At 66.1% G+C, this 57671-nt stretch carries 50 protein-coding genes (2 of these 50 running past the window's edge); 13 read left to right on the forward strand and 37 right to left on the reverse strand.

All coding sequences use genetic code 11. The features are described from left to right. The 10 genes from LDO14_RS16530 to LDO14_RS16575 all read right to left on the reverse strand — a co-directional run. A protein-coding gene (locus tag LDO14_RS16530; protein ID WP_134164107.1) for a dynamin family protein crosses the window boundary here: on the reverse strand, positions 1–359 show its 5' portion. Its footprint begins 1135 nt before the window's first position; 359 of the gene's 1494 nt are visible here — the first part of the coding sequence; the start codon lies at positions 357–359; its stop codon lies off the left edge, out of view. After that, a complete protein-coding gene (locus LDO14_RS16535) occupies positions 356–2224 on the reverse strand; it encodes a dynamin family protein (protein ID WP_134164193.1) in 1869 nt (622 codons plus the stop codon). The genes LDO14_RS16530 and LDO14_RS16535 overlap by 4 nt, the downstream gene beginning before the upstream one ends. Positions 2225–2378: 154 nt before the next feature. Further along, positions 2379–3497: an IniB N-terminal domain-containing protein gene (locus LDO14_RS16540; protein WP_056392675.1), complete on the reverse strand. Its 1119-nt coding sequence runs from the start codon at positions 3495–3497 to the stop codon at positions 2379–2381. A gap of 165 nt (positions 3498–3662) precedes the next feature. Then, positions 3663–5762, reverse strand: a complete 2100-nt coding sequence (locus tag LDO14_RS16545) for a LuxR C-terminal-related transcriptional regulator (RefSeq protein ID WP_144601096.1) — start codon at positions 5760–5762, stop codon at positions 3663–3665. Between the two features lies 1 nt (position 5763). After that, the gene (locus tag LDO14_RS16550; RefSeq protein WP_223992610.1) at positions 5764–7851 is read right to left on the reverse strand and encodes an Hsp70 family protein; all 2088 of its coding nucleotides are present in this window, start codon (positions 7849–7851) and stop codon (positions 5764–5766) included. Between the two features lie 197 nt (positions 7852–8048). Further along, entirely contained in the window at positions 8049–9161 is a 1113-nt protein-coding gene (gene ccsB, locus LDO14_RS16555; protein WP_223992611.1) for a c-type cytochrome biogenesis protein CcsB, read from the reverse strand. Then, on the reverse strand, positions 9161–10918 hold the full coding sequence (locus LDO14_RS16560) for a cytochrome c biogenesis protein ResB (RefSeq protein WP_223992612.1): 1758 nt from the start codon (positions 10916–10918) through the stop codon (positions 9161–9163). Before LDO14_RS16560 ends, ccsB begins: the two co-directional genes overlap by 1 nt. Then, positions 10918–11673, reverse strand: coding sequence for a cytochrome c biogenesis protein CcdA (locus LDO14_RS16565; RefSeq protein WP_018768893.1), 756 nt, complete (start codon positions 11671–11673; stop codon positions 10918–10920). Before LDO14_RS16565 ends, LDO14_RS16560 begins: the two co-directional genes overlap by 1 nt. A 14-nt stretch (positions 11674–11687) precedes the next feature. Next, the gene (locus LDO14_RS16570; RefSeq protein WP_043424873.1) at positions 11688–12266 is read right to left on the reverse strand and encodes a TlpA disulfide reductase family protein; all 579 of its coding nucleotides are present in this window, start codon (positions 12264–12266) and stop codon (positions 11688–11690) included. Positions 12267–12301: 35 nt separating this feature from the next. Beyond that, the gene (locus tag LDO14_RS16575; protein ID WP_223992613.1) at positions 12302–12982 is read right to left on the reverse strand and encodes a histidine phosphatase family protein; all 681 of its coding nucleotides are present in this window, start codon (positions 12980–12982) and stop codon (positions 12302–12304) included. 215 nt (positions 12983–13197) lie between these two features. Between LDO14_RS16575 and LDO14_RS16580 the strand changes: the two genes are divergently transcribed. Continuing rightward, on the forward strand, positions 13198–13746 hold the full coding sequence (locus tag LDO14_RS16580; RefSeq protein WP_018768897.1) for a YceI family protein: 549 nt from the start codon (positions 13198–13200) through the stop codon (positions 13744–13746). Positions 13747–13954: 208 nt separating this feature from the next. Continuing rightward, a complete protein-coding gene (locus LDO14_RS16585; RefSeq protein ID WP_018768898.1) occupies positions 13955–14806 on the forward strand; it encodes a hypothetical protein in 852 nt (283 codons plus the stop codon). 113 nt (positions 14807–14919) lie between these two features. On the opposite strand, the gene LDO14_RS16590 is transcribed toward LDO14_RS16585, so the two are convergent. Both LDO14_RS16590 and LDO14_RS16595 read right to left on the reverse strand, forming a co-directional pair. Next, positions 14920–15624: a redox-sensing transcriptional repressor Rex gene (locus LDO14_RS16590; RefSeq protein ID WP_018768899.1), complete on the reverse strand. Its 705-nt coding sequence runs from the start codon at positions 15622–15624 to the stop codon at positions 14920–14922. Positions 15625–15717: 93 nt separating this feature from the next. Further along, positions 15718–15972, reverse strand: a complete 255-nt coding sequence (locus tag LDO14_RS16595) for a glutaredoxin family protein (RefSeq protein ID WP_018768900.1) — start codon at positions 15970–15972, stop codon at positions 15718–15720. A 78-nt stretch (positions 15973–16050) separates the two neighbouring features. On the opposite strand from LDO14_RS16595, the gene LDO14_RS16600 reads away from it, so the two are divergent. Continuing rightward, entirely contained in the window at positions 16051–16869 is an 819-nt protein-coding gene (locus LDO14_RS16600) for an HAD-IB family hydrolase (RefSeq protein ID WP_018768901.1), read from the forward strand. Positions 16870–16948: 79 nt separating this feature from the next. Here LDO14_RS16600 and LDO14_RS16605 read toward each other — a convergent pair whose 3' ends face one another. The 8 genes from LDO14_RS16605 to LDO14_RS16640 form a co-directional block, all read right to left on the reverse strand. Then, the gene (locus LDO14_RS16605) at positions 16949–17047 is read right to left on the reverse strand and encodes an AURKAIP1/COX24 domain-containing protein (RefSeq protein ID WP_003792170.1); all 99 of its coding nucleotides are present in this window, start codon (positions 17045–17047) and stop codon (positions 16949–16951) included. Positions 17048–17198: 151 nt separating this feature from the next. Then, a complete protein-coding gene (locus LDO14_RS16610; protein WP_018768902.1) occupies positions 17199–17411 on the reverse strand; it encodes a helix-turn-helix domain-containing protein in 213 nt (70 codons plus the stop codon). 154 nt (positions 17412–17565) lie between these two features. Further along, positions 17566–18705, reverse strand: coding sequence for a 3-deoxy-7-phosphoheptulonate synthase (locus tag LDO14_RS16615; RefSeq protein WP_018768903.1), 1140 nt, complete (start codon positions 18703–18705; stop codon positions 17566–17568). A gap of 315 nt (positions 18706–19020) precedes the next feature. Continuing rightward, positions 19021–20040 (reverse strand): acetylxylan esterase, encoded by a 1020-nt coding sequence (locus tag LDO14_RS16620; protein ID WP_134164113.1) that lies wholly within the window; start codon positions 20038–20040, stop codon positions 19021–19023. Between the two features lie 106 nt (positions 20041–20146). Further along, positions 20147–21598: a rhamnulokinase family protein gene (locus LDO14_RS16625; protein WP_223992614.1), complete on the reverse strand. Its 1452-nt coding sequence runs from the start codon at positions 21596–21598 to the stop codon at positions 20147–20149. Then, positions 21595–23631 carry a bifunctional aldolase/short-chain dehydrogenase gene (locus LDO14_RS16630; RefSeq protein WP_223992616.1) on the reverse strand — a complete coding sequence of 679 codons (2037 nt, stop codon included), beginning with the start codon at positions 23629–23631 and terminating at the stop codon, positions 21595–21597. Before LDO14_RS16630 ends, LDO14_RS16625 begins: the two co-directional genes overlap by 4 nt. 6 nt (positions 23632–23637) lie before the next feature. After that, positions 23638–24804: an L-rhamnose isomerase gene (rhaI, locus tag LDO14_RS16635; RefSeq protein ID WP_223992626.1), complete on the reverse strand. Its 1167-nt coding sequence runs from the start codon at positions 24802–24804 to the stop codon at positions 23638–23640. A gap of 120 nt (positions 24805–24924) precedes the next feature. Further along, a complete protein-coding gene (locus tag LDO14_RS16640; RefSeq protein WP_018768908.1) occupies positions 24925–25269 on the reverse strand; it encodes an L-rhamnose mutarotase in 345 nt (114 codons plus the stop codon). A 150-nt stretch (positions 25270–25419) separates the two neighbouring features. Here LDO14_RS16640 and LDO14_RS16645 point away from each other — a divergent pair, with 150 nt between their 5' ends. Then, entirely contained in the window at positions 25420–26439 is a 1020-nt protein-coding gene (locus tag LDO14_RS16645) for a LacI family DNA-binding transcriptional regulator (protein ID WP_223992627.1), read from the forward strand. A 17-nt stretch (positions 26440–26456) separates the two neighbouring features. Here the strand turns inward: LDO14_RS16645 and LDO14_RS16650 are convergent, their stop codons facing one another. Beyond that, positions 26457–26834: an STAS/SEC14 domain-containing protein gene (locus LDO14_RS16650; RefSeq protein ID WP_043424831.1), complete on the reverse strand. Its 378-nt coding sequence runs from the start codon at positions 26832–26834 to the stop codon at positions 26457–26459. On the opposite strand from LDO14_RS16650, the gene LDO14_RS16655 reads away from it, so the two are divergent. Both LDO14_RS16655 and LDO14_RS16660 read left to right on the forward strand, forming a co-directional pair. Next, positions 26769–26951, forward strand: coding sequence for a hypothetical protein (locus tag LDO14_RS16655; protein ID WP_018768911.1), 183 nt, complete (start codon positions 26769–26771; stop codon positions 26949–26951). The genes LDO14_RS16650 and LDO14_RS16655 overlap by 66 nt on opposite strands. Positions 26952–27148: 197 nt before the next feature. After that, entirely contained in the window at positions 27149–27712 is a 564-nt protein-coding gene (locus tag LDO14_RS16660; RefSeq protein WP_223992628.1) for an ABC transporter substrate-binding protein, read from the forward strand. 94 nt (positions 27713–27806) lie between these two features. On the opposite strand, the gene LDO14_RS16665 is transcribed toward LDO14_RS16660, so the two are convergent. The 6 genes from LDO14_RS16665 to LDO14_RS16690 form a co-directional block, all read right to left on the reverse strand. Next, a complete protein-coding gene (locus LDO14_RS16665) occupies positions 27807–28463 on the reverse strand; it encodes a DUF1961 family protein (RefSeq protein WP_223992629.1) in 657 nt (218 codons plus the stop codon). 15 nt (positions 28464–28478) lie between these two features. Beyond that, complete coding sequence (locus LDO14_RS16670; RefSeq protein WP_018768914.1) at positions 28479–29174, reverse strand: rhamnogalacturonan acetylesterase; 696 nt, start codon at positions 29172–29174, stop codon at positions 28479–28481. A 23-nt stretch (positions 29175–29197) separates the two neighbouring features. Next, positions 29198–30070 (reverse strand): carbohydrate ABC transporter permease, encoded by an 873-nt coding sequence (locus LDO14_RS16675; protein WP_018768915.1) that lies wholly within the window; start codon positions 30068–30070, stop codon positions 29198–29200. 2 nt (positions 30071–30072) lie between these two features. Further along, entirely contained in the window at positions 30073–31047 is a 975-nt protein-coding gene (locus tag LDO14_RS16680; RefSeq protein WP_018768916.1) for an ABC transporter permease subunit, read from the reverse strand. After that, entirely contained in the window at positions 31048–32577 is a 1530-nt protein-coding gene (locus LDO14_RS16685; RefSeq protein WP_018768917.1) for an extracellular solute-binding protein, read from the reverse strand. Positions 32578–32701: 124 nt separating this feature from the next. Further along, positions 32702–33424, reverse strand: coding sequence for a DUF624 domain-containing protein (locus LDO14_RS16690; protein ID WP_223992630.1), 723 nt, complete (start codon positions 33422–33424; stop codon positions 32702–32704). A gap of 192 nt (positions 33425–33616) precedes the next feature. On the opposite strand from LDO14_RS16690, the gene LDO14_RS16695 reads away from it, so the two are divergent. Together LDO14_RS16695 and LDO14_RS16700 are read left to right on the forward strand one after the other, a co-directional pair. Then, positions 33617–34825 (forward strand): Gfo/Idh/MocA family oxidoreductase, encoded by a 1209-nt coding sequence (locus LDO14_RS16695; RefSeq protein ID WP_134164119.1) that lies wholly within the window; start codon positions 33617–33619, stop codon positions 34823–34825. Continuing rightward, complete coding sequence (locus tag LDO14_RS16700) at positions 34822–38094, forward strand: family 78 glycoside hydrolase catalytic domain (RefSeq protein ID WP_223992631.1); 3273 nt, start codon at positions 34822–34824, stop codon at positions 38092–38094. The genes LDO14_RS16695 and LDO14_RS16700 overlap by 4 nt, the downstream gene beginning before the upstream one ends. On the opposite strand, the gene LDO14_RS16705 is transcribed toward LDO14_RS16700, so the two are convergent. Genes LDO14_RS16705 through LDO14_RS16725 form a run of 5 tightly spaced genes read right to left on the reverse strand, consistent with a single transcriptional unit; the run spans position 38081 to position 43220 of the window. After that, positions 38081–39361 (reverse strand): MFS transporter, encoded by a 1281-nt coding sequence (locus LDO14_RS16705; protein WP_223992632.1) that lies wholly within the window; start codon positions 39359–39361, stop codon positions 38081–38083. The genes LDO14_RS16700 and LDO14_RS16705 overlap by 14 nt on opposite strands. Before the next feature lie 2 nt (positions 39362–39363). Continuing rightward, entirely contained in the window at positions 39364–39999 is a 636-nt protein-coding gene (locus LDO14_RS16710) for a Poxvirus protein I5 (protein WP_223992634.1), read from the reverse strand. 18 nt (positions 40000–40017) lie between these two features. Further along, the gene (locus tag LDO14_RS16715) at positions 40018–40935 is read right to left on the reverse strand and encodes a carbohydrate ABC transporter permease (RefSeq protein ID WP_056392638.1); all 918 of its coding nucleotides are present in this window, start codon (positions 40933–40935) and stop codon (positions 40018–40020) included. Beyond that, positions 40932–41885: a sugar ABC transporter permease gene (locus LDO14_RS16720; protein ID WP_018768924.1), complete on the reverse strand. Its 954-nt coding sequence runs from the start codon at positions 41883–41885 to the stop codon at positions 40932–40934. The genes LDO14_RS16715 and LDO14_RS16720 overlap by 4 nt, the downstream gene beginning before the upstream one ends. 45 nt (positions 41886–41930) lie before the next feature. Then, a complete protein-coding gene (locus tag LDO14_RS16725; protein WP_018768925.1) occupies positions 41931–43220 on the reverse strand; it encodes an ABC transporter substrate-binding protein in 1290 nt (429 codons plus the stop codon). 198 nt (positions 43221–43418) lie between these two features. Here LDO14_RS16725 and LDO14_RS16730 point away from each other — a divergent pair, with 198 nt between their 5' ends. Further along, on the forward strand, positions 43419–45470 hold the full coding sequence (locus LDO14_RS16730; RefSeq protein ID WP_018768926.1) for a beta-galactosidase: 2052 nt from the start codon (positions 43419–43421) through the stop codon (positions 45468–45470). 123 nt (positions 45471–45593) lie between these two features. Here LDO14_RS16730 and LDO14_RS16735 read toward each other — a convergent pair whose 3' ends face one another. The 3 genes from LDO14_RS16735 to LDO14_RS16745 all read right to left on the reverse strand — a co-directional run bounded on the left by LDO14_RS16735 (position 45594) and on the right by LDO14_RS16745 (position 49085). Next, the gene (locus LDO14_RS16735) at positions 45594–46952 is read right to left on the reverse strand and encodes an extracellular solute-binding protein (protein WP_026265709.1); all 1359 of its coding nucleotides are present in this window, start codon (positions 46950–46952) and stop codon (positions 45594–45596) included. Between the two features lie 254 nt (positions 46953–47206). Then, complete coding sequence (locus LDO14_RS16740) at positions 47207–48151, reverse strand: carbohydrate ABC transporter permease (protein WP_018768928.1); 945 nt, start codon at positions 48149–48151, stop codon at positions 47207–47209. Then, positions 48141–49085 carry a sugar ABC transporter permease gene (locus tag LDO14_RS16745; protein WP_018761806.1) on the reverse strand — a complete coding sequence of 315 codons (945 nt, stop codon included), beginning with the start codon at positions 49083–49085 and terminating at the stop codon, positions 48141–48143. The genes LDO14_RS16740 and LDO14_RS16745 overlap by 11 nt, the downstream gene beginning before the upstream one ends. Before the next feature lie 371 nt (positions 49086–49456). Here LDO14_RS16745 and LDO14_RS16750 point away from each other — a divergent pair, with 371 nt between their 5' ends. Genes LDO14_RS16750 through LDO14_RS16765 form a run of 4 tightly spaced genes read left to right on the forward strand, consistent with a single transcriptional unit; the run spans position 49457 to position 55086 of the window. After that, positions 49457–50725 carry a sugar ABC transporter substrate-binding protein gene (locus tag LDO14_RS16750; RefSeq protein WP_018768929.1) on the forward strand — a complete coding sequence of 423 codons (1269 nt, stop codon included), beginning with the start codon at positions 49457–49459 and terminating at the stop codon, positions 50723–50725. A 54-nt stretch (positions 50726–50779) separates the two neighbouring features. Then, positions 50780–51901: an acetylxylan esterase gene (locus LDO14_RS16755; protein ID WP_018768930.1), complete on the forward strand. Its 1122-nt coding sequence runs from the start codon at positions 50780–50782 to the stop codon at positions 51899–51901. A gap of 30 nt (positions 51902–51931) precedes the next feature. Beyond that, positions 51932–53977 carry a DUF6807 family protein gene (locus LDO14_RS16760; protein WP_018768931.1) on the forward strand — a complete coding sequence of 682 codons (2046 nt, stop codon included), beginning with the start codon at positions 51932–51934 and terminating at the stop codon, positions 53975–53977. Beyond that, the gene (locus tag LDO14_RS16765; RefSeq protein WP_026265710.1) at positions 53974–55086 is read left to right on the forward strand and encodes an aminopeptidase P family protein; all 1113 of its coding nucleotides are present in this window, start codon (positions 53974–53976) and stop codon (positions 55084–55086) included. Before LDO14_RS16760 ends, LDO14_RS16765 begins: the two co-directional genes overlap by 4 nt. Positions 55087–55164: 78 nt before the next feature. Here the strand turns inward: LDO14_RS16765 and LDO14_RS16770 are convergent, their stop codons facing one another. Beyond that, positions 55165–56616 (reverse strand): aldehyde dehydrogenase (NADP(+)), encoded by a 1452-nt coding sequence (locus LDO14_RS16770; RefSeq protein WP_018768933.1) that lies wholly within the window; start codon positions 56614–56616, stop codon positions 55165–55167. Positions 56617–56644: 28 nt separating this feature from the next. Then, positions 56645–57671 carry the 3' portion of a mandelate racemase/muconate lactonizing enzyme family protein gene (locus LDO14_RS16775; RefSeq protein ID WP_018768934.1) on the reverse strand. 83 nt of this gene lie beyond the right edge of the window, so 1027 of the gene's 1110 nt are visible here — the last part of the coding sequence; its start codon lies off the right edge, out of view; it ends in the stop codon at positions 56645–56647.

Genomic DNA, 57671 nt, shown 5'->3' on the forward strand with positions numbered 1-57671 from the left:
TCCTCCGCCTCGACGCCGTCGAGGGCGAAGACCAGGCGCCCGTCCACGCGTTTCAACGGCAGGTTCCGGGGCTCCCCAGTGACGGGGTGGAGCGTGATGCGGGGAGTGTGGCCGTGCCGGTACCAGGTGACGATCCGCGTGCATTCGCCGGTGTCTGTCGGCGCGATCTCCTCACCAATGATGGCGTTGAGGAGCGTGGATTTTCCTGCCTTCACCATGCCGGCAATGGCAATCCGCAATGGCTCGGCAAGCCGCCGCGCGTAGCCGCGCAGCGCTTCGGCAGCCTGGGCGTCGTCGCCGTAGACCTCCAGCGCTTCCCGGATCAGTCCGGCTGCCCCGGCCGTGGTGGACGGCGTCATCCAACGCCCGCCCCGGCACGGGTCCCGGCGGCCACGACCTCCGCGGCCACGGCTTCCGCGGCCCGGTGCAGCGCATCCACTTTTTTGAGTTCGGCCCTGATCTCCCGGATCCGCCCTTCCCTCTCCTCGGCATACGATTTGGCGGCCTTCTGGGCCGCGGCCACCGAATCCGACAATGACCTGTGGTACTCGTCCGCGATGTCGGTGAAGTGGTCCCGGATGGTCCGCTGGACCAGGCGCAGCCTGTCCTTGAGCTGCTTTCCCACCTGGAACGTCACGTCGTCGAGCTGGCGCCTCACCAGCGCCTTGGCCTCGCCCTGGCGCCGCTTGAGCCGCGTTTCCTTGTCCTCCCGGTAGGCCTTACGCCCCAGCAGCAGTCCGGCGCCCACCGACAGGGGATTGATCAGGGCCATCCCGAAAATACCTGTGAGGAGGCCAAACATCAGAACGCCGCCATACGAGCCGCGCATGCCGATAAGGACTTTCTGGATTGGGTTGACCCGGCCCGGGTCCAGTTCCGCCATCTGGTCCACCGGATCCAGCGCGTCCCCTGAATCGGCAACGTGCAGGACGGGCAGCGATACTTCGTCGGCAGCGAAATGTTCCGCCACCTGCGCCGCCAGCCACTGCGACCGCTCGCTGGTCCAGACAAAGGTGTCCGACACCGCCGCGGCGGCGCAATCTTCGAGCCACTGGGAAAATTCCGTCCAGACCGGCCCGGGATCGCCCTGGTCGATGGCCGACTCGGCTTCCCGTTGGATCCGGCGCAGGCGGTCCCGGAGGTCGTATTCCATGTCGGCAATGAGGTCGTTGATGCCGTCGCTGAGGGTCAGCTGCCAGCGCGCAGACCGTTTCCGCATGTCGTCCGCCTCTGTTTTCGCCTGCTCAAGGTCCGCGAGCATCTGCGGCGTACCCGCAGGGTTCTCCAGGGCCTCAAGCTCGGACTGCAGGGACAGCCGCAGGTTGTCCGTCACGGACAGCAGGTCCTGGCTGACGGAGCGGCGCTGGATGCGCTGCGCCTTGCCCACCACATCGTTGCGCAGATGGGCCACCAGGCCGGGAAAGCCCGATTCCGCGTTGAGCTCGCTGTCCTGGAGCCGGGAGGCCTCAAGGCGGAGGTCCGCGGAGACGGGAAACAGGGGAATGTCCGGTGCCACCTGGTCCAGGTGTGTCCTGTCCAGTTCCCCTACGCGGCGCCAGTCCGGGTAGAGGTCCGTCTTGGAAAGGACGGCTGCAACGCTGGGCATAATCCGCATGGCCTGGCGCAGGAACCGCAGTTCCGGTTCCGTGTATTCCTGGGAGGCGTCCGAGACCAGCAGCATGGCATCCGCGGTGGGAAGGGCGGTAAGGGTGGTGAGGGTGTGGGTAGAGCCCATGCCGCCCACCCCAGGGGAATCGATGATGGTGAGCCCACCGGTGAGGATCCGTCGGGGCAGGCAGACCTCCGCGGCCGCAAGCTTCAGGCTGTTTCCCGGATTGCCCTGCTCCGAGACGAGGGCCGGCAGTTCTGCCAGGTCGACGGGCCGGCGCTCAACGTTTCCTTCCCGGCCGTCGGCGGCAGCCTCCCCGGGCGCCTTTTCAGCTGCCGGGACCAGCACGGCGGCCGAGGCCGGTTCACCATAGCGGACGATGGTGGGAACCGAGGTGGCAATATCGTCATCCACCGGGCACACCGGCGCGTTCACCAGGGCATTGATGAGCTTGCTCTTCCCCTGTTTGAACTCCCCCACCACAATCACCCGGATGCTGGGATCCTGCAGCCGTGCCATGGCCTGCTCCAGCCTCCTGCGCAGGTCCGCACGCTCCCCGCCGCCCACCAGCTGCAGGCCCTCGTCAACAAGCCTCACCAGCTGGCCGGCCGTCATGGGCCCCGCTGCCCTTGCCGGTCCTGCTTCTGCCACAGCGTGCCCCTCGTTCCAGTGCGGAAAATGTGTCCAGTGCGCCTTCGGTAATACGGGAAGAGCCCGGCAGAAGGTGGGATGCCTCCTGCCGGGCGGTTCGCCTCCCGGAAACAGCGTGTTACAGGACGGTGGAGTCGTCAACCACTGAATCGTCGATGGTGGTGTGGTTGTCCTGGTCGATATCGGTGTGGCTGGAATTGTCCTCCGTGAAATCGAACTGGTTGTCTGCCACCACCACGTTGTCCTCCACGATGCTCGTGGCCGAATTGTCCTGGAAGGAGTCCTCCACGTTGACATCCACTGTGCTGGCGGTGGAGTTGTCCTGGTTGAACGAATCTTCCAGCGTCGTGGTGCTGGAGCTGTCCTGGTTGAAGGAGTCCTCCACCTCCACCGAGGCCTGGGTGGAGTTGTCGGAATTGTCGTTGAACGAGTCGCGGACATCGAGGTCAGTATCGGTGCTGACGGAGTGGTCCGAATGGTCCGAGTAGTCGGAGTTGTCCGAGTTGTCGTTGAAGGAGTCGTCAACATCCAGGCCGACGTCGGTGTTGAAGGAGTCCGAGATGTCAGTCTCCTCATTGCCGATGCCGACGTCCCCGCCGGCGTGGATGGAGTTGTCCGTGGAGTTATCCGTGGAGTTATCGGTGTTGTAGGAATCCCTGATGTTGTTCGAGTCCCTGAGATCGGCGTCATCGCCGGCGGCGACGGCCCGGTCCCCGGTGGCCACCACGGCGTCGTTGTCGAACCACTGCTCCACGTCTCCGTGCGCCCAGATGTTCTGGTTGACGGACTGGTCGGTCATGGTGTCCCGGTCGTCAACCGTGGTGGTGCTGGTGGTGTAGGAGAAGTGGTTTATCACGTTGTGCAGTTGCTGTACTGCGTGGGCGTGGTCGTCCTGGTCGTAGTTCGGGATGCCATGTACCATTCCTTGGCTTCCGGCGTGGATGGCTGTTGCGCCCCCCACAGAACCCGCTGACACAGAGCCAGCCGACGCACCTGCGCCCGCCCATGCGCTGCTGCCGCCTGTGTTGTATTCGCGTTCGAACGACGAGGCGTTGACGGTGATGGGAGCGTAGTCGAGGACAACAGGCATTGCAGCGTCAACGTCGGCCAAGCACACGTTGCCCAGGCCGTGTTCGGCCAGCGTCTTCTCCGGGTTGTCCAGGAACGCCTGGATTGCCTTGCGGCTGCCAAAGAGGTGCATCAGGAATTGAACAAGGTCGTTTGCGAGTGTTGGCATATGAGTGGTCCTCACATCTTCGTCGAGTTGCGGATCATCCGGCGGAACGTGTCTGGCTGCTTCAAAACTAGGTTCGCTGCCGGAGACTGGGCATCGGGCGCATTCCCCCTACCGGTGGAAGCCGTACCGGGGTGCTCCCGGGTCCGCGGCTAGGGGCATTAGGGACTACTCCTGTTGCGGGTTCATGTGCTGGGAATTCTCAACGCCCAAGGCCACCCGTAAACGGGCCAGCAGGTCAGACCGGTTTTCGGCGCCCAGGCGGCGGCGTATCCGGGCAATGTGGTGTTCTGCCGTCCTGGGCGAGATGTAGATGGCCTCACCGATTTCCCGGTAGGTTTTGCCCTCAAGCACCAGCCTGGCAACTTCCTTTTCCCGCTCACTCAGTCCGGAGCCGTCCGGCTGGTGCGCCCTGCCGCCGTTGTCGGCGGGGGTTCCTGCCTGGATGGCGGCCCCTGACGCGGCACCGGCCGGGTTGCCCTGCGGGTGGAGGTCCCGGGCGCAGGACAGCAGGCGCATCATGTCCCGCCGCTCGTCAGCACGTGCGGCAGCGTGGCCGGCCAGCCTTGCACCCTCCCAGGGCATTCCTACAGCGCCCAGCAGCCGGGCCGCGCCCTCCACGTCGGCAGTACGGAAGCGGCCGGCGAGCACCGAAACCCAGGCCTTTCCCGCGGTGGCCAAGACTGCGGCAAGCTGGCTGTGGACGGAGGCCCGGGCCAGTGCAGTGGCATGCGGAGCAAGATCGGCGGGGCTTTCATTCAGCAGTGCGGCCTGGACGCCGGCCCAGTGCAGGGGAACGGCCCACAGCGCGGGTTCGTCCAGGCGCCCCAGCAGCTTCCAGGCTTCTTCCAGGTAGTGCGCCACGCGCCGCGTTTCGCGCAGGCGGGCAGCAGCAATCAGCATTTCCCCCCACGGCAGGAGGTTGTAGAGGTCCACCGAGGTATGGAGCATGGCCTCGCGGGCCCGCTCCCACGCCCTGAGGAGCTCCGGCACGTCACCGTTCCGCCGGGCTAGCCCCACCTCAAGTGCAGCGCACATGAACTCGTCGCGCGGGACCAGCGGCCAATGGTTGGCCTTGGCGGCTTCCGTGGCGGCAAGCCGGGCATCCTCGAGTTTGTCCTGCATCATGTCCGCCCAGGCCTGCAGCAGCAGCAGCCTGGGTTGTGCGGCATTGCCTCCCTGCCCGGCAGCGGCCGCTGCCCGGCAGACGGTTTCCGCCAGGTGCGGCTCACCGGTGTGCAGGGCCAGCAAGGCTGCCAGCGCAGCCGGCGTTTCCGGCAGCGGAAGCGATATGCCTGCCGAGTTCAGCATGTCCGAGGCATGGATCAGCACGGAGATGCCCTGTTGTGGTTTCTCCCCCAGGGATGCGAAGACCCCCTGCCCCGTCTGGACCAGCGTGGCGGCAAGAAGGGTGGGGGAAGCTGCCGGCGCGGCGGGCTGGAAGAACGCCTCCGCCCCAGACCGGTCTCCGACTCCTATCAGGACAACGGCGGCGAGGGGCGCTGATACGCCCACACGCTCGGGGCCCAACCAGTTGTAAACATCGGCCCCGCGGGCCAGCATGCCCCTTTGCGCCCACACGGAGGCGGCCACATCCGCACCCCGGCGCACATCCCGCGGGTCGGCGCTGACCAGGAGGGTGTCAATGATGCGCGCAGCCGCATCAAGCTCACCATCACCGGCCGCCGCCTGCGCGCGGCGGGCTGCCGTCGCTACCGGATCGGCGCCCGCCAGGAGGGCCTCCTCGTAAAGCTGCGACGCGAGCCGGGGGTTATGCTCCAACGCACTGTCCGCGGCCAGCTCCAGTTCAGCAGCCACCCGGGGGTCGGTGAGCCCGCCGCGGGCAAGCTCGCGGGCGAGATTACCCAACCGCTGTCCGGCGGCCGTGTAGACGCCCACGAGCTCACGCTGGAGCGCGTGCACCTTGGCAATAGGTGTGGCAGCCAGCAGTGCGTGTTGCGCCGTCCCCACCACGGTGCCGTCCGGCCCAAGCAGTCCCGCGGCCTCGGCCCGGTCCACCAGGACATCGAGGTCCTCCGCCCCGCCGCTGCCGAACTTTTGCTGCAGGTCCGCAGGCAGCGGCCCCGGCAAGGCGAAGCCCACCGAGAGCGCCAGCAGCAGTTCCCGCACCACGGCGTTGGCACCCTTCAGCTGCTTGGCCATCTGCTCGGCAGCGTGCAGCGGGTGCCCCTGGTGGTCCGGTCCCGTGGACGCCGCCCCGGGTTGTTCCTCCCGTTGGAATTGTCCGTCCTGAAGCTGCCCGTCCATCTCAGGCCCCCGGAGCGGCGGTCGTGGCCGTTTCAACGGCGGCTGCGGCGGACGTGGTTTCGGGTTCAAGCGGTGTTACTTGCGGCGCTGGGCTGCCGGTAGCTTCCACGGCCACCTCCGTTGGTGTCATCGAGGGATCCGGGGCAGTTGTGGCACTTGGGCTCTCTGTCTGCGTGGGCTGGCTGGTGTCGTCCTGTGTAGGCGATTCAGTTGCCGTGGGCGAATCAGTCGCCGCAGGAGTCGTCGGGTCAGCCGTCCCGGAGTCGGTGGGCGTTGGGGTGCCTTCACTCTGTGTGGGGTCGGCGGAACCGCCTGCCTGCGGGGTGTCGGAAGCGGGCGTGGGAACTACCGTAACGGCCTCGGGGGCAACGCCTGACCCGCCCGTTGTCCCCCCGGAGCCGGCGAGCGCATCGGGGGCTGCCGCCGCTGCCACGACGGGTCCGTCGGCAATCGCGCTGCTTCCAGCCGCCGGCACGTCGTTGCCGGCCGCCTGCCCGCCGGGGGGCGTGGCAGATGCTTCCAGTCCGGTCCCTGGAGCAAGGGGTTTCCTGGCGCTGGCCTCGATGCCCGCGAGTGGTTGGGCCACCGCGGCCGGGGTTGCTGACTCCCCTGCACCGGCGGCGTCCGAACCGCCCGCATCGGTGCCGGCGGAGCCTCCCGTGGTACTGGCACCGGCCTGCGGCACGAACATGGCAGTCAGGCTTCCGAAACCGTCCGGGCTTTGCGCGGCCGTTGCCGTGAGGACCGTCAGGACCGCAGCAGCCGCGGCCACGGCGGTCACGCGGACGGTGGGCTTCGGAGCGTGCGCGCCCCGCGCCCCGCGCCGGGCACCGCGGACGGCGACGGGCCCTGCCGGGGCGCCTGCCGCCGTCGTATATTTCCGCGACCAACTGGGCCTGCCCGGGCCGGTTGGAGCGGGCGGCACGTCGGAGGGTACGACGGCGGCCGGCGCCTCCCGGGCGTCCGCTTCAGTTTCTGCCGGGTCAGCTGCTGCCGCCACTGCGGCCGTGTGGGCGAGGACGGCTGCCACTGCCGCCCCCAGGCAGATGGAGGACTTGGGATCGGCATCCACAGCGATAGGCCGGTCCAGCTCCTCCGACACCACCTGGGCCACCAGGGGGATCCGGGACGATCCCCCGATCAACAGCACCGTGGACAAGTCTGCCGGTACCAGGTGGAGCTGGGCCAGGGAGTGCTCCAGCGCCTCCACTGTTTCCCGTACGGGCTCTTCGATCAGCGCCTCGAATTCTGAACGGACCAGCCGGATCTGCTGCTGGATGCCGGGCAGGAGCACCGGAATGGTGGATTCGCTGTCCGCGGAGAGTGCTTCCTTGGCCTCGACGCATTCGCGGCGGAGCCGGGTGAGGGCCCCCAGCACCGCCGGGTCACCAGTGTCCAGATCGTCCAGGGCGTTCCCGGTGTGCGCAGCCACGTACCGGAACACTGCGGCATCAAAGTCGGCGCCGCCCAGGTCCTCGATGCCCTCCGGGTGCCCCAGGAGCTCAAAGCGGCTGCTGCCGCACTTCCTCAGCACGGCGGTGTCGAACGTGCCGCCGCCGAGGTCGTACACGGCGATGGTGCTGCCTTCCTCCACGCGCACCTGGGAGGCGTAATGCAGGGCTGCGGCCTCGGGTTCGGGAAGGAGCGTGACGTTCTCCAGGCCATGCGCGGCGAGGGCGTCGCGGACGACGGAAAGCCGGTGGTTGCCCCAGGCTGCGGGGTGGGTCAGGAAAATGGCCGACGCCGGGCCCCCCTCACGCTCGGTGGCCCGGTCCGCCACCCAGCGGGCAACGGTGGCATAGACGTCCTCCGGCCGCAGGACCAGGGTGCCCAGGACGAAGGGTACGTCGTCGCCAATCCGGCGCTTGAATTCCCGGACCACGCGTTCCGGAGAGTCCAGTCCTCGGCGTTCTGCCGCCTCCCCCACCAGGACCGCGCCTTCCTCCGGGTAGTACACCACGGAGGGCACAGACGCTCCACGCGTGCCCAGGGGCAGGCATTCGGGCACGGCGTTGGGACCTTGGTTAAAGCGCACAACGGCAGCTGCCGTGTAAATGGTCCCGACGTCAACGGCGAGAGCGTAGCTCATTGGGGTACCTCGAAAGGCTGGTGGTCCACCTGCAAGCTTCATCACAGGGAACGTCACCAACGTAGCATTTCCGAAGGACCGGGGAACACCCCTGTTGCTACATCGAATGGTTATTTATCGGACCGTTGCCGTCTCTCGACTGCGCCCCCGGTTTTAGGACCCGGAAACCCCCGTTTTAGGGGCCGAAAGGCCCTTGTTTAAAGGCCGGAGTAGGAGTGGAGTCCGTTAAAGAACTGGTTGACGATGGTGAAGTTGAAGATCACGCAAAGGTAGCCCACGATCGACAGCCAGGCGGCCCGTGTTCCGGTCCAGCCGCGGGTGGCCCGGGCGTGCAGGTAGCCGGCGTAGACAACCCAGATCACGAAGGTCCAGACCTCCTTGGTGTCCCACCCCCAGAACCGGCCCCAGGCCTTTTCCGCCCAGATGGCACCGAACATGAGGGTGAAGGTCCAGCCGATGAAGGCGATGGCGTTGATGCGGTAGGACAGGTTTTCCAGGCTCAGCGCGGAGGGCACCAGACGCATGAAGCCGAGCTTGTCGGCACCGCCGGCGGCCACGGTCTTCTGCCGGTGGGTCTGCACCAGCTGCAGTGCGGACATCGCGAAGGTCAGGGTGAACAGCGCCGAGGAGAGCACGGCGATGGAAACGTGGATGACCAGCCAGTAGCTCTGGAGGGCGGGAACCAGGTGTCCCACGGGGGTCCAGAACGCCACCGAGGCAGCCACCAGCATGATGATCACCAGGCCCACCACGAAGGTGCCCAGGAAGCGGAGGTCGCGGCGGATCAGCGAGAGCAGGAACACGGCCGCCACCAGGAAGGCGCCGGTGGTGAGGAATTCGTACATGTTGCCCCACGGCACCCGGCCTGCGCCCAGGGCCCTGGTGACCACGCCGGCGCCGTGGATGACGACGGCAAGGGTGGTCACGGCCACCGCAACACGCGCCGGAACCCGGCGCTCGGCGGCGTACTTCATGTCGCCGTCGGCAGTCATGAAGCCTCCGGTTCCTGCACCGCTGGCTTTGGCGGCGGACGACGACGGGCGCTCGGCCCGTCCGGCCGGCCCGTCCAGTCGGGCCTCAACACCGCGGGATCCTTCGCGCGCCCCTGCTCCGGTAGCACCGCCGGCGGTTACGGGGACCTTGGCGGCAGCACCGGCCTGCGCGGCCCTGAGGTCCACAGCGCGCAGCGCCTTGCTGCTCTTGGCCAGGTCCCAGGCGAAGGCGATGAAGGCCACCGTGTAGGTACCCGCCGCCAGCAGCATGAAGAGTTCGCTGTACTGGCCCATGGTTTCATTGATTCCAAATGGCATTACTGGTCCTTTTCGGGCCCGGTGGGGCCTGCTGGGGTGGTGACGGAGCCTGCGGCATTAGCGGCGGAGCCTGCGACATTATCGCGCCGCCGGCTGGGAGTTTGCTGGGACTGGCCAGTGTCTTCGGTGTCTTCCGGCAACTGCCACTCGGCGGAGAACAGTTTCCGGAGCGCTGCCGCCTCCCCGGCGAGGCGGTGGTCCTCGCCGCGGGCCAGGAGTCCGTATTCCACCATGGTGCGGCCGTCCGCGGCGGTGCCCGTCCGCACCCAGACGCGCCGGCGGTTGACGTAGAGCGAGAGGATCAGGCCGGCCACGGCCAGCAAAGCGAAGACCAGGGCGTAGACCTGCCCGGGGTTGTGGTGGATGTCCACGCCGATGTACCGCTTCACGCCGTCGAAACTGATGGTGCCCTTGCCGTCCGGCAGTGTGAAGGTGGAGCCGGGTGCCAGCGTAATGCCGCCGGCCGCCAGGTTCCTGGCGTTGAGCGGCGTCAGGTTCTTGACATCCAGTTCGAAGACGTTCTGCGGGGCACCGGTGTTCAGGCCCAGGTCCCCGTAGTAGGAGTTCAGGGTCAGCTGGGGGTTGAACAGTTCGGGGTCGGCACTGAACGAAACGTTCTTGTCCGTCACGAACGCGGTGGGGAGGAAGAAGCCCACGAACCCCAGCTGGTCCGGCTGGGCGTCCGGAACCTTGATCACCACGGACGAGTAGTAGTTATCGCCCTGCAGCTTGGCCACCACCGGGCCCTGCATGGCCACGTTGCCGGCGCCGTCCCGTACGGTCACCACCGGTGCGTAGCCGTTGCCGGTGAGGTAGATGCTGGTGCCGCCCAGGGTCACGGGATCGTTGACCTTCAGGATTTCCTGCTTGGCTGGAGCGTCCGGGTTTTCCTTGGTGGTCACCGTGGCGGCGAAGTCGATGGGCTGGCCGAACTTGCCCTTGGATTCGCGGTCGAACGTGATGTTGAACTTGTCCAGCTGGAGCGAGTACGGCTGCAGCTGGCTGGACTGGAAGTTGGTGCCCGGGTTGAACTGGTCGTAGCCCACCAGGGTGTTCACGAACGTGTCGCCTTCCACCAGGATGCGCTGGCCGCTGTAGCCGAACAGGCCGCCTGCGGCCACGGCCACCAGCACGCCGATGAGCGAGGTGTGGAAGACGAGGTTGCCCACTTCCTTCAGGAAGCCGCGCTCGGCCCCCAGGGACGGGCGGTTGCCGTCGGCGTCCCTGACCTCCACCCGGTAGCCGCGCTTCCGCAGCAGTCCGGCCGCACTGTTGATGGCCTCCGACGCCGGGATGCCGGTGCGGGCGGGAATCACCAGGGTGCCGTATTCCGGCAGCCGGGACAGGCGCTGCGGCGTCCGTGGCGGCTGGGAGCGCATGGCCTTGTAGTGGGCGATGGCACGCGGCACCACGCAGCCGATCAGCGAGATGAACAGCAGGAGGTAGATCGCCGAGAACCAGGCCGAGGAGTAGACGTCATAGAGCTGCAGGGAGTCCAGCAGCTTGCCGTAGTCCGGATGGTCCTTGATGTACTGGGTCACCACGGCCGGGTTGGCGGGCCGCTGCGGGAACAGGGATCCGGGGACGGCGGCGACGGCGAGGAGCAGCAGCAGGAACAGCGCGGTGCGCATGCTGGTCAGCTGGGTCCAGGCCCACCGCAGCATGCCCTTGGGGCCCAGGGCCGGAAGGGCGGCTTGGGCTTTTGCCTCCGCTACGGGGGCGGATTGCTTCTTCTTTACGTTCACACGCTCGCTCATCAGATCGGCAACTTCACGTCGGTTTGGAACCAGTACTGCAGCCCGGTCACCCAGGCTCCCCATACGCCGGTGGCCATCAGCAGGCCCAGCACCACCAGGATTCCGCCGCCGGTCCGCTGGATGGCAAGGCGGTGCTTGCGGAAGAACGCCATGACGCCCATTCCGCGGCGCAGGGCCAGCGCGATCAACAGGAACGGAATGCCCAGTCCCAGGCTGTAGACGAATGCCAGGAAGGCGCCCTTGGCGGCCGAGGAGCCGCCGGAAAGGCTGAGGAGCTGCACGGCCGAGTAGGTGGGGCCGATGCACGGCGCCCAGCCCAGGCCGAAGGTCAGGCCCAGCAGCGGTGCTCCCCAGAGCCCGGCGGGGGGCTTGGCGTGGATCTTGGCGTCCCGCTGGAGCCAGCTGAAGCCGCCCATGAAGACAATGCCCATGATGATCACCAGGACCCCCAGGAGCTGGGTGATCCAGGCATTCTGGCTGCCGGTAATGAGGGTGCCCAACTGACCGAATGCGCCGCCCAGCAGGACGAAGATCACCGAGAAGCCCAGGACGAAGAGCCCGATCCCGGCCAGCATCCGGCCGCGCTTCTGCTTTTGCAGGTCCACGCCGCTCAGGCCCGTGACGTAACCCAGGTAGCCAGGAACCAGGGGAAGGACGCAGGGGGAAAGGAAGGAGACCAGTCCGGCAAGCAGTGCCACCGGAATGGCCAGCAGGATGGAGCCGCTGAGGATGGCTTCGGCGAAGGGGCTGTTCATGGTCCCGGCCCGCCCTACTCGGCCACGGCGGCGGTGATGAGGGCTTTCAGGGTGCCCTTCTCGATCTCGCCGAGGACGCGCGAGGCCACCCGTCCCTGCTTGTCCAGGACCAGGGTGGTGGGCACGGCGCCGGGCGGTACCAGGCCGGACACGGACAGCAGGACGCTTCCGTCCTTGTCGTCAAAGCTCGGGTAGGTCAGGTTGAAGGTCTTTTCGAACGCCTCCGCCGTGGGTTTCTCGTCCCGGAGGTTGACGCCGAAGAACTGCACGCCCTGGTCCTTGAACTCCTGGTGCAGCGCTTCCAGGAGGGGAGCTTCCACGCGGCACGGCGCGCAGGCGGCGAACCAGAAATTCAGGACGCTCACCTTGCCCTTGAAGTCGGCCGGGGTTACCGCAGTGCCGTTGAAAAGCGCACCCTGGATCTGCACGGCTTCCTTGCGGTCCCCGGCAGCGAACTCTGTCACGGAGCCGTCGCCGGCCACATAGTTCTTGTTGTCCCCCGCCTTGGCCTGCTTGGCCAGCGCATCCTCCTGGGCACAGCCGGAGAGGCCCAGGGTCAGCGCGGTCAGGGCCATGCCGCCGGCGGCGAGCATGCTGCGGCGGGAGGGGAGGTTGTTGTTGCTCACTTCTAGGCTCCAGGGGTGCTGGCGGCACCGGGAAGAAGGGACGCCGCGGGTTCGCTGTACTCGACCCGCAAAAGCGAGCCGTCGTCGTCGAACACCAGGGACGTGACGGACGTCAGGGTGCACTCGCGCTTGCGTGGGTCGTGCCACAGGGGCCGGCCTTCGGCGCTGAGCCGGGCAGCCCAGATCGGCAGTTGGTGGCTCACCAGGATCGCCTCGGGCCCGTGGGCACCGAAGTCGCCGGCAGCAAGCTCGATGGCCCGCAGCCGGGCGTCCTGCGCCGCGGCCGCCACCCTCGCGGCCTGCTCCTTGTACGGTTCGCCCCAGGAGGGGCGCAGCGGGTTGACCAGGTGCGGCCAGTGCCTGGGCCGGCGGAGTTCGGCCTTGCTGACCTTCATGCCCTCAAAGTAGTTTTCCGCTTCGATGATCCGCTCGTCGGTGTGGATCTGCAGCTGCAGGGCTTCCGACGTCGGCCGCGCCGTTTCCTGCGCGCGGTCCAGTGGGGAGGCGGCCAGGTAGGTGATGCGGGCGCCGCGTTCGGCGCGCTGCCGGAAGTATTCGGCGAGCGTCCGGGCCATCTCCTGCCCCAGTTCGGAGAGGTGGAATTCGGGAAGCCGTCCGTAGAGAACGCCCTCGGGGTTATGGACCTCGCCGTGGCGGAGCAGATGGACAGTGGCTTGGGGCATGTTTACCAGTTTCTCAAAGATGGCGTGCGATCCGAAATCTCGGGCCGCTCCTTCTACAAAGAGTAGAACTTAAGTTTTTGAAGAAATGTTCCGTGGACGGGAACAAAACATGCAAATGCATGTTTATACTGGATGCAGCAAGTTAGTTGAGGCTTCAACAGATGAAGGTTCAACGGCAGGACCTCAGTACATACACCTTTACAAGGAGCAACATCATGGCACTTCCCGCAGACGTCACCACCGGCACCTGGACCCTGGACAACTCCCACAGCGAGATCGGCTTCACTGTCCGGCACGCCGGCATCAGCAAGGTCCGCGGCCAGTTCAAAGAGGCCGCTGCCACGCTGGACCTGGGCCAGGATGTGGCTGAGTCCAGGATCAACGCCACCATCCAGACCGCCAGCTTCGACTCCGGCGACGCCAACCGCGACGGCCACGTCAAGGGCGAGGACTTCTTCGATGTGGAGAAGTTCCCCGAGATCTCCTTCGTATCCAACGGCCTGGTGGCCAAGGGCAACAGCTACGAGCTCACCGGCGACCTGACCATCAAGGGTGTCACCCGCCCGGTGACCCTGGAAACCGAATTCAACGGTGTTGCCGTTGATCCGTTCGGCAACACCCGCGCCGGCGTCTCCGCCGAGACCACCATCAGCCGCAAGGACTTCGGCCTCACCTGGAACGCCGTCCTGGAAGCCGGCGGCGTGCTGGTCAGCGACAAGGTTGCCATCAACCTCGAACTCGCCTTCATCGCGCCCGCAGCGTAGTTCCGCCCGCCAGGGCACAACCCCGGCACCAGGCCTCCCCGGCCTGGCGCCGGGGTTCCCTGTTTAACGGCAACCACCTGCGCCAATACCCGCTGAATCACCCACAACGCCGCCCGCCGGGGGTACGGTGGACTTAAGCCATGCTGGGGGAAGGCAGAGGACTGATTCCCGGCAGCCTACCCGGATCCCGACCTGCAGAAGGAACGCCATGAGTACTCCTCCCGTCCCGCCCCCGTCGCCCCAAGACCCCAGCAACGACCAGCCGGGGCATGAACAGGCCGGCAGCCCCCAGTCCGGAGACCAGCAGCAGCCCCGCTACGGGCAGAATGCGCCGCAGTATGGCCAGAACGCCCCGCAATATGGGCAGAACGCGCCCCAGTACGGCCAGAACCAGCCGCCGGCAGCGCCGCAGTACGGCCAAAATCAGCCCCAGTACGGCCAGAATGCGCCGCAGGCCCCGGGCTACGGCCAGAACCCGCCGCAGTATGGCGCCCAGTTCGGGCAGAATGCACCCCAGTACGGCCAGCCGCCCTACGGGCAGTCCCCCTACGGCCAGTACCCGTCGGAGCAGCCGCAGCCGGCCGGAGGCAACGGCGTCCCGCAGCTGGTGAACATCTCGTTCTGGCTGTTGATCGCGTCGGCAGTGATCTTCGTGATCTCCCTGCTGACCGGGCTGACGCAGCTGGATGATCCGGTGTTCCGGCGGACATTCGAGGACCAGATGGCGGCCGGAGGCGCCAGTGGAGTCACCTATGACGACATTAAGGGGGTCATCGCCGGCACCCTGGTGGTGTTCGCGATCATCGGCGTGGCCCTCTACCTGCTGGTGGCCTTCTTCGTCCGAAAGGGCAAGAACTGGGCCCGCATCCTGGGAACGGTCTTCGCTGCACTGTCCGTCTTCGGACTCTTTGGTCCCCCCAGCTTTGCCACCATCGGAACGCTCCTGGGAATTGCGGCCATCGTGCTGCTCTACCTTCCGGCAGCCGCCCCGTACTTCCGGAAGCAGCAGCCTTTCGCCAACCCCTATTCGGGCGGCTTCGGCAACCCGTACGGGCGGTAGCCACTCCGCCCGCTGACACTGCACGCGGCCCGGGATGCATCATTCGCATCCCGGGCCACCTGCTTTAACGGGTCCGCCAAGACTTGGGCCGGGGGGAAACTTCCAGGGAAACCCTAGGCCGTCTGCCCGGGCGTCTGGGCCCGCTGGGCGTGGTAGGCCAGGATCTGGAGTTCAGTGGCCATGTCCACCTTGCGAAGATTGACCCCTTCGGGAACCTGCAGCATCACGGGTGCAAAGCTCAGCACGCTGCGCACGCCTGCCGCCACCACACGGTCGCAAACGCCCTGCGCGACGGCCGCGGGAAGGGCCAGGACCACCATGTTGGCCCCGGTGCGGTGCAGGACGGTCTCCAGGTCTGCCACGTCGCTGACGCGCAGCCATCCCACCTCGTTGCCCACCACCATCTGGTCGGCGTCGAAGATGGCCACCACATCGAACCCGCGCGACTCAAAGCCGCCGTAGCGTGCCAGCGCCTTGCCCAAGTTGCCGGCGCCCACAATGGCCACTTTCCAGTCGTGGGTCAGTCCGAGCGCGGCGGCGATGTGGCGGCTGAGGTACTGCACCTCATAACCGACGCCCCTGGTGCCATAGGACCCCACATGGGAGAGGTCCTTGCGGAGGGTTGAAGAACTGACGCCGGAGGCTTCTGCCAGGGATTCGGAGGAAACGCGCTCCACGCCCTCGGACAGCAATGTGTTCAGGGCACGGAGGTAGATGGTGAGCCGGGCCACGGCGGCAGGAGGTATCTGCTTGGTCAATGCGCCCGTGGCATCCGGAAGGTCCGGGACAGACTGGGGCGAAGAACCCAGGGATGTCACCCGCACCTCCCTTGCGTCGCGTTGTGAGTCCACTCTAGGTCCCTGCCGCTCATGCCTTCAAAACCAGGACCATCAGAAACTGCCGCCACTGCCCTACCGGCCCATGGCGCGCTGCAGCACGCGTGCCAGCCGGACCTCGTCGATCTTCCAGAAGTCGCGCTGCACGCCGTCCACCAGGACCACCGGGATCTCTTCGGCGTAGCGCTCCCGCAGTTCAGGCTGGTTGTCCACCAGCTCTTCGCTCCAGGTAAGGCCCAATGAGGCAGTGACCCGGCCGACGGCGTCGCGCGCCTCCTCACAAAGGTGGCAGTCAGCTTTGGTGACCAGGACGACGCGGGGTGTAGCCATGGCTTAACGGTATCGCCGTTCCCGGCGTGAGGCTGACGCCGACGGCGGCGGGCCAGTGGATTGACTAGACTCAACTCCATGCCCCAGGAGAAATACGTCGCCGTAGTCACACGGCCGGTTGCTGCGCCGCAGCCCGGCGAGGCGGCGTTCTTCGATGTGGACAACACCCTGATGCGGGGTGCCAGCCTGTTCCATGTGGCCCGCAAGATGCACCAGCGGGGAGCCTTCACCCTGAGGCAGGCGGCGGGTATGGCCTGGAAGCAGTTCAAGTTTGTGGCCCGCGGCGAGAACATGGACGATGTCCATGCCGTCCGGGACTCGGCCCTGACCCTGGCCGTGGGCATCAGTGTGGATGACATCAAGGCGCTGGGCGAAGAAGTCTATGACGAGATGATCGCGTCCCGGATCTGGCCCGGCACCAAAGCGCTGGCGCAACAGCACCTGAGGGTGGGCCGCCGCGTCTGGCTGGTGACAGCCACCCCCATCGAAGTGGCCACCGTAATCTCCACCCGGCTGGGACTGACCGGAGCCCTGGGGACCGTGGGGGAGGTCTCGGACGGCCTGTACACCGGGCGGCTGGTGGGAGACATCCTGCACGGCTCGGCCAAGGCCGTGGCCGTGCAGGCCATCGCCGATGATGAGGGCCTGGACCTCAAGCGCTGCTGGGCCTACAGCGACTCCTACAACGACGTCCCGCTGCTGTCGCTGGTGGGCCATCCGGTGGCCATAAATCCGGACGCCAGGCTGCGACGCCACGCCCGCGACCGCAACTGGCCGGTTTACGATTTCCGCGCAGGCCGCCGTGCCGCGACATTGGGACTCAAGGCGGCCACCTTCGGCGGGGCCATCTACGGCCTCTGGAAGGGCTTCGCCCGCATCCGCGGCCCGCGGGCATAATTCTTACCTCTTGCCGGGTTAAACGAAATGCCCGCCGCCTTGGAAGGCGACGGGCATTTCCACGCTGCTTGAAGTATCGCTACTTCTTGTTGCGGCGCTGGTGACGGGTCTTGCGAAGCAGCTTGCGGTGCTTCTTCTTGGCCATACGCTTGCGACGCTTCTTAATAACTGAACCCACGAAAGTTCCTTACAAACTAGATGCAGTACCTGTCTGATGGAGAATGTCCGTGGACAAAGCTACGAACTGAACAACTGACAGATTCTTACAATGACGTAAAACGTTCCTTAACAGGGTACCGCTTATCGGGAGCCGCTCAGGACAGGCAGTCTCAGGCGGTTTCGGTGTGGCCTTCCACGACAGCACCCCTGAGGTACTGTTCGACGGCGTTTTCGGGGACCCGGTAGGAGCGGCCGAAGCGCACCGCCGGCATTTCGCCGGAGTGGACCAGCCGGTAAACAGTCATTTTGGAGACCCGCATGACCTCGGCTACTTCAGCCACGGTCAGGAACTTCGCGTTGGAGAAGTTCTGTTCTGCCGACATTTCCCTATTTTCCTTTGCTGACGGATGGACAACAGTGACCCCAGGTACGTGCCAATGCGGTGTTACGATGCTGAGCCATCCACCAACCACCTAAAAAGATACTCTAGATGTTCATGTGGCAGATGTGAAAGTAGTGCTTCCCCTATTTCAGCCCCTAATCTGACTGCCGCCGCTTCCGTGCCGATGCCGCCAGCTGCTCAAGGACGGACGCGGAAACGTCCCAGTCCATGCACGCATCCGTGACGCTTTGCCCGTACACCAGCTCCGCGCGTCCGGCCGCGTGCTCGGCAACATCCAGGTTTTGCGCGCCGCCCACCAGGAAGCTTTCCAGCATCACGCCGGCCACGGCCCGCGCGGCAGCCCCGCCCTGCTCCAGCTGCGCGCCAATCTCCAGGGCCACCTCAGCCTGCCGGTGGTGGCTCTTGCCGCTGTTGGCATGGCTGGCATCCACGATCAGCCGCGGGTTCAGCCCCTTGCCTGCCAGTTCACCGGAGGCGCGTTCCACATCGGCCGCTGAGTAGTTGGGTCCCTTGCGGCCGCCGCGCAGTATCACGTGGGTGTCCGGGTTTCCAGCCGTTGCCACCAGCGCAGCCCGGCCGTCGCCGTCGATCCCCAGGAAGGCCTGCGCCGCGGCCGCGGCACCGCATGCATCGATGGCCACCTGGAGGCCGCCGTCGGTCCCGTTCTTGAAGCCGATGGGCATGGACAGCCCGGAGGCGAGCTGCCGGTGGATCTGGCTCTCGGTGGTGCGGGCACCGATGGCACCCCACGAGATCAGGTCCGCCATGTACTGGGGGCTGATCGGTTCGAGGAACTCCGTTGCCGTGGGGAGGCCCAGCGCGGTGACCTGCTGCAGGAACAGCCGGGCGGTGCGGAGGCCGGTGACCATGTCATGGGTGCCGTCCAGCCGTGGATCGTTGATCAGGCCCTTCCAGCCCACGGTGGTGCGCGGCTTTTCGAAGTACGTCCGCATGACGATCAGCAGGTCTTCCTTGTGCTTCTCCGCCTGGCTGACCAGCCGGCGGGCGTATTCCAGCCCTGCCTTGGGGTCGTGGATGGAGCAGGGACCCACGATGACCAGCAGGCGGTCGTCCACGCCGTCCATGATGGCGCGCACTTCGTCGCGGCCGCGTTCGACGACGGCAGCGGCCCGGGCGTCCAGCGGCAGTTCCGCGAGAAGGTCGGAAGGAGTGGGCAGCGGAGTGAACTCGCTGACGCGCAGGTTGGACGTGGACTTGGTGTCGCTGGCGCGCTGGTTTGAGGTGGTTTGTGCCGGTGCTGTTGCGGTGCTCATGTTCGGGTCCTGTTCCAGATGGGAAGCGGGCCCGGATTTCAGAACCCGCCGGAGAAACGGCGAAGGGCAGAGAATAATCTCTGCCCTGTTGGCTCTGAAGGAATGCTGGATGCGTGTCAGTTAGACGCGGGCCCCTCCAGAGCCAACGAAAAATACGCATACCAACGGTTAGTCATGGAAAAGACCATAAACCCGGGCCGCCGCGGGAGCAAAATCAGCTTCCGTCACATTCCATCCCGGGCTTGTTCGCGGATCCGGACGCACAAGGTGCGGATCCGCGAACAAGCTTAGGCTTTACCGGCCCGCTGCCCGGGCTCAGCCGAGGAGTTTGCGGAGGTACTGGAGCTGCCGGATCCAGTGATGTTCCTGGCCGCCTTCATGGTTGTTGAACCGGTACACCTCGATCTCCTTGTCCGCCCCGCTGGCGGAGGAGGCGCCCGATCCGGAACCGTAGGCGTTGAAGCTGGCGAAAACGGTGGACGGCGGGCAGATGTCGTCCATCAGCGCCGCGGAGTACAGTGCCGGGGCGGTGGCGCGGCGGGCCAGGTTGACGCCGTCGAAGTAGTTGAGGACGGCAAGGGTGGACTCATAGCGGTCCCGGTGGCGTGCCAGGAACTGGGCAATCTCCGGGTACGGCCCGCGCGGGGTGATGTCGATGGCGCGGGGAAAGTCTTGGAGGAAGGGGACGTCGGGCAGCGCGGCGATGACGCCGTCGAGCCGTCCCGCGGTAAGCCCTGCCGTGGCCACCACCAGGCCGCCGCCCTGGCTGACTCCGGCCAGCACCACCTTGGACGGATCGACCGCGGGGTGGGCCTGGGCCGCCTCCACCGCCCGGAAGGCATCCACGTAGACCCGGCGGTAGTAGTAGTCCTCCCGGGCCGCGATGCCCCGGGTCATCAGGCCTGCGTGCGCCACATCCCCCGCCGAGGGGTGGGGATCCGCGGTGTGGCCCAGGGTGCCGCCGTACCCCTGGCCGCGGGTGTCCATGATGAAGTGCGCGTACCCGGCCTGCGCCCAGCGCGTGTCCTGGTTGACCAGGCCGCGGCCACCGGAATAGCCGATGTAGTTCACCACCACCGGTAGCCGGGCCCCCTCGTCCCGGTTGGCGGGAAGGTGCAGCCAGCCCTTGACCGGTGCCCCGCCGAAGCCGGCGAACGTGACGTCGAAGGTGTCGATCAGTGCCAGGTAGTTCTCCACCGGCTCAAACGCGGGGTTCAACGGGAAGGCACGGGCCTCCGCCAGGGTGGCATCCCAGAACGCATCCAGGTCTTCCGGCGGGGTGACGTCGGAGGTGTAGCTGCGGAGCTGGGCCAGGGGTAGGTCGAAGAGGGGCATCGTTGTCCGTCCTGCTTTCGGTTGTTGGCGCCCCAGCGGGACGCTCCTCTATTTCTAGCGCACGATGACGGCATCCCGCCGCCTGGGCCTGTGGACACCCAGGAGTTCAATTCCTGGCGGCGTTCAGTGTCAGCTCCTGGGGTTCGTACCGTCGAAGGTCCGTTCCGGCGGCGATGATTCCGCGCAGGAGTGGCAGGCCCCCGGTGGCAGCCCCGGCGGCGCGGGCCTGGATGAGCACGTTTCCCAGGGCGGTGGCTTCGACCGGACCGGCGATGACCGGGCGGCCGGTGGCGTTGGCGGTGAGCTGGCAGAGCAGGGTGTTCTGCGAGCCGCCGCCCACCACGTGCACCACGTCCACCTCACGGCCTGCCAGGCGTTCGGCCGTGGTGATGGTCCTGGCATAAGCAGCTGCGAGGCTGTCCATGATGCAGCGGGTGATCGCCGCGGGCTCGTTGGGCAGGACGTCCCCGGTTCGCCGGACTGCTGCCCGGATGCGCTCGGGCATATCGCCCGGGGCGATGAAGTAGGGGTCGTCGGCGTTGACCTGGGGACCGCCGGCAGGCAGGGCTGCGGCAGCGGAGAGCAGCGCGGCCAGGTCAGGCTGGAAACCCTCGCCCGCCCAGGTCCGCTGGCACTCGCTCAGGAGCCAGAGTCCGCCCACGTTGCGCAGGTAGCGGATGGTGCCGTCCACGCCGCGTTCGTTGGTGAAGTTCGCTTCCCGGCTGGCCTCGGTCAGGACGGGCTGCTGCAGCTCCAGCCCCACCAGGGACCAGGTGCCGGAGGAGATGTAGGCAAAGTTTTCGCCCTGCGCTGGGACTGCGGCGACGGCGGACGCAGTGTCGTGCGAACCTACCGCCACCACCGTGGTTTCACGCGGCAGTCCCAGGGCCGCGGCGATGTCCGGCAGGAGGTACCCGTAGGGTTCCCCGGGCTGGATCAGCGGCGGGAACAGGTCCTTCCGCAGCCCGAGGGCGGTGAAGAAATCGGTGGCCCACTCCCCCGCGACGGCATCGAACAGCCCTGTGGTGGAGGCGTTGGTGGCCTCGGTCCGGCGCACCCCGGTGAGCAGGAACGCGATCAGGTCCGGGATCAACAGGGCCTTCAGCCCGGCCAGGTTACGCTCGGCGGCCAGCTGGTAGATGGTGTTGAACTGGAGGAACTGCAGCCCGGTGGTCCGGTAGAGCCGTGCAGGGTCCAGCTTGGCGTGCACCGGCGCGACGGCGGCCCTGCTCCGGTCATCGCGGTAGCTGAAGGGCTGTGCCACCAGCTCGCCGGCCTTGTTCACCAGGCCGTAATCCACGGCCCACGTGTCGATGCCGATGCTGGCAATTGTTTCGCCCTGCGCCGCCGCCGCCGTAGCCGCGGCGCGGAGGCCCGCAAGGACCTCCGCGAACAGGGCGTCGAAGTCCCAGCGGAGGCCGCCGTCGAGCTCCACTACACCGTTGGGGAACCGGTGGACGGTCTCCAGCGATACCCCCGAGTCCGGGGAGACCCGGCCCAGCATGACCCGCCCGGAGGAGGCACCGATGTCGACGGCGGCAAACACAGCCGCACTCATCGGAGGAAGGCTGCGGCTACTCCGGCGTCCACGGGGATGTGCAGGCCGGTGGTGTGGGACAGTTCGTTGCTGGTGAGGACGGCGGCCGCGTTGGCTACGTGCTCGGGCAGGACTTCACGTTTGAGCAGTGTGCGCTGGGCGTAGTATTCGCCCAGTTTCTCCTCGTCAACGCCATAGACCGCTGCGCGCTTGGCGCCCCAGCCGCCGGCGAAGATGCCGGAGCCGCGGACCACGCCGTCGGGGTTGATGCCGTTGACGCGGATGCCGTGCTCCCCCAGTTCGGCCGCGAGGAGCCGGACCTGGTGGGCCTGGTCTGCTTTGGTGGCGGAGTAGGCGATGTTGTTGGGGCCGGCGAACACGGAGTTCTTGGAGGAGATGTAGATGATGTCCCCGCCCAGGCCCTGGGCGATCATCACCCTGGCGGCGGCCTTGGCCACCAGGAAGGAGCCCTTGGCCATGACGTTGTGCTGCAGGTCCCAGTCTTTTTCGGTGGTTTCCAGCAGCGGCTTGGAGATGGACAGGCCGGCGTTGTTGACCACCAGGTCCACGCCGCCGAAGGCCAGCACGGCGGCGTCGATCGCCGCGGCGACCTGGGCTTCGTCGGTGACGTCCGCCTGCACACCGACGGCAACATCGGGTCCGCCGAGTTCTTCGGCGACCTTTTCGGCGTTCTCCAGGTTCAGGTCGGCGATGACCACGCACGCGCCTTCCGCGGCGAGGCGCGTGGCGATGGCCTTGCCGATGCCCGATGCCGCACCAGTCACCAGGGCGATGCGGGTGGCGTGCGACTTGGGCTTGGGCATCCGGGCCAGCTTGGCTTCCTCCAGCGCCCAGTATTCGATCCGGAACTTCTCGGATTCCTCGATGGGTGCGTAGGTGGAGATGGCCTCGGCGCCGCGCATGACGTTGATGGCATTGATGTAGAACTCGCCGGCAACCCGGGCGGTCTGTTTGTTGGCACCGAAGGAGAACATCCCCACGCCGGGCACGAGCACGATGGCCGGGTCGGCGCCGCGCAGCGCCGGCGAATCGGCATCCGCGTGGCGGTCGTAGTAGGCCTGGTAGTCCTCGCGGTAGCCGGCGTGGAGCTCCTGCAGCCGGGCAATCGAATCCTCAATGGAGGCGTCGGCCGGAAGGTCCAGGATCAGCGGCTTGACCTTGGTGCGCAGGAAGTGGTCCGGGCAGGAGGTGCCCAGGGCGCCCAGGCGCGGGTGCTCGGCGGCTTCCAGGAAGTCCAGGACGACGGCGTCGTCACTGAAGTGCCCCAGCTGCGGCTTGTCCGTGGAGGCCAGGCCGCGGATCACAGGCGCCAGGGCTGCGGCCTTGGCGCGGCGCTCAGCTTCCGGCAAGGCCGCATATCCGGGCAGCTTGGCGCCGAAGGGCTCGGCCGTGCCGTTCTCTGCGATGTACTTTTCGGCCTGTTCGATGATCCACAAGGAATTGGCTTCCGCTTCTTCGCTGGTAGCGCCCCAGGCGGTGATGCCGTGGCCGCCCAGGATGGTGCCGATGGCCTGCGGGTTGGCGTCCTTGATGGCGGCGATGTCCAAGCCCAGCTGGAATCCGGGACGGCGCCAGGGAACCCAGACCACCTTGTTGCCGAAGATCTTGGTGGTCAGTGCTTCCCCGTCAACGGCGGTGGCAATGGCGATGCCGGAGTCCGGGTGCAGGTGATCCACATGCGCGGCGTCCACCAAACCATGCATCGCCGTATCGATCGACGGAGCGGCGCCGCCCTTGCCGTGCAGGCAATAATCGAAAGCCGCCACCATCTCGTCTTCACGCTCAACACCCGGGTACACGTTCTTCAGGGCGGTCAACCGGTCCAACCGGAGCACCGCCAGGTTCTGTGCCTTCAGCGTGCCCAGGTCACCACCGGAACCCTTGACCCACAAAAGCTGTACATCCTCGCCCGTGACCGGGTCCTTCTCCGTGCCCTTGGCGGAGGTGTTGCCACCGGCGAAGTTGGTGTTCCGTTTGTCCGCACCCAGGCGGTTGGAACGGGAAATCAGGTCTTCAACAGTCTTGTTGCTCATGGCTGGTTATGCGCCCCATCCGGCTTGCTGGCCGCCAAGGCGGTCCTCGTTGATCTGTTTCTGGTAGCCGCTGGCCTTGAAGGCAGCGATCGGGTCCGCGGGCAGGCCGCGGGATTCACGCCACTCGGCAAGGACCGGGCGGACGTCGGTGTAGAACGCATCGTTGAAGATGCCGTTGGCGGCCAGCACATCGCCGGCGCGCTGCGCCTCGGCCAGCGCCGCGGTGTCCACCAGCAGGGCGCGGGCGGTCATTTCCTGGACGTTCAGGACGGAACGGATCTGGCCAGGAATCTTCTCCTCCAGGTTGTGGCACTGGTCCAGCATGAGGGCCACACCGGAATCCTTGCCGAAGCCGCCACCGCGGATCACCTCGCACATGATGCGGAAGAGCTGGAACGGGTCCGCAGCACCCACGATCAGGTCGTCGTCGGCATAGAAGCGCGAGTTGAAGTCGAAGGAACCCAGCTTGCCCAGGCGCAGCAGCTGCATCACGATGAACTCGATGTTGGTGCCCGGCGCGTGGTGGCCGGTGTCGAGGCAGACAAACGCCTTCTCACCCAGGGCCAGGGTCTGGGCGTAGGAAGTGCCCCAGTCCGGAACATCGGTGTGGTAGAAAGCCGGCTCAAAGAACTTGTACTCCAGTACCAGCCGCTGCCCATCCCCCAGGGCCGCGTAGATTTCCTGCAGGGACTCGGCCAGCCGGTCCTGGCGGCCGCGCATGTCGTCCTGGCCCGGGTAGTTGGTGCCGTCCGCCAGCCAGATCTTCAAGTCCTTCGAACCCGTGGCGTGCATGATGTCGATGCAGTCCAGGTGGTGGTCGATGGCCCGGCGGCGGACCGACTCGTTGGAGGAGGTCAGTGAACCGAATTTGTACTCATCATCCTGGAAGGTGTTGGAGTTGATGGTGCCCAGCCCCACCCCCAGTCCGGCGGCGTAATCCTTCAGTGCGGAGTAGTCGTTCACCTTGTCCCACGGGATATGCAGGGCCACGGTGGGAGCCAGCCCGGTCAACTCGTGGACCTTCGCGGCGTCGGCCAGCTTTTCCTGGACCGTCCGCGGCGTACCGGGTGTGCCAAACACCTTGAACCGCGTGCCTGAATTTCCATAAGCCCACGATGGGACCTCGATGGCAAGCTCCCCGAGCCTGCCCAGCGCCTTTGCTACGTCATTCATGATGGTTCTTTCCGGTGTCTGAGCGTCTGTCTGATGCGTTGTGGATGGGTGCCCCGCTGCTGGAGCCGTGCTGGTGGTGGTGCCCGACGGATTCGACGGCGGGCTGCCTGCTTCAGCCCGTCAGCCCGCCGAGGGCTGTGCGGCCAACTGGCTGTCAAGGTTGAAAACTTCTTCCAGGACCTGGAACCCTTCGTCGGGCGCCTGGCCGGAATCTGCAAAGAGGGTTGCCATTTCCGCCTGCCAACGGGCGTTGACTTCGGTCAGGGCCATGCGGGCGCGGACGGCGTCAAAGTCGTCGCACTCCACGTAGCCCACCAGGAGGCCGTCCTCCGCCAGGAAGAGGGAGTAGTTATGCCATCCCGCTTCCTTGAGCGCATGCAGCATCTCCGGCCACACCGCGGCGTGCCGGCGACGGTATTCATCGATCAGCGCCGGCTGCACCGAGGAACGGAAGCACACCCTCATTGGGACTCCTTTTTCAAACGTTGATCTTTGAATCGTTTCATTAATACGATTCAAAGTACTCTTGGACTTGAGCAGCTGTCAAGCAATGACAGGAACTTTTGATCTCCCGCACGGAACCTCCTGCAGCGGGCAAGTCAGCACGGAGAATCGATGAACCGCACAGCCAGTATCAAGGACGTGGCCAACCATGCAAGCGTGGCCGTGGGGACGGTGTCGAACGTCCTGAATTATCCGGACCGGGTGTCGGCACGGACCAAGGAACGGGTCCTGCGCGCCATCGATGAACTTGGCTTTGTCCGAAACGACGCCGCCCGGCAACTCCGCGCGGGCCACAGCCGCACCATCGGACTCATTGTCCTGGACGTCGGCAACCCCTTCTTCACCTCCGTGGTCCGCGCCGCCGAGGACGCTGCCGCACTGCAGGGAAGCGCCGTCCTGCTGGGCGACAGCGGCCACAACGCCGGCCGGGAGGCCAATTACATCGACCTCTTCCAGGAGCAGCGTGTCCAGGGCCTGTTGATTTCGCCGGTGGGGGACATCACGGAGCGGCTGGACCTCCTCCGCGAGCGCGGGGTGCCCACGGTGCTGGTGGACCGGCTGGCTGACGAATCAAAGTTCAGTTCAGTCGCAGTGGATGACGACGCCGGCGGGTACCTCGCAGCCCGGCACCTGCTGGACACCGGCCGCCGCCGGCTCGCCTTCGTTGGCGGCCCCACCTCCATCCGGCAGGTGGCGGACCGCCTCCAGGGTGCCCGGCGGGCCGTGAAAGAGGAACCGGACGCCACGCTGGAGGTGCTGGATTCAAAGGGGCAGACGGTCCTTGCGGGACGCAGCGTGGGCGACATGCTGGTGCAGCGCGGCCGGGCGGACCTGCCGGACGGGATCTTCTGCGCCAACGATCTTCTGGCCCTGGGTGTCATGCAGTCACTGACCATGACGCATACGTTCCGCATTCCTGAGGACGTAGCCTTGATCGGCTACGACGACATCGATTTTGCCGTCTCCGCCGTGGTGCCGCTCTCCTCCATCCGCCAGCCCACCGAGCTGCTGGGCCGGACAGCCATCGAGCTGCTGGCCGAGGAAGTGGAGTCCCAGAACCCCGTCCACCGGTCAGTGGTCTTCACGCCTGAGCTTGTCATCCGGCAGAGCACGGCACCGACCGCCGGCTGACAACCCCACCGGCCAGGCTAGTTTCCGCCCTGCTGCAGCCACTTCATGGACTCATCCCGCGAAGTGAAAAAGCGGGTGGGGCAGGGTGGAATATGGACTCCCAGGAAGAAGTTGGCGATGATCCGGTCCACCGGACTTGCCCCGAGCAGCGCGATGCGGTTGGCCGCACATGGAATGGAGAAGACCGACCGCGCATCCCTGCTGACGGCCTCCGTGGTGGCCATATCCACCAGCATGGGGTAGCTGCCATCCCCGGCTATCCGGTTCACCGTCGCCATGGCCGCCTGCGCATCCTGGAGTTCTATCCGGACACGAGGTTCCCAAATGAGATGGATGATGCCATCGGTGCGCAATTCCACGGTGCCCTTGCCACCGTCGACCGTTACGGGCTCCATGACGCCGCCTCCCTCCAGTGGGCAGTTGCTGAACCCCTCTATCTTGCCCCACGCATGGACAGCCAGGCGCGCGCCACTCCCCGGACCACGGGCCTGCCCTCCGACGGGCTTGACTGATCAGCATGCTTACTAATAGGTTGGTCGACGTGCCCGTGGCCTGGATCACCAGTCAAACGCCACGTGTCGCGGCCCGTCGGGGCTGCATTTGAAATGAACTGCATTTGAAATAAACAGTTCCGCCGGGGTTCTCCATGGGGGCGGAGCCTCGGAGGATTCATTGCGCCGCCACCCGGCGCTGAAAGGATTTACCGAAAATGCGAACCAAGGTCTCAGCTTCAATCACCGCTCTCGCCCTCTCCGGCGCCATGCTCTTTGGCATGGCAGGCCCGGCCACGGCAGCAGCACCCGCGGCTCCTTCTGCCGCCTCCCAGTCATCAAAGGTTGCCGGCGTTACGGGCACCATCAACCAGACCATCGAGGGCGTAGGCAGCTTTGCGGGCTCCTTCACTCCCACCGGCTTCGATGCCCAGGACGGCCAGCTCATGGTGACCGGCCTGGTGCAGGGCACCTTCACCGACCTCGCCGGCAAGGCCACCCAGGTGAGCCAGACGGTAACCACAACCGCCGCTGCTGCACCCACCACCATGGCCGGCGGCGGCGGTGGCGGCTGCGACGTGGTGAACCTTGTCCTCGGCCCGCTTCACCTCGATGTCCTGGGACTCAACGTCGACCTGAACCAGGTGGTATTGGACATCGTGGCGCAGTCCGGCGCAGGCAAGCTGGTGGGCAACCTCCTGTGCGCCATCACCGGACTCCTGGACGGCGGGACCGGCCTGAGCGGCCTGGCCAACCTGCTCAACCGGGTCCTGGGACTGTAGTCTGCCAGCACTCCAACAACCAGGTATTGCCAGGAGCGGGCGGCCCTTCGAGGCCGTCCGCTTTTGCGCTGTCCCCCCAAGTTTTGCGCTGTCCCTAAAGCCTCTCCACCACCAGGTTCCGGTAGGCAGCCCGGAGCGGAGCCATCTGCCGGAACCCGATCCGGCCGCCGCCAAGCACCCTTCCCGAGGGATCGTCCCACTCAAAGAGGAGCAGGCCGTTGATGGAGAATGCCACCCGGGGCCCGTCCTTCACCACCTCCAGCCGGTAGAAGCCGGCGGCATCCTCCGCGGGCGGCAACGGGTCCGCACCCTGCGCCACCAGCTCAAATCCCGCGCTCTTGCGCAGGTTGCAGGTACGGAAGGCACGCTCGGACGGGTGCTTGTGCCGGAAGTAGGAGACGTGCAGGGTGTTGATGTCGCCGGAGTGGTACTGGGGATAGAAGCCCGTCCGGGGCGCAAGGGCCGGGCTGAACAGGTCCAGCCCGGCCTGTCCTGTGGCTGCAAGGAACAGCATGGCCAAGCCGGGCTCCGCGAGCGGCCGGAAGTCCCAGCTGATGCGGATGCCGTCCGGGAAGTCCCGGGGGCACCAGACCGTCCAATGCGCGTGGTCGCCGAACTCCTGGTCGTCCAGTGCGCCGGACAGCTCCAGGGCTCCTTCATGGCTCCCCATCCGCAGCGGCCCTTCCGCCACCCAACCGGCCACGTCATCCGGTCCTGCCAGCGGGTTGCTGTAGAGGATGCCCGTCTCCAAGCCCGTCGTGCCCACCTAGCCGCGTCCCGCCGTCGTACTTAACTCTTTGGTGCCGGCCGCGCCGTATCCCAGCGAACCAAGCTGCCGGGCCACTTCCCCCGCCACCAACGCAGCCCCGGACTGGGAAAAATGGGTGTTGTCCGCCAGGCCGGCAGGCCAATGTGCGTGCTCCCCGGGCCCGAAGTGGCAAAAGAGCTCCCGGGATCTGTCCGGCCCCAGCCGGCGGTACAGGCGCCGGGTCCAGGCATTCAGGTCCACGACGGGGACCGCCAGCTCCAGGCCGAGTTCGCGGACCACCTCCGGATAGTCCTCCAGGCTTTCCGCCAGGACAGCGTCCGACGACGGCGCGTCCAGGAAGTGCCGCCGCTCCACGGAGGTGCACAGCACCGCAGCCGCGCCCCGGTCCCGGACCTCCCCCACCATGGCGCGCAGGTTGGCCGCGTAGCCGGTCCGGGCGGCCAGGTGCTGCTTCTTCTGGTCGTTGTGGCCGAACTGGATGAGCACCGCGTCGCCTTCACCGGCCTCCGCCAGCAGCGCCGCCCACAGCCCGTCATCGCGGAAGGACTCCGTGCTGGCCCCGCCCTTGGCGAAGTTGTGGACCGCTCCCCACCTGTACGTGAGCGGAGGCAGGTGTGCACCCCAGCCGCTCATGGGGAACTCATGGGTGGGACAGTTGGCCACGGTGGAATCTCCGGCCAGCAGGATCTTCATGGTGTCTTTCCTCAACGGGCGGATCAGCCTTTCACGGAACCGATGAGCATGCCCTTGGCGAAGTGCTTTTGCAGGAACGGATAGAAAATAAGGATGGGCAAAGTAGCCACGACGATCACGGCGAACTTGATGCCCTGTTCCGGCGGAATGTAGTTGGGGTCCACGTTGCCGGTTCCCAGCAGGTCCGAGGCGGCGGTGACCTGGCGGAGGTACATCTGGAGCGTCCACTTGGAGTTGTCGCTGAGGTAGAGCAGGGGCGACATGAAGTCATTCCAGATGCCCACGGCGTAGAACAGCGCGAACGTTGCCAGGACCGGTTTGGACAGCGGCAGCAGGATCCGCCAGAGAATCCCAATCTCGGTGGCGCCGTCCATCTTGGCTGATTCCTCAAGCTCCGCGGGGAGTTCCTGGAAGAAGTTCTTGATAATGATCAGGCTGAACGGGTTGATGGCCGCGGGCAGGATCAGGGCCCAGTAGGTGTTGAGCAGGCCCAGGTCCTTGACCAGCAGGAAGGTAGGGATCATGCCGCCGGAGAAGACCATTGCGAAAACCACCAGGGACAGGATGACGTTCCTGCCGCGGAGGGTTTTCTTGGCCAGCGGGTAGGCCATGGTCACGGTGAAGGCCAGCTGGACCAGGGTGCCCACCGCGGTGACCAGGATGGTGGTCACCAGAGCGCGGATGAACGCCGGGGTGGCAAAGATGTATTCGTAGGAGCCCAGGGTGAACTGCTCCGGCCACACGAAAAAGGCCCGGCGGGTGATCTCGGCTTCGTTGGCGAAGGACCCGGCGAAGACGTAGACGAACGGCAACAGCGTGATGATGCCGATCAGGGACAGGAAGACGTAGTTGACGGCATCGAAGACGCGGCCGCCGCGGGTGTTGTGGATTTTCATGGCTAGAACAGTCCGCTCTGGTTGAATCGCTTGGCCAGGGCGTTGGTGCCGAAGATCAGCAAAATGCCCACCAGGGATTTGAACAGGCCCACCGCGGTGGAGTAGCTGTAGGCACCCTGGGTGATGCCCACGAAGTAGACGTAGGTGTCAAAGACATCCGCCACTTCCCGGTTCAGGGCATTGGTCATCAGGTAGATCTGCTCGAAGCCCGTGTTGAGCATCTGCCCGATGGCCAGGATCAGCATCACGATGATCGTGGAACGGATCGCGGGAAGGGTGATGTGCCAGACCCGCCGAAACCGGCCGGCGCCGTCGATGATCGCCGCCTCATACTGGTCCTGGTCCACGGTGGACAGAGCCGCCAGGAAGATGATGGTCCCCCAGCCCGTGTTTTTCCAGATTTCCTGCAGCACGATCAGGGGCCGGAACCACGCGGGGTCGGACAGGAAATCAATGTGGGTGCCCAGGACGTTGTTCAGGAGCTGGAACAGCGGGCCAATATCCAACGCGAACAGCAGGAAGCTCAGCGATGCCACGATGGTCCAGGACAGGAAGTGCGGGATATACACCAGCGTCTGGACCGTACGCTTCAGGATGGACAGCCGGACCTCGTTGAGCAGCAGCGCCAGGATGATGGTCAGCGGAAAGGCCACGCCCAGGTTCAGGAAGGCCAGGATCAGGGTGTTGCCCAGCAGCCGGGGAAAGTCGGGGTTCGCGAAGAAGTCCTCGAAGTTCCGGAACCCCACCCAGGGGCTGCCGTTCACGCCAAGGAACGGGACGTAATCCTTGAACGCGATGGACACCCCGTACATGGGGGCGTAGCGGAACACCGCGAAGTACACCACACCGGGCAGGAGCAGCAGGTACAGCCACTTGTAGTGGGCGAAATGGACAGAGAACCTGCCCCCGGTCCGGGGAGCGGTGGCATTCCCGCGCGTCTGCTCCCCGGCGAGGGTGTCAATGACAGGGGCTGCCATTTACTTGTTGTCCTGCCACAGCTTGTTGATCTCTTCCTTGACCTTGTTGCCGCCGCTGGTGCCCCACAGCTTGATGGCGTCCTTGAGGCCCTGCTCATCGATCTGGCCGGCGAGGTACTTGATGCGCGCATCGGCCACAATGTTGTCCAGCTGCGCACCCTTGGCAACGTAGGTTTCTGAGACGTAGGGGGCGGCCGGGTTGTAGACGGCGCTCTTCAAGTCTTCCGCCATCACTTCGGTGCGCTTGTCGAACACCTGCTGCTCGTAGTCGGTGGGCTGCTTGACCGGGTAGAACTGGTTGCCCGCCACATTCATGCCAAGCTGCGCGTAGCTCTTGATATCGGTGGTCACAGCCTTGCCCTCAGCGGTCTCGGGCTTGATGGTGGCCGCTTTGCCGTCCTCCACCGTGAAGTTCACGCCTTCGATGCCGTTGTTCAGCAGGACGGCCACGTCCTTGCCGTTCATGGTGTTCAGGAACTGCAGGACCTTGCCCAGCTCGGCCTCGCTCTTGACACTGGCCTTGGGAATGGCCAGGAATCCTGAGTAGCCGTCGGTGGGGTGCGCGTGCAGTTCGCCGTCGGGTCCTTCGAGGTTGCCCACGAAGCCCACCTTGTTCTGGAAGTTGTTGGGGTCTGCCTGCTTGAACAGGTTGATCAGCACGCTCACCCGGGAATCGACGTCGACAATGATGCCGCCCTTTCCGTTGAAGAACGGTTCGTTCCACTTGGTGCTGTCAAAGGTGGCGAAGTCCGGGTTGATGAGTTTTTCGTCCACCATCTTCTTGATGAACCGGTCCGCCTCGAGGAATTCGTCCGTTTCGAAGCTGGGGATGAGTTTCCCGTCCCGCTCCGTCCAGCGGTTCCCCGCGCCGTACCACTCCTCAATCACGTCGTAGGGGCTGTTGGTGCCCAGCGCACCCCACTTAGGGATGGTGATGCCGTAGGTGTCGTTCTGGCCGTTGCCGTCCGGGTCCTGTTCGGTGAAGGCCTTGGCCACCTTGTACAGGTCCTCCACGGTCTTGGGCGGCTGGAGACCCAGCTTGTCCAGCCAGTCCTGCCGGAACATGACGGCCGTACGCATGGGGGCGCGGCCCCGGAATACCCCAAAGACCTTGCCGTTGACGCTGGCGTTCTTCTGGATGTCCGGAAGAGTTGTCTTGAGGTTGGGGTACTTGTCCAGCTTGTCCGTGAGGTCCCAGAAGGCGCCGGCCTGGGCGTTCTTCACAAAGCCGGGTGTCTTGCCCTGGATCACCATGACCTGCGGGATGTCGGATCCGGCCAGCGTGATGTTGGTCTTGTCCTCATAGGAGGCGTTGGGGGCCCAGTTGATCTTGACCTGTTTGCCGGTCAGTTCTTCCAGCTTCTTCTGGACCGCGCCGTCCGCTGCTGGCGGCTGCGCCTCCAGGAACGGGGCCATGATGGAGACCGAGGTGAGGTCCGCAGCGGGAGTGTTGCTCCCGCTGCAGGCCGTGAGACTCAGTGCCGTGGCGGTGACGACGGCGGCGGCCAGGGAAAGTTTCCTGCGGATCATATTCTTCCTTTTCCACTTCGTTGGGGTACTTGGGGGTTGTTCCGCCCCTTGTTGATACGTTTCAGTCACGTGTCCGGGCAGGTCTGGGCCACATCAATGCAAGCGGCCGGCTGCCCGGGGGAAGTCAGGCAGTCGAGGCCTGCTGGAGGGCTGGCGGGACGGCTGGTTCCGCCACAGCTGCTACGGCCGCGTCATTGGCGGTGAAGAAGCGGTCACACAACCAGCCGGTGAGGTAGAGCCAGACGCCGATACTGAAGAACGGGATCAGGCCCGGAAGGCTGCCGCTGGCATAAACCACCGCGGCCGAAACAAAGAGCAGGATCACCGTTCCCGCCAGGTGCCGCACCGCAAACCGGGAGGACACCAGCAGGTACTGCGCCATTGGGAGCTCATACCGCGCATACATGGGGAACACGTAGCAGGCGGCACCGGCCACGAAGATCGCCGCAACGAAAATGCCGGCCGCCATGAGCTGCGAAAAGAGGCCTGCGCCCCGGGAGAAGTAGTTCCAGTTCAGGACAAGCGCCGCTGCGATGGCCATGACCGGGAGTGAAAGCATGTTCGCCCTGGGGAAGCTCCGGAAGTATGCGGCGGTGAAGCCACGCAGCAGAGGAGCGGCGTCCCCAGCGGCCCGCTTGCGCACCGCAATCTGGGCGGCGGCAGTAGCCGGTCCAGCACCGAAGACCCCCAGACCCAGAACGGTGAAGGCGATCCACAGCAGATTGAGGCAGGCTATCCATACGAGCGTGTCAAAAAATGAGTAGGCGCGCGCACTCAAGGTTCCGGACAGCATGCCGCAATCCCCCTTCTCCATCGTTGCAGAGGCGAAGCGGAAAGTGGTCCGCATCACGCCAGTAATCGGTTCCTCGAAAATCTAGCCCTCCCTCCACACCCGGGTCAAGCGGAATTTTGAATCGTTACATAGCTGGACGGGGGACGCCTGCATACCGCACACTAAAAGGTGGAAAGCGCTTGCTGGACTGCTGCGCACCTCGATGCTGGTACCCGCAGGCCGGTGCCCGGGCAGAACGGAGAACCATTGGGAACAGCAACGGAAGCCGCCGGCGGCGGCGCCGGGACAGTCGCCGCACCTGCTGCGGCAAGGATTGCCCTGGTGGGGGTGCACGGCTTTGGCACCCATCACCTTCGGAACCTCGAACGCCTCCAGGCGGCCGGGAGCGTTGAACTGGTGGCCGTGGCGGACCCGCAGCCGCCGGCACCCGGCGCCGTCCCGCCGTCGGCCGCTGTTTACCAGGGGCTCGATGACCTCCTCGAGGCGACCCGGGACCTGGACCTGATCATTGTGGCTACGCCCATCCAGACCCATGCCCCGCTGGCCCTGGCCGCCCTCTCAACGGACGCTGAGCTGTACCTGGAGAAGCCTCCCGTGGCCTCCCTCGTGGACTTCAACCGGCTGTGTTCGGCGGCATCGCAACCGCGCCGGGAGGTACAAATCGGCTTTCAAAGCCTCGGCTCGCACGCCCTGAAAGCCATCGAAGAACTGGTTGCCGCCGGAACCATCGGAACCCTGGAAGGCATCTCCGCCACCGGCCGCTGGGTGCGGGACAAGGCCTACTTCAAGCGCTCCCGCTGGGCGGGAAAACGGAGCATCAATGGGGTGGACGTGGTGGATGGTGTTGCCACCAATCCACTTGCGCACGCCGTGGCAACCGCGCTGCGGATTGCCGGGGCGCGCACCACCGCGGACCTCGCTTCCGTGGAGACCGACCTGTACCGTGCCAACGACATCGAGTCGGATGACACGTCCGTGATCCGGATCCGCACCGCTACGGGCCTGCCGATCACCTGCGCCCTGACCATCTGCGCGTCGGAATCCGTGGAGCCCTATGTCACCCTTCAGGGCTCGGCCGGCAGTGCGGTGTTCCACTACACCGAGGACCGGCTCACCATCGAGACGGCGTCCGGGCGCACGGAGGAGACCTACGGCCGCGACGACCTGACGGAGAACCTCCTGGCCCACCGGGCCCACGGCGTTCCGCTGATCAGCAGCCTGCTGGACAGCGGGGCGTTCATGCTGGTGCTTGAGGCCGTCAGGACAGCACCGCGTCCCGTTCCCATCGATCCAGCGCATGTCCGGTGGGAAGGCGAAGGCGATGCAGCCCATGCCGTGGTGGTTGGCATCGAGGACGCCCTGGAGCGCGCGGGCCGGCAGCATGCCACGTTCAGTGAGCTTGGCCTCCCCTGGGCTGCCGCCAAACCAACTTCCTTCGAAATCCCGGCCTCATGAGGGGCGTGGAGGAAGCCCCAGACCGCGAGGCCGCAGCGATTTCGGAAGACGCAGGGCAGCTCCACGCCATCAACCTCCTGACGGACGGGCTTGCCTCGTGCCTGACCGCCGCACTGTCACCTCAGTTCAGCTGGCAGCTGGGGCAGGACGACGACGGCGACCCCGCCCTTGCGCGGCAGACCGGCTACGAGCTTGAGGTCCAGGATGCCCCGGGCGCCGTGCTGTGGAACTCGGGGCAGGTGCCGGCCTCCTCCCAGCGTGGCGTTCCGTACGGCGGTTCCCGCCTTGACGAGGACAGCGACTACGCCTGGCGCGTGCGCATCCGGGACGCCACCGGTGTCCCCGGTCCCTGGTCCGCCCTCCAGCCCTTCAGCACCGGCCTCACGGACAGTTCGTGGCGGGCCGGCTGGATGGGACGGGCCCCGGGTGGACGGGCCCCGCTGGAAGTGCTCGACCACGCACTCCGGGTGGCAGGTTCCCCCTTCCTCCCTGTTCCCTGCCCTGCGCTGCCCAGCTTCCGGATTGACGCCCGAGTACGCCCCGTGATGGGCCGGGCCGGCCTGCTCCTGCGCAGCAGCGGCCCCGGCACCGGCCTGCTGCTGGAACTGGGCGCCACGGGGGAAGTGGTGCTCCGCCACGCCCCTGCATGGGAGATCCCCTCCCCCGCGGCTCCGGAGACGGAATTAATAGCCAGCGCCCAGGCCACCAACGCGGCGTCCGGCGCCTGGCGGAACCTTGCGGTCAGCGATGATGGCCGGATCATCCGCGTCGCCGTGGACGGCGCCGAACTGCTGGCGGTTGACGTCCCTGTTGACGAAGGCGGCGCAGCCATGCTTGCGCTGCACCAGGGCCCGCGGAGCCAGGCCGAGTACGCCTCCCTGCGCGTCGCCGGGACTGCCGGCGGACGCGAAAACCTGCTGCTGGACCACCGTTTCGACACGGACGCTGACCAGGCCCTGGCATGCCTGGCGCACTGGCCCCGAACCACCCTTCACCGCCAGCCGGATGAGTGGACCCTGTTCCGGACCACCTTCACACTCGGCGGGACCGTGCGGCGTGCCCGGCTCTACGCCGCAGCCCACCATCACGCCCAGTTCTCCGTGGCAGAAACGCACTGCCTCAGCACCACCTCGTTCGGCTACCCCGGCGAGGGCTATTACGACGCCGCCGACCTTACGGAGCTCCTCGCCGGACACCCCACGGACACGCCCGTGCCGGTGACGGCCCTGCTTCACTGGTACGGCCCGGGCCAAGGCCGCGCCGCCGGCATCCCCGGCCTCCTGGTCCGGCTCACCGTGGACTACGACGACGGGCGCCGGGAAATCCTTGCCTCGGGCCCTGGCTGGTCCGCCGGCGAGGCGCCGTACCGCCAGGCCGGCTACCGCAACGACGAGGGCGATCCCGTCGAGCACCTCGACGGACAGGCAGCCGCGTCCCTTGACGCGGCTTTTGACCTGCCGGCCGCCATCCCCATTGCCGGCCACCCGTCGTCGGACTTTCCCCGGCTGCACCCCCGCAGGACCTTCCTTGCCGGCTGGTTCGTGGCGCCACGGCAGTTCCTGACGGCCGACGACGGCACAATGGTTGCCGACTTTGGCCAGGTCATCGCCGCGCGGCCGGAGGTGGACTTCCTGGACGGGGTGCCCGGGCGCACCGTGATGCTCCGGGCCGGCTACGTCCTGCGCCCCGATGGCAGGGTGGACGCCGGGAAGACCGCCAGCCAGAACACCGACATGTCCTTCCCCTACACCCAGGCTTCCGGGCCCCAGCAGTACCGGGCCTCAGTGCATCTGGGCTTCCGTTACCTGGAGCTTCCCGGCGTGGATGCCGCGGAAGTCTCACGCGTTGGCGCCGCTACCGTCCATGCCAGCCACCCCGCCGAGGGCAGCTTCAGCAGTTCGGACCCAACCCTGGACGCGGTGTTCGGCCTGCTCCGCGATTCTGCGCTGCATGGCATCCAGGAACAGTTCGTGGACACTCCCACCCGGGAAAAAGGCCAGTTCCTGGCCGACGCCGCGAACATTTCCTATGCCACCATGGCGCTGTTCGGCGAACACGCCTATACGGCGCAGGCGCTCCGGGAGTTCGCCTGGTCAGCCTGCCGCTATTGGCATGACGGGGAGGAGAAGGGGCGCTACAACGCTGTCTATCCCAACGGCGACGGGAAGCGCGACATCCCCGATTTTTCACTGATGCTGCCGGAATGGGCGGAGGAGTACCACCTGCGCACGGGTGACCTTGCCCTGGTCCGGGAGTTGCTGCCGCACCTGCGCGACACGGCCGACTATGCGCTCCGGTACATTCCGGCGGAGGGCCCGACGGCGGGACTGGTCACCAGGCTGGGCGGCGGCTCCGGACCCTACCTGCACGGCATCGTCGACTGGCCGGCGCCCGGCCGGTTCGGCTACGACATGGACTGCGCGGCCAAAACCACCGTCAACGCCCAGGCCTACTCGGCCCTGGTGTCCACCGCCCGGCTCTGCGGCGCGGCCGGCGAACAGGACGCGGCGGCCCACTATGCCGGCATGGCCCGCACCCTGGCCGGCGCGATCCGCAGCCGGCTGCGCGTTGGCGGGGTGATGGTGGACGGGCTCCACGAGGACGGGACACCCAGTTCCCACGCTTCCCAGCACGCCACGTCCTTCCCGCTGTCGCTCGGCATCACTGACCCCGCCTATGCTGCTGCGGATGCCGCCCGGATTGCCGGAATGGGAATGCGGCAGGGACCCATGACGGTCCACCGGCTGGTCCGCGCGCTGGTGGACCAGGGCATGACGGACGCCGTGCTGGACCTGCTCACCGGCAAGGGGCAGCCCGGCTGGGCACGGCTCCTGGACCGCGGGGCCACCTTCACGTGGGAGGCGTGGGACCTGGTTGACGGCAGCGACTACAGCCAGTCGCATGCCTGGTCCGCGTCCGTGCTCAAGGAGATCCTTGAGCACCTGCTCGGCATCCGGTACGCCGTGGCCGGCGGCACCGAAGTAGTGGTCGAACCACCGCTCTGCCGGCTGGAGCATGCCCGCGGCAGCGTCCCTACCGGCAACGGATACGTTCAGGCCGGCTGGCACCGGCGCGGCGGCCTGGTGGAACTGGAATGCACCATTCCACCCGGAACCACGGCAATCGTCCGGCTGCCCGACGGCGCCTACGGGGTGAAGGGGCCCTCCGCGGATGCCGTCGTCGTACCTTCCGTCCCGTTGCGCGCAGCGGCCGGCGCCGCCAGGGAATTCCGCGTGCACACCGGCACCTGGACGTTTACGGCCCGGTAGTTGCCACGGGAGGACGGGTGCGCCGCCCGTGCCGCCAGAGCAGGAAGCCGATGACCACGGCGGACAGCATGCCCAGGCAGCCGGTGACCACCAGCCCGGCCCGGACACCGAACTGCTCGGTCAGCCAGCCGGCCAGGAGGCCGCCGCAGGCATGGCCGCCCAGCAGGAGCGGCAAATACAGGGCCATCACCCGGCCGCGGATAGCGGGACCGGCTTCGAGCTGGACGGCCGTGGCGGCGGAGGTCAGGAACAGCAGCGTCATCACACCCACCACCAGCAGCATCGCCACGAACAGCACCAGGGTGGGCATGAGCGCGGCCACCAGCTGGGACAACCCGAAGAGGGCCGCCGCGGCCACGATGCCCTTTCGGCCCATGTTGCCCAGCCGTGCCGCCAGGAGTGCGCCTGCCAGTGCGCCCAAGGCGCTGACCGTGTTGAACAAGCCAAAGCCTTCCACCCCGTTGTGCCACACCCGCTCGGCAAAGGCGGCAAGGACCACCGGCCCGTTCATGCCAAAGGCGCCCAGCAGCCCGGCCAACACAATAAGGAGCAGCAGGCGCGGCCTCTCCCGGACATACCGGAAGCCGGCAAGGACCTGGCCCCGGCCCCTTTCGGCCGGTGCGCCGGGGTGCAGTTCGTGCAACCGGATGCCGGCAATCAGGCCGAGCACCACAACCCCGATCAACGCATTCAAAGCGAACGCGGCCGCCGGTCCTGCCTGCGCAATCACGATGCCGCCCAGCGCAGGCCCGGCCATGGCGCCCAGTTGGGACAGGGCGTTGTTGAGTCCGATCGCCGGGCGCAGGGCGGCATCGCCCACCACTTCATTGACGAAGACCTGGCGGGTGGGCTGGTCCACTGCGGCGGTGACGCCCAGGGCGATACAGCTGCCGTAGACCACCCAGACGGTCAGGGTGCCGCTTGCCGCCCATGCCGCCAGCCCAAGGCCCAGGAGCACGATGACGGACTGGCACACCATCATGATCCGGCGCTTGGGGAAGAGGTCCACCACCAGTCCGGCCAGCGGGCCCACCACCAGCATGGGCAGGAACTGCAGGGCGACGGCGGCCCCCACCGCCGCGGGGCTTCCGGTCAGCTGCAGCACCAGCCAGTCCTGCGCCAGCCGCTGCATCCACACGCCAAGGCTCCCGGCCAGCTGCATGGCCAGGAACAGACGGTAATTGTGTTGGCTGAGGGGGTGGTACCAGCGGGCACGGGTGGTACCGGGACTGGCGGCGGGTCCGGAACGGGTTCGTCGGGAAGGCACAGCTACCGGAGGGTGCGGTGGGAACGGAGTTTGACTGCGGCCGCGGCGAGGATCAGGGTGCCGGGGACTACCACGAAGAGCGCCGCAAGCATCCAGACGAACACCACGGCGCAGAACAGCGCGGCCGCGAGGAGCAGCGAACCGGTCCAGTCGCGCAGGGAGATGTCCTTGCCGGTACGGAGGGCCTGGTGCCACATGTTGTTGCCGGTGGCGCCGGTGGGCTGGCCGTCGGACCAGGCGGAGGCGGTGCGGAGCAGCACGATGGCTGCGCCGGTGGCGAGGAACAGTGTGGCGGGCAGGACGATTTCGCGGCCGGGAAGCTGCCCCACCCAGGCCAGCAGGAGGTTGAGGACAATCACGACGGCGGCAGCCGCCGTCGTGAGGCCCAGCTTCCAGCTGCCCGGCAGGGCCTCCTTGAAGAGGCTCCAGAGTCCGCGGACCGAATCATCCCGGCCCGCCAGGTGGCGTTCCAGGTGGGCGATGCCGGCGGCGTAGGCGGCGGGGATGGTGACCAGCGGGATGGACAGCACCAGCACCAGCAGTCCTGCCAGGAGGGTTTCGGAGAACAGGGCAAACCTGTTCACCGGGATGGGCTCGTGCTGGTGGGCTGCCGGTGTGGCGCTGTCCATGATGCTCATTTTTCTCTCCGTTGACCGTTAGCCCTTGAGGCCCTGGGTGGAAACGCCTTCGACGATGTACCGCTGGAAGATCAGGAAGAAGATCAGCACGGGGAGCAGGGCCAGGACGGACATGGCAATCATGGCGCCGTAGTCCGAAGACTGGGTTTGGTCCACGAAGAGGCGCAGGGCCAGGGGCAGCGGGTATTTGTCGGGGGTGTTCAAGTAGAGCAGCGGGCCCAGGAAGTCGTTCCAGCTCCAGATGAAGGAGAAGATCGAGGTGGAGATCAGGGCCGGTTTCATCAGGGGCAGCATGATGGAGGTGAAGATCCGGACGTGCCCTGCGCCGTCGATGCGGGCTGCTTCGTCGAGTTCGGCGGGAAGGTTTCGCATGAACTGGACCATGAGGAACACGAAGAACGCGTCTCCGGCGAGGAACTTGCCGATGAGCAGGGGAACGTAGGTGTCCACCAGTCCGAGCTGCTGGAAGATGATGTACTGCGGGATGATCACCACGTGGAACGGCAGCAGCAAGGTGGCGATCATCATGCCGAAGAACACGCTGCGGCCGGGGAACTTGATCCGGGCGAAGGCGTAGGCGGACACGCTCGCTGAGAGGATGGTGCCCACAACGGCGCCGACGGCCAGGATCAGCGAGTTGGTGAAGAACTGCAGGGTGGAGACCCCGCCGATGCCGTCCATCGCGGTGGCGAAGTTGTCAAGGCTGAAGTTGTTGGACCACAGCGAGGTGTTCTGGCCGCCGATTTCCGAGTTGGGTTTGAACGCGGAGGCGATCATCCACAGGGCCGGGTAGAGCACCACGCAGGTCAGCACGAGCGCTGCGGCGTGGAAGATGGTGCTCTTGGCGCGTTTTGCGCTGCTGGATTCGGATTTCGGGTTGTAGGCCGGGGCGGTGGCGCCCGGGGCCGGCTGGACGGGGGTTGCCGTGGTTGTCATTTTGCATCACCGCTGTAGTGGACCCAGGACTTGGACGTGCGGAAGAAGATCAGGGTGATGATGCCTACCACGATCACCAGCAACCATGCCATGGCTGAGGCGTAGCCCATCCGGAAGTCGCTGAAGCCCCGCAGGTACAGGTAGAGGGTGTAGAAGAGGGTGGATCCGGCGGGGCCGCCTTCACCGTTGGAAATGATGTACGCCGACGCGAAGATCTGGAACGCGTGGATGGTTTCCATCAGGAGGTTGAAGAAGATCACCGGGGAGAGCATGGGCCAGGTGATGTTGAAGAACTTCCGCACCGGACCGGCACCGTCCATCGATGCTGCTTCGTAGAGTTCGCCCGGGATCTGCTTCAGGCCGGCCAGGAAGATCACCATCGGGGCGCCGAACTGCCACACGGTCAGCAGGATCATCATGGGCATGGTCATGGACGGATTCCCCACCCAGCCGCCGATGTTGATCCCGAAGAAGGACAGGCCCTGGTCAACGGGTCCGGAATCGCCGAACATGGCCTTCCAGACGATCGCGATGGACACCGAGGCCCCAATCAGGGACGGGGCGTAGAAAGCCGACCGGTAGAAGCCCTGGCCGCGGCGCTTGCTGTTCAGCAGCATCGCCACCGCCAAGGCCGCGGCGAGCTTGAGCGGGGTGCCGAAGACCACGTAGGACAGGGTCACGCCCACGGACTGCAGGAACCGCTCGTCCTGGAAGAGGGTGGCGTAGTTGTCGAAGCCGATCCACTTGGGCGGCTCGAACAGGTTGTAGTTGGTGAACGACAGGTACAGCGAGGAGATCATCGGCCCGACCGTCAGGGCGATGAAACCCAGCAGCCAGGGCAGCAGGAAGGTGTAACCGGCGCGGGCATCCGCCCCGCGCTGCCGCGACTTGCGCGGCAGCGCGGTACCGGAGTGCCCCTGGCGCCTGCTCAGGGTTGGGCTTTGAGTCACGAGTTCAATCCGTCAGTCGTGAACACTCGATCGGCACTGGCCGGATCAGGCATTCTGCTTGATGAGGTCTTCGGCTTCCTTGAACCACGCGTCGACGGCACCGTCAACGGTGAGCTTGCCGTAGTTGAGGTCGGAGGCGATCCGGCCGAACGACGCTTCGAGCGTGCCGAAACCGACGATGGGCGGCTCGGGTGCGTCCTTGAGGTACTGCTCGATGGACTTCTCGTAATCAACCACCAGCTTGTCGGCGCCATCGAACGTGGTGCCGTCGCGCTGGGTCTTGGAGGCCGGAACGCCGCGGGAGGTCTTGAAGATCTGGCCCACCTCGGGGTCGTTGACCATGAAATCGATGAAGCGTGCGGCAGCGTCCTTGAACTTGGTCTTGGCGCTGGCCACCATCAGCATGGACGGCTTCAGGAACAGGCCCAGGTTGTTCGGGTCGTCCGAGGGTACCGGTACCAGCTTGAGTTGCTTGGCACCGCTGTCGGCCAGGTATCCGGCCATGAAGTTGTCCCAGGTAACCTCGGCGGCACTGACGTTGGAGCCGAACGGCGACTTGGGCTTGAGCTGGGTTACCCGGTCTTCCGGCACGAGGGCCTGGGTGCCGCGCAGCTTCGAGTTGAGGTTCCACCAGGTCTTCAGGTCGTCCTTGCTGAATCCCAGCTTCCCGTCGCTGGTGAAAGCCTGGATGTTCTTCTGCCGGAGCCAAATGTTGAACTGCCACCACACGCCGGTGAAGTCCGTGGAGCCGTACAGGGTGCCGTTGCCTTTGTCCCCAACTTCCTTCAGGAATACCTGGAATTCGGACCAGGTCCACTTACCGGTGGGTTCGGCGATGCCCAGGGAGGCCAGCTTGGCGGGATCGTAGTAGACCGCGAAGGCGTTGGTGCTGGTGGGGATGCCGTAGGTCTTGCCCTTGATCTGGCCGGACGGCAGGAGTGACTTCTCGAACGCGGAGGTATCGATCTTCACTGTGCCCAGGTCCAGGAGCTGGTTGCGCTGGCCGTAATCGCGCAGGTAGGACAGGTCCCACTGCATCACGTCAGGCAGGCCGCCGCCTGCCGCTTCGGTGGCGCGCTTCTGCCAGTAGCCGGCAAAGTCCGTGAAGTTGCCGTTGACCTTGATGTCCGGGTTCTTCGACTCGAACAGGGCGATGGCTTTGCGGGTCCGCTCGGCGCGGTCGTCGTTGCCCCACCAGGTGTAGTTGATGGTCACGGGTTTTTCAGCGGATCCGGTCTGGCCGGACGAGCTGCCTCCGTTCCCACAGGCTGCCAGGGCTGCGGCAGATGCCGTGCCGATGGCCACGGTTGTGAGGAAATGCCTTCTGTTGATCACGGGAGCCTCCTTGCTCTACGGGTGCCTGGCCTGGCTCGGTCTACAACGTAAGTAGTGAGCTGGCTAACATGGCGTCTGAAACGATACAATAGCTGCATTCGGATCAATGGGCAAGCGTTTTCCAGGCCCTCAGGCAAGCGTTTTCCAAGAAAGCGTTTCCTTACTGTAAGGCAGCACCTCAGTCGACAAAGGAGTCCCATGACACAGCAGGAAAGCACCCGCCCGTCCAAAGTTTGGAGCAACGTCGGGGGCATCGCATTCGGGGGCGACTACAACCCCGAGCAATGGCCCGCGGGTGTCCGGCTGGAGGATCTGGAACTCATGCAGGAAGCGGGCGTGAATTTCCTCAGCGTCGGCATCTTCTCCTGGGCCCTGCTGGAACCCGCGGAAGGGCACTACGAGTTCGGCTGGCTGGACGAAGTCATGGACAACCTCGCCGGGGTCGGCGTTAAAGTGGCCCTGGCCACCGCCACCGCCGCGCCTCCCGCCTGGCTGGTCCGCAAACACCCGGAAATCCTGCCGGTAACGGCTGACGGGACCGTGCTGGGACCAGGCTCACGGCGGCACTACACGCCGTCGTCGGCCGTGTACCGCCGCTACGCCGCCGGGATCACGCGCGCACTCGCCGAACGGTACAAGAATCACCCCGCGCTGGCGCTGTGGCACGTTGACAACGAACTGGGCTGCCACGTCTCGGAGTTCTACGGGGAAGAGGACGCAGCCGCCTTCCGCGCCTGGCTCGAACGCCGGTACGGGAGCATCGATGCCTTGAACGCCTCCTGGGGCACGGCATTCTGGTCCCAGAACTACAGCTCCTTCGACGAAATCCTGCCGCCCGCCGTCGCCCCGTCCACCCTGAACCCGGGCCAGCAACTGGACTTCCAGCGGTTCAACTCGTGGGCGCTGATGGACTACTACCGGGAGCTGGTGGCCGTCCTTCGCGAGGTGACCCCGGACATCCCCTGCACCACCAACCTGATGGCCTCAAGTGCCACCAAATCCATGGACTACTTCAGCTGGGCCAAAGACCTGGACGTCATCGCCAACGACCACTACCTTGTGGCCGCGGACCCGGAACGCCACCTGGAACTCGCGTTCAGCGCGGACCTCACCCGTGGTATCTCGGGGGGCGACCCGTGGATCCTGATGGAGCATTCGACGTCGGCCGTTAACTGGCAGCCGCGCAACCAGCCCAAGATGCCCGGCGAGATGCTGCGCAATTCACTGTCGCACGTGGCACGCGGGGCCGACGCCGTGATGTTCTTCCAGTGGCGGCAGAGCTATGTGGGCTCCGAGAAATTCCATTCAGCGATGGTCCCGCACGGCGGACGGGACACGCGGGTGTGGCGTGAGGTGGTGGAGCTCGGCGCGGCACTGAAACGCCTCGAACCCGTGCGCGGTTCGCGGGTCCAGTCGCGTACCGCCATTGTGTTCGACTACGAGGCCTGGTGGGCCACTGAGATCGACTCCAAGCCGAGCATCGATGTGAAGTACCTGGACCTGCTGCGGGCGTTCCACCGGTCGTTGGTCCTGCGCGGAGTCTCCGTGGACCTGGTGCATCCGTCAACGTCACTGCAAGGCTACGACCTGGTGCTGGTGTGCACGCTGTACGCCGCGTCCGATGAGTCCGCTGACAATGTCGCCGCTGCGGCCGACTCCGGCGCAACGGTGCTGGTCAGCTACTTCAGCGGGATCGTGGACATGCAGGACCATGTGCGGCTGGGCGGCTATCCGGGCGCCTTCCGTGAGCTCCTGGGCGTAAGGGTGGAGGAGTTCCATCCGCTGCTGGCCGGGGCGCAGCTGAAGCTGGGCGACGGCACTGTGTCATCCGTCTGGAGCGAACACCTGCACCTTGCCGGCGCCGAGGCCATCCAGACCTTCACCGAATACCCGCTGGAGGGCGTCCCTTCCCTCACCCGCCGGCCCGTGGGTTCCGGGGCTGCCTGGTACTTGGCCACGTTCCCCGATGCCGACGGGATTGAGGCCCTGGTTGACAAACTGCTGGCCGAATCAGGCGTATCCCCCGTTGCCACTGCCGATCCCGGAGTGGAAGTGGTGCGACGCCGGTCCGCCGACGGGCGCAGCTTCCTCTTCGCGATCAACCACACGCGGGCGGATGCCGCCGTCACAGCCGCCGGTGTGGACCTGCTGACCGGTGAGCAGTTTCCGGGTACAGTTCCTGCCGGCGGCGTCGCAGTGGTGGCTGAAAGCCAGGCGCAGCAAGCCGGCAGCCGTACAACTGCGCTTTAAACAACTCCGCCCCGGAAAGGAACCATCGGTTCCCGCCGGGGCGGAGCTGCCACCCGCCGTCGGACATCTGGGTGGGGAGGCACCCACCCATGTTGTCCGGAGCCGTGTTGGCGGTGTGGAGTCCTACTTGCTGATGGCCGACTTCATCTCGTCGGTGGCCTTCTTGCCGGCATCATCCGGGGACAAGCGCTCGAAGAGGACCTCAGAGGTGTAACGCTTGATGATCTCCTGGATGGCACCGGCTCCCTTCGGCGGCGGCGCCGGCGCCTCGCCGAGCTCGTCTTTGATCTGGTCGATGAACTTGACCACCTTGACATCGGCCGGGGTGAGTTTCGGCTGGATCGCGGCCCGCACGTCGGAGTTGGGGTAGACACCCCGGTCAGCGAGGAGGGCCTCGCCGGCTTTGACATTGTTGGTCAGGAAGTTGATGAACTTGGCCGTTTCCTGCGGGTGCTTGGTGCGCGAGGAAGCTGACCAGAACTGCGACGCTTTGTACCAGAGGCCTGCATCAGCGGCAGAGCCGGTCTTGGTGGGGAACCGCAGGATCTTCAGGTCCCCGCCGCTTGCCTTTTCCAGGGCCGGCGCCTGGTTGGACCACCAGAAGGCCATTCCGTTCTTGCCTGTTGCCAATCCGCTCTGGTCAAGCGGGGCAGCCTCGGCTTCCACTACCTCGGACGCGGATGGGACTGCTTTCTTCTGGCTCAGCTGCTTCAGGAATGCCCACCACTCGGCGATATCGCTCGGCTCGAAGCCCAGCTTTCCATCGGAGGTATACAGGGATTTGCCGTTCTGCCGAAGCCAGACACCCAGGGACGCCTCGTCAGTTCCATAGGCTGCAGCGCCGTAGGTCCCCTTGGGCGACTTGGCGGTGATCTCAGCGGCAATGCGGCCAAAGTCGTCCCAGGTCCACTTGCTATCGTCCGGGAGCGGAACCCCGGCAGCCTGGAAGACGGCAGGATTGGCCAGGATGGTGGCCGCGTTAATGCCGGCGGCAATCCCCGTCAGCCCCTTCTCGCCCTTGCCTGCGTTGAGTGCTGCCTCGTCCAGCTTGGACGTGTCGATGTCGTACTTGGACAGGTCAAGAAGGGCGCCGCGGCTGGAGTACTCCGTGATGTACTTCTCGTCCATCTGAATGATGTCCGGGGCATCGTTGGCTGCCACCTGCGTGGCCAACTTGTCCCAGTAGCCGCTCCAGTCCCCAAACTCCGGCTTGATCTTGATCTTGGGATTTTCGGCTTCGAATTGCTTGATGGCTTCCTGCGTCAGTTGGGCGCGTTTGTCGCCGCCCCACCAGGAGAAGCGAAGCTCAACGGTTCCGTCAGCGTTCTGGGGAGTGGCTCCCCCGCCGCAGGCGCTGAGGGCAAGGACGGCGGCGACGGCAGCGGCGACCGCACCTGCTGTACGGGTTCGGCGCAATGGGCGTGAAGGTGGTACCCCTGCCGGCTGCTTGGCAGCGGATGCAGGACGGGGAAATAGCGGCACTGTTTGACTCCGATCTTCTTTGATCCAGGTGCGGTGATGTTGGGGCTGGCCGGTGGCATAGCCGTCGAGGTTTCGAAGGCCGGCCACAGTCCGCGAAAGCGCTTTCTGTACCTAATGCTACAAGTTCATTACTTGTATTACAAGATGCGGACGAACTGCGCCCGTCCTGTGACGCACGAACGGCCCGTCGCTGGCGACGGGCCGTTCGAACAGATAGTGCAGGGTGGTAGCGCGGCGACGGGCGAGGCCTGCCGTTATTTGATTCCGGTGGTGGCGATGCCCTTGATGAGGAACCGCTGGCCGAAGAGGAAGACCAGGAAAACCGGCAGCAGGGACACGATGGACATGGCAAACAGGGAGCCCCAGCTCGTGGCCGACTGCGAATCCACGAAGGCCCGCAGGGCCACCGGAACCGTGAACATGTCCGGGTCCGTGAGGTAGATCAGGGCGCCGAAGAAGTCGTTCCAGGTCCAGATGAAGGTGAAAATGGTGGTGGTGGCCAGGGCCGGCACCATCAGCGGCAGAATCACGCGAAGGAAGATGCGCGGGTGGCCGGCTCCATCGATTCTGGCGGCCTCGTCAAGCTCCTTGGGGATGCCGCGGATGAACTGCACCATGAGGAAGACGAAGAACGCATCCGTGGCGAGCAGTTTGGGGACGATCAACGGCCAGAAGGTGTTCACCCAGCCGATCTGCGAAAACAGGATGTACTGCGGAACGATCACCACGTGGAACGGGAGCATGATGGTCAGCAGCATGATGCCGAAGAACAGCTTCTTGGCGGTGAACTGCAGGCGGGCGAACGCGTAGGCAGCCATCGAGCATGAGACCAGGTTGCCCAGGATCGATCCAATCACCACGATCGCGGAGTTGATCATGTAGTGGCCGAACGGATGGGTCAGGGCCGACCATCCGGACGTGTAGTTGCTCATTTCCAGGCTGTTCAGCCACAGGCCCGGTTCACGGAAGATCATCTCGTTCGGGCGCAGCGAGGACACCACCATCCACAGCAGCGGGTAGATCATCAGCGTGCCGGCGAGGATCAGAATGCCGTGCTTCATCAGCGATTTGCTGCGCTGGGCACGGCTGAAGGCCAGGGTTCCCCGGGACTCGCGGACCCTGGGCTTGCGGTTCGTAGGCTTGCCGGCGCCCCCGGACTTCTTCTCCGGGGTGGGCAGCGTCTCAAGCTTAGTCGTCATAGAAAACCCAATACTTAGAAGCGATGAAGTTGATGGCAGTGAAAACGCCGATGATAAGCAGCAGCACCCACGCCATGGCTGAGGCGTAGCCCATGTCGAACTGGCCGAAGCCCTTTTGGTAGAGGTACAGGGTGAAGAACATCGTCGAGTCGGAAGGTCCGCCGTTGCCGCCGGAGACGATGAACGCCTGGGTGAAGGACTGGAACGAACCGATGATCTGCAGCACCAGGTTGAAGAAGATAATCGGGCTCAGCATCGGCATGGTGATCCGCCAGAACTGCTGCAGCGTGGTGGCACCATCCACCCTGGCCGCCTCATAGTACATATTTGGGATCTGTCGCAGCCCCGCGAGGAAGATGATCATGGGAGCGCCAAAGGTCCAGACGTGCAGCAGGATGATGGATCCCAGGGCGGTGCTGGGATCCGAGATCCAGCCGGGACCCTGGATCCCGAACATGGCCAGCACCTGGTTGACCAAGCCCGTGGTACCGAAAATCTGCTTCCACAGGATGGCGACGGCCACCGAACCGCCCAGCAACGACGGAAGGTAGAACACCGAGCGGTAGAACGGAAGGCCGCGGAGCCCCTTATCCAGGACGAGCGCGATCAGCAGTGCAACAGCCAGCTGCAGTGGAACACCCACCAGGACGTACGTGAACGTAACCCGCAACGAGTTGTGCAGCCGGGCATCGCTGAGCATCCTGGTGAAGTTGTCCAGCCCCGTCCATTCAGGCGGCTGCAGCAGGTTGTAGTCCGTAAAGGACAGGTAGAGGGACATCAACATGGGGCCGATGGTGATGGCCACCAGGCCCACCAGCCACGGGAGCAGGAAGATGTAGGCGGCCTTGTTGTCCCGCCTGTTGGCCTTCTTCTCCTCAGCGGTGGCTTTGCCCTTCCGCCGGCTCAGCGAAGACAGTTCGCTGATGGCGCTCACGGTTGCTGCTCCGTCACGGACAGCAGGCACGCTGCCGCCGGCAACTGGGCCGGACGGCGCGTCCTGGGAATATGTTTTGCGGCCATGTGGTCTCCTTCGGTCATCGTGGCCTCCACGTTTCGGTCATCGCCAGGCGATGGGGGATCGGGACTCCCTTTGCGGGCCCGCTGCATGCCCGCCAGGGCTGGAGCGGTTCCGCCCGCCGGGAGCGTCGTTTTAGAAAGCGGCTCCGTACCAAAGTAAACGGTTTCTTGACTCCTGTACAGCCCTTTGTTAGTTTTTGAGAAAACGTTTTCTGTTACATGTGGCAGGGGGACGTGACTACCAAATATGAGGGGACAACAATGAGGTTTGGTCTCAGGAAATCGGTAATGGGAATCACCGGCGCCGCCGCCGCACTGGCTATGGTTCTTACCGGCTGCGGCAACAGCCCGCAGGCCGGGAAAGTAGGGACTGCGGAGGATCCCGTCACGATCCGGTTCGCATGGTGGGGCAACGACTCCAGGGCAAAGACCACCATGGAGGTCATCAAAGCCTTCGAAGCCGCCAACCCCACCATCAAGGTCCAGGGCGAGAACACCGAATTCAGTTCCTACTGGGACAAGATGGCCACCCAGATCGCCGGCGGAACCACCCCGGACGTGATCGCCATGAGCGGCGCCTACCCCAGCGAATACTCCAGCCGCGGCGTCCTCCTGGACCTCGACAAGGTCAAGGACCAGATCGACACCTCGAAGTTCGCCGACGGGACCGTTGACTTGGGCAAGATCAACGGAAAGCAGTACACCATTACGGCGGGCGTCAACTCCATGTCCATGGTCCTGGACCCCAAGGTCTTCGAGGCCGCCGGGGTGCCGCTGCCGGACGACGAAACCTGGACCTGGGACGACTACGCGCGGATCGCCGCGGAAATCACCAAAAAGTCGCCCGCCGGCACCTTCGGCACGACCCCCATGGCCAACGACTCCTTCCTTGCCGTCTGGGCGCGCCAGAATGGCCAGGAGCTCTACACGGACGACGGCAAGAAAATGGGCATCAGCGAGGACACGCTCGCCAAGTGGTTTGAGCTCAACAAGAAGCTGATGGAAACCGGAGGCGCCCCCTCCGCGTCCCAGACCGTTGAGGACGGTTCCGCGCAGCCGGAACTGACGCTGATGGGACAGGGGAAACAAGGCATGAAGATTTCCTGGAGCAACCAGATGACGTCCTACTCGGGTGCACCCCTGGTCATGGCCAAGCTGCCGGGTGAGAGCAAACAGCCTGGCGCCTGGCTGCGGTCCTCGATGGAATACGCCATCTCGTCCAAGTCCGCGCAGCCCAAGGAAGCGGCCCTTTTCATCAACTACCTGGTCAACAACATGGATGCAGCGTCCAAGATCAAGAGCGACCGGGGCATGCCTGCCAACACCGAGCTGAAGGCGGGCATCACTCCCCTGCTCAAGGAAACACAGCAGAAGGAGGCAGCGTACCTGGACCGCATCGCCGCCCTGAAGGTCGAGGCCCCCAAGCCGTTCCCGGCAGGATCATCCGCAACCCTGGAAGTTTTGAACCGTTACAACACGGATGTACTCTTCGGGAAGATCTCCCCAAGGGACGCAGCCAAGGGCATGATCTCCGAGGTTAATCAGAACCTCGCGTGAACCGGACCGACCGCGCTGTAATAGCAGAATCACCGCCGAAAGGAGGCAGGCTGGATGACCCCGACAGCACGCCCCAGTGCCATTGCCGGCTATGAAGACTGGCCTGCCTACGTCCGGAACCATCCACGGCATCAGGCCTCCGCCCCTCCTGCGCAGGAGTTCTCGGACGCCTTGGGTGTTCCCGGCGCATGCGCACCTTCCGGACCAACCGTGCACTGGGAGGAAACGCACGACGGCGCCACCACCTCCCAGCTCAGCTGGCAGTTGGGCTTCGGCCCACGGACCACGGGCTGGCTGGTCCGGCCGGCCGGAAGCTCCGGGCCCCTGCCGGGGGTCCTGGCGCTGCACTGCCACGGCGGCAACAAGTTCGGCGGCGCCGACCGGCTGGTGGAACTGCCGGACAACCATCCGTCGGCGGCGGCAGCCCGCGCCGGCCACTACGACGGCCACGCCCTGGCCACCGACACCGCTCGCCGCGGCTTCGCTGTGCTGGCCCATGACTCTTTCGCCTGGGGCAGCCGCAAATTCGACCTTTCTGCTCCCCCCTGGCGCACTTCCGCCGCACTGGACGCGCGGCGGGCACAATGGCGGGAGGACGGCGTCGTACCTTCCGACGCGGACGATTACAACGCTGCTGCGGGCTTTCACGAGGACACGGTGGCCAAGGCCGCAGGGCTGCTCGGCAGCAGCCTGGCAGGCATGGTGGCACACGACGACCTCGCCGCGCTGGACATCCTGGCGTCCCTGCCGGACGTCGACCAGGACAGGCTGGGCTGCATCGGATTCTCCGGCGGCGGCGGCCGTTCCCTGGCCCTGGCAGTCCTTAGTCCGCGTATCCGGGCCGCCGTGGTGTCCTGCATGATGACCACCTTCGAGTCCCTGCTCCCGGCCTACCTGGACGCCCATTCGTGGCTGCTGCAGACTCCCGGGCTGTGGAAGCTGGGCGACTGGCCCGAACTCACCGCCCGCGCAGGAGCCGCCCGGTTCCTGGTGCAGTACGCCCTGGCCGACGATCTCTTTCCGGAAGACGGAATGCGCCAGGCGCACCGGATACTGGAATCCCTGTACGGGGGCACCGACAGGTACACGGGCAGCTTTTGGCCCGGCGGGCACGTCTTCACCGCGCCCATGCAGGACGAAGCCCTTGAGTTCCTGGCCAAGACGCTGGCCTTCTGACCCTCTTCCACAACCTCCCCAAGGACCCACGTGACCACACAGCATTCGGCGGAATCCACACACCGGCAGCCCCCGTCCACAGACCTCCCCAGGGTGGCCCTGGTGGGCGTGCACGGCTTCGGCGAGCGGCACCTTGCCAACCTGGCCCGCCTTGAACAGGCAGGCGCCCTTGAACTGGTGGCCGTCGCCGATCCCAACCCGCCGCAGCCCGGCAGCCTGGCCGGTTCGGTGGCTGTGTACCCGGACATGGACGGGCTGCTGGCCGCCCAGCCGGGCGTCGACGTCGTCATCATTGCCACCCCCATCCAGACCCATGCTCCCCTGGCCCTCGCCGCCCTGTCAGCGGGCAAGGACGTGTATGTGGAAAAGCCGCCGGTAGCATCCCTCGCCCAGTTCCAGGACGTGCTGGCAGCCGCCGGGAAAGCGGGCCGCCTGGTCCAGGTAGGCTTCCAGAGCCTGGGATCGCACGCCCTGCCCGCCATCAGGGACCTGGTGGCCGCCGGGGACATCGGCACCGTCCTGGGCATCAGCGCCACCGGCCAGTGGCTCCGGACCACGGCATACTTCAAGCGCTCGCGCTGGGCCGGGAAGCGCAGCCTCGACGGCGTGGACGTGGTGGACGGCGTGGCCACCAATGCCCTGGCACACGCAGTGGCCACCGCCCTGCATCTGGCCGGGGCACCCACCCTGGCGGACATTGCCTCCGTGGAAACGGACCTGTACCGGGCCAACCAGACCGAAAGCGACGACACCTCCGTGCTGCGCGTCCGCACTTCCCAGGGAACCACGCTGCTGTGCGCCCTCACGCTCTGCGCCCCGGAACAGCTGGACCCCACCGTGACCGTGCACGGAACCCTGGGTGAAATCACCCTTTCCTACACCAGCGATGAGGTGGTCATCACCACGCCCGACGGCGAGCGCCGGGAGACCTACGCGCGGACGGACCTGCTGGAGAACCTGCTCGAGGCCCGGGCCACGGGGGCTCCCCTGCTCTGCGCCCTTGAGGACACCGGCGCGTTCACTGCCGTCCTGGAGGCCATCCGCACCTCTCCGGCACCGGCCCCGATCGACGCCCGGTACGTCTCCTGGGAGGGCGGGGGCGACGACGCCCACCCCGTGGTCCCGGGCATCACCGACCTGATGGCCCGCGCCGTCAAGGCGCAGGCAACGTTCGCCGAACTCGGCGTCCCCTGGGCCCGCACCCTGCCGCCCGCCCGCACCCTGACCCTGGACGGGCACCCGGTGGCGGACTACCAGGACGGCAGCCACATCCGTGCAGTGTCCTCCCCCCGCCCCTACCTGCACCCGGTCCGGACACTGGCCGGAACCGTGGTGACGGACCACCAGCCGCTGGACCACGTGTGGCACCTGGGGGTTGGGGTGGCGCTGCAGGACGTGGACGGGGTGAATTTCTGGGGCGGCCGCACCTATACCCGGGAAGCCGGGCAGTACGTCTGGCGTCCTGACCATGGCAGCATCGTCCGCACCGCCACCACGGCGGTGCAGGCCGACGCCGGCGAAGGGCGTGCGGGCAAGCTCCAGGAAACCCTGGACTGGAACGGGCCCGACGGTGCCCCCATCCTGGTGGAGGAGCGCTCCTGGGCGTGGTCCGGCGTCGCGCCCTCCATCTGGCGGCTGTCCCTCGACTTCGCGCTGTCCCCCGCCGGTGACAAGCCGGTCAGCCTGGGCAGCCCGGGATCGAACGGACGCTTCGAGGGCGGTTACGGTGGCTTCTTCTGGCGCCTGCCCCCTTGCGGTGACGCCGCGGTCTGGACGCCCGCCGGTTCCGGCGAGGCGGAGACCCACGGAAGCGTCACGCCCTGGCTCGCCTGGTCAGGAAAGTTCGACGGCGGGCCCGCCACCCTGGTGTTCGTCGCACCGGAAGGGTCCACGGATCCCTGGTTTGTCCGGGTGGACGGCTACCCCGGAGTGGGCCAGTCCCTGGCATGGGACGCCCCCGTGATGGCCCGGCCGGGCAGTCCCGTGCGGCGGCGCGTCACCGTCTTTGTGGCCGACGGAATCCTGTCCACAACCGACATCGAAGATTTGACCAACCAGCAGGGGGAGCCGTCATGAGCCAAACAACAACATCAGCCGTTTCCGGGCGGGAGGCGCGGGTGGCTCCCGGGTCCAGGACGGACCGGGCCATCAAGCGCCAGCGTGTCCTGGACATTCTCGACGCCGCCGGGCATGACTCCGTGCTTCTCACCACGAACACCGCCCTGACGTGGTACCTGGACGGCAGCCGCGTCCACATCAGCCTGGCCGGCGATCCCATCGCCGCCCTGCTGGTGGACCGGGACGGCGACCACCTGGTCACGTTCAACAACGAAGCCGGCAGGATCGCGGCCGAGGAGCTTCCCGGCGGCGTCAACCTGCACACCGTGCCCTGGTACGGGAACCTGCACCAGGCCGCGGCCGCCGTCGGAAACGGCTCCCGGCCGCTGGCGGAAGCGGACGTCTCTTCGCAGCTGCGGGCCGCCCGCCAGCGGCTCCTTCCCGCTGAAAGCGCCCGCTATTCCACCCTCAGCGCGGAACTGGCCGCCATGATGACCGATGTCCTGTCTGCCGCCCGCCCCGACACCACGGAATTCGAGCTGGTTTCGGCCCTGGCGGGCCGGGTGGTGGCCGCCGGCGCGGAGCCGCTGGTCCTGCTGTGCAACGGCAGCTCCCGCACCACCTTCCGGCACCCGTTGGCCACGCACTCCCCCCTCGGCAGGCGTGCCATGGCCGTCGTGTGCGCCCGCCGCGACGGCCTGGTTGCCAACATCACCCGCTGGATCAGGTTCGACGCCGGCACCCAGGAAGAGCGCGACGCCGAGGCGCGCATCGCGGCAGTGGAAGCGGATGTTTTTGACGCCACCGTCCCGGGAGTCGGGCTGGACAGGATTTTCGCCGAGATCCAGGCATCCTACGTGCGGCACGGTTTCGGGGCGGACCAGTGGGAGCAGCACCACCAGGGTGGTCCGGCCGGCTACGCGGGCCGTGACCCGCGGGTGACATCCGAAGCCACCGACACTGTGGTGCTGGACCAGGCCTTCACTTGGAACCCTTCCGGCCCCGGCGTCAAGATCGAAGACACGGTACAGCTCACGGAATCCGGACTTCGAGTGCTCACCGTGGACCCGCGCTGGCCTGTGGCCACCGTGAATGGGCTGGACCGGCCGGTGACGCTGCAGCTGTAAGGCGCTTCTGCAGGCATCACGTAAGCCCCGGGACCTTGCGGTCCCGGGGCTTAGTTGATGGTCCTGCCGGCCCTTGGCTTACGGAAGCTGCAGTTCACCGTCCACGCGGCGCGGGATGCCCAGGGGGTTGTCCTCACGCAGTGCCGGGTGCAGCACTGCCTCCGGGGCGTCCTGGTAGGCCACCGGCCGCTGGAACCTGCGGACCGCCGTCGCGCCCACCGAGGTGAACAGTGACGTGGTGGCCGGGTACGGGCCACCGTGCTGCTGGGCCCAGTTGACGGCCACGCCCGTGGGCCAGCCTTCGAACAGGACGCGTCCTGCAAGTCCGGACAGCTGCTCCACCAGGCCTGCGATGTCCTCACCGGGCTGGGCGTGCAGGGTGCCGGTCAGGCTCCCCGGGACCTTGGCCAGGACGGCGGACAGTTCGTCCTGGCCCGTGTATTCGATGAGGATGGTGGTGGGGCCAAAGCACTCCTCCAGCAGCTGCTCCGGGCGTTCCAGCACCTTGGCGGCGGTGGTGGAGAAGACCACCGGAGCGGCGCCGTTGGCGGCCGCGTCCTGGTCCACGGTGCCGCTGACCACCTCCACGCCGTCGACTGACGCGAAGGCGCGCAACCCGTCCGGGTAGGCTTCCGCGATCCGGCTGGTGAGCATGCCCAGGGCTGGCTTGTCCTTGCTGGCCTCCGCCACGGCCCCGGCAAACTGCGTCCCCGCGGGGATGAACACCAGGCCCGGCTTGGTGCAGAACTGGCCCGCCCCAAGGGTGAAGGAGCCCGCCAGTCCGGCGGCGAGTTCCGCGGAGCGTGCCTCCAGTGCCGCCGCGGTGATGACCACGGGGTTCAGGCTCCCCAGTTCCCCGTAGAACGGGATGGGGTCGGGGCGGGAGGTGGCAAGGTCGAACAGGGCCCGGCCGCCGGGGATGGACCCGGTGAAGCCCACGGCCTTGATGGCGGGGTCCTGGACCAGGGCTGTTCCCACTTCACGGCCGTGGACCAGGGCGAACAGGCCGTCCGGTGCACCCGCGCCGCGAAGCGCCTCCGCCACGATCTCCGCCGTGCGTTCGGACAGCCGCAGGTGGCCTGAGTGTGCCTTGACGATGACCGGGCACCCGACGGCGAGGGCCGAGGCGGTGTCACCGCCTGCCACGGAGAAGGCAAACGGGAAATTGGAGGCGGAAAAGACGGCAACAGGGCCGATGGGCTTGAGGATCCTGCGGAGGTCAGGCCTGGGCGGGGTGGCAGCGGGATCCGCGTGGTCGATGATGGCTTCAAGATAGGAACCCTCAGTGATCACCCGGGCGAACAGGCGCAGCTGGCCGGTGGTGCGGGCCACCTCCCCCGTCAGCCGCGGGGCACCCAGGCTGGTCTCGGCGTCCGCGATGTCCACCAGTTCAGCAGCATTGGCGTCCAGGGCGTCAGCCACCGCGTTCAGCCAGCCGGCGCGCTCTGCGTCAGGGGCTGCGGCCGAGATCCTGGCTGCTGCTGTGGCCGCAGCGGTGAGCTCTGTCAGGGAAAGCGTTGCAGTTGTCACGTCAGGTACCTGTTCGTCGTATGGAAGTTCATGGCTGCGGGGTTTCCCGGAAGCGGAAGCCCAGTCCGGGCCGGTCCGCCAGGGCCACCCTGCTGTTGGCGAACCGCACCGGCGACGGGCCGGCCAGGATCCCCAACTGTTCGAAGGATGCCTCCTCGACGTCCTCCACCATAGTGGGCTCCGCCAGGGTCAGGGCCAGCTGCCCGGACAGTTCGGGCAGCAGGTGCGGCATGATCTTGATGCTGTTGGTCCGTGCCAGCTCAACGATCCGCCGGAACGGGGTAATGCCGCCCACCCGGATGATGTTGGGCTGGATGATGTCCACCGCCTCCGCCTCTATGAAATCGCGGAACCGGTAGATGGTGTGCAGGTTTTCGCCAAGGGCGATGGGCACGGGCGAGTGCTTCCGGAGCCTGCGGTAGGCCCAGAGATCGTCCGCGCGGATGGGTTCCTCCAGCCATTCCAGCCCGAATTCGGCCAGCACATCGAGGGCCCGGAAGGTGGTGGGCAGGTCCCACCGCTGGTTTGCGTCGATCATGAGCCTGCGGTCCGGGCCCAGGACGGAGCGGACGGCGGCAACGCGTTCGCGGTCCTCGCGGAGGTCCGGTTTGCCCACCTTGATCTTCACTGCCTGGTGGCCGGCGGCAACCCAGCGTTCAGCCTGCGCCACCAGCTCGTCCAGGGTGTAGTGCAGGTTCACGCCGGAGCCGTAAACCTCGGCTGATTCCTGCCGCTGGCCCAGCAGGCCGGTGACCGACGTCCCGGCACGGCGGGCCTGCAGGTCCCACAGCGCCAGGTCCACACCAGCCATGGCGATGGTGGTGAGCCCTCCGCCGCCGGCCTCGTGCAGCCGCTTCCAGAGCACGTCCCACACCCCCTCGGGGGTGGCGGGCAGACCGGCGATGAAAGGGGCGATGTCGTGATCAAGCAGCGCCTTGACTGCCTGGGGACCGATGGTGGGCGTCCAGGAGAAACCAAAGCCCGTGCCGCCGTCGTCCGTGTGAACCTCCGTGGCGATCACGTGGTTCTCCGGCGCCTCTGCGCCCCAGCTGCGG

The sequence above is a fragment of the Arthrobacter sp. NicSoilB11 genome (genome assembly GCF_019977375.1).
Lineage (GTDB): Bacteria > Actinomycetota > Actinomycetes > Actinomycetales > Micrococcaceae > Arthrobacter.

Bases quoted from the DNA above. Each gene is read 5' to 3' on its own strand.
- LDO14_RS16600 (WP_018768901.1), top strand. From the start codon at position 16,051: ATGCCCCAGGAGAAATACGTCGCCGTAGTCACACGGCCGGTTGCTGCG.
- LDO14_RS16740 (WP_018768928.1), bottom strand. From the start codon at position 48,151: ATGACGACTAAGCTTGAGACGCTGCCCACCCCGGAGAAGAAGTCCGGG.
- LDO14_RS16570 (WP_043424873.1), bottom strand. From the start codon at position 12,266: ATGCTCGCCGCCGGCGGCATGGCCCTGACCGCGCTGACCCTGGGCCTC.
- LDO14_RS16750 (WP_018768929.1), top strand. From the start codon at position 49,457: ATGGGAATCACCGGCGCCGCCGCCGCACTGGCTATGGTTCTTACCGGC.
- LDO14_RS16550 (WP_223992610.1), bottom strand. From the start codon at position 7,851: ATGAGCTACGCTCTCGCCGTTGACGTCGGGACCATTTACACGGCAGCT.
- LDO14_RS16585 (WP_018768898.1), top strand. From the start codon at position 13,955: ATGAGTACTCCTCCCGTCCCGCCCCCGTCGCCCCAAGACCCCAGCAAC.
- LDO14_RS16615 (WP_018768903.1), bottom strand. From the start codon at position 18,705: ATGAGCACCGCAACAGCACCGGCACAAACCACCTCAAACCAGCGCGCC.
- LDO14_RS16630 (WP_223992616.1), bottom strand. From the start codon at position 23,631: ATGAGCAACAAGACTGTTGAAGACCTGATTTCCCGTTCCAACCGCCTG.
- LDO14_RS16675 (WP_018768915.1), bottom strand. From the start codon at position 30,070: ATGAAAATCCACAACACCCGCGGCGGCCGCGTCTTCGATGCCGTCAAC.
- LDO14_RS16545 (WP_144601096.1), bottom strand. From the start codon at position 5,762: ATGGACGGGCAGCTTCAGGACGGACAATTCCAACGGGAGGAACAACCC.
- LDO14_RS16565 (WP_018768893.1), bottom strand. From the start codon at position 11,673: ATGAACAGCCCCTTCGCCGAAGCCATCCTCAGCGGCTCCATCCTGCTG.
- LDO14_RS16715 (WP_056392638.1), bottom strand. From the start codon at position 40,935: ATGACAACCACGGCAACCCCCGTCCAGCCGGCCCCGGGCGCCACCGCC.
- LDO14_RS16765 (WP_026265710.1), top strand. From the start codon at position 53,974: ATGAGCCAAACAACAACATCAGCCGTTTCCGGGCGGGAGGCGCGGGTG.
- LDO14_RS16535 (WP_134164193.1), bottom strand. From the start codon at position 2,224: ATGACGGCCGGCCAGCTGGTGAGGCTTGTTGACGAGGGCCTGCAGCTG.
- LDO14_RS16700 (WP_223992631.1), top strand. From the start codon at position 34,822: ATGAGGGGCGTGGAGGAAGCCCCAGACCGCGAGGCCGCAGCGATTTCG.
- LDO14_RS16710 (WP_223992634.1), bottom strand. From the start codon at position 39,999: ATGAGCATCATGGACAGCGCCACACCGGCAGCCCACCAGCACGAGCCC.
- LDO14_RS16660 (WP_223992628.1), top strand. From the start codon at position 27,149: ATGCGAACCAAGGTCTCAGCTTCAATCACCGCTCTCGCCCTCTCCGGC.
- LDO14_RS16685 (WP_018768917.1), bottom strand. From the start codon at position 32,577: ATGATCCGCAGGAAACTTTCCCTGGCCGCCGCCGTCGTCACCGCCACG.
- LDO14_RS16575 (WP_223992613.1), bottom strand. From the start codon at position 12,982: ATGCCCCAAGCCACTGTCCATCTGCTCCGCCACGGCGAGGTCCATAAC.
- LDO14_RS16540 (WP_056392675.1), bottom strand. From the start codon at position 3,497: ATGCCAACACTCGCAAACGACCTTGTTCAATTCCTGATGCACCTCTTT.
- LDO14_RS16730 (WP_018768926.1), top strand. From the start codon at position 43,419: ATGACACAGCAGGAAAGCACCCGCCCGTCCAAAGTTTGGAGCAACGTC.
- LDO14_RS16690 (WP_223992630.1), bottom strand. From the start codon at position 33,424: ATGCGGACCACTTTCCGCTTCGCCTCTGCAACGATGGAGAAGGGGGAT.
- ccsB (WP_223992611.1), bottom strand. From the start codon at position 9,161: ATGCCATTTGGAATCAATGAAACCATGGGCCAGTACAGCGAACTCTTC.
- LDO14_RS16640 (WP_018768908.1), bottom strand. From the start codon at position 25,269: ATGAGGGTGTGCTTCCGTTCCTCGGTGCAGCCGGCGCTGATCGATGAA.
- LDO14_RS16645 (WP_223992627.1), top strand. From the start codon at position 25,420: ATGAACCGCACAGCCAGTATCAAGGACGTGGCCAACCATGCAAGCGTG.
- LDO14_RS16620 (WP_134164113.1), bottom strand. From the start codon at position 20,040: ATGCCCCTCTTCGACCTACCCCTGGCCCAGCTCCGCAGCTACACCTCC.
- LDO14_RS16755 (WP_018768930.1), top strand. From the start codon at position 50,780: ATGACCCCGACAGCACGCCCCAGTGCCATTGCCGGCTATGAAGACTGG.
- LDO14_RS16655 (WP_018768911.1), top strand. From the start codon at position 26,769: ATGGATGATGCCATCGGTGCGCAATTCCACGGTGCCCTTGCCACCGTC.
- LDO14_RS16580 (WP_018768897.1), top strand. From the start codon at position 13,198: ATGGCACTTCCCGCAGACGTCACCACCGGCACCTGGACCCTGGACAAC.
- LDO14_RS16560 (WP_223992612.1), bottom strand. From the start codon at position 10,918: ATGAGCGAGCGTGTGAACGTAAAGAAGAAGCAATCCGCCCCCGTAGCG.
- LDO14_RS16650 (WP_043424831.1), bottom strand. From the start codon at position 26,834: ATGGAGCCCGTAACGGTCGACGGTGGCAAGGGCACCGTGGAATTGCGC.
- LDO14_RS16670 (WP_018768914.1), bottom strand. From the start codon at position 29,174: ATGAAGATCCTGCTGGCCGGAGATTCCACCGTGGCCAACTGTCCCACC.
- LDO14_RS16680 (WP_018768916.1), bottom strand. From the start codon at position 31,047: ATGGCAGCCCCTGTCATTGACACCCTCGCCGGGGAGCAGACGCGCGGG.
- LDO14_RS16625 (WP_223992614.1), bottom strand. From the start codon at position 21,598: ATGAGTGCGGCTGTGTTTGCCGCCGTCGACATCGGTGCCTCCTCCGGG.
- LDO14_RS16610 (WP_018768902.1), bottom strand. From the start codon at position 17,411: ATGTCGGCAGAACAGAACTTCTCCAACGCGAAGTTCCTGACCGTGGCT.
- LDO14_RS16595 (WP_018768900.1), bottom strand. From the start codon at position 15,972: ATGGCTACACCCCGCGTCGTCCTGGTCACCAAAGCTGACTGCCACCTT.
- rhaI (WP_223992626.1), bottom strand. From the start codon at position 24,804: ATGAATGACGTAGCAAAGGCGCTGGGCAGGCTCGGGGAGCTTGCCATC.